Raw genomic sequence first — 57,671 nt, 5'->3', positions numbered from 1 at the left:
AAAAGATCACGCCATTCTGCTTGATACTGAAAAGGTGGAGTCTGAGTTAGTACCCCTTGACTTAAAGGATAATGTCATTGTTATTATGAATACGAACAAGAAGAGGACCTTAGCAGACTCAAAATATAATGAACGTAGAGCAGAATGCGAAAAGGGTCTGCACTTTTTGCAGGAGAAACTGTCAATTCAGTCGCTGGGTGAATTGGATAATTTAACTTTTGATGAGAATAGTTATCTTTTGCCAACAGAAAACCTGCTGAAACGCTGCCGTCACGCAGTCTGGGAAAATGAACGCACATTAAACGCTGAAAAAGCACTGCAAAAGGGTGATTTAAATGAGTTTGGTCACCTAATGAATGCCTCACACGTCTCTTTAGAATATGACTATGAAGTGACGGGTAAAGAACTTGATACATTGGTTCATACTGCCTGGAAGCAACCTGGAGTTTTGGGTGCAAGAATGACTGGTGCTGGCTTTGGCGGCTGTGCGATAGCTTTGGTTGCCAAAAATAAAGTTGAAGCTTTTGAAAAAAATGTCGCTGATATTTATCAAGAAGAAATTGGCTATTTACCTTCATTTTATATTGCAGACACTGCTGATGGTACAAAAGTTTTATAATATTGGAAAGTTGAGATGGATAAAACGAATCTAATTGAAAAATTCATTACGCAAATTATTGCCCACAGCGATTTTACAGAACTTGATCGTATTTATTTGAGAAATAGAATTTTGGCCCTTGTTGGTGATGAGGCAAGAAAAGTAACTACCAATAAGGAAGATCTACTGGATCTTAAAGACGAGTTGATTCAAGCTGCTCAAAATTCAGGAAAGTGCCCAGCTAATAATTCCGCTAGGGATGTACTTGATGCACAATTAATGAATTTGATTGTCCCCAGACCAAGCATTGTTAACCACGACTTTTGGCAAACTTATGAGCGTTCACCACAAAAAGCAATAGCTGATTTTTACCAAATGGGTAAAGATAGTGATTATATTAAAACTAGAGCTATTGCAAAAAATATTTATTTTACAGCTGCAAGTAAATACGGCGATCTAGAAATTACGATTAATCTTTCCAAACCGGAAAAAGATCCTAAAGAAATTGCAGCAGCCAAGAATGCTAAAGTAAAGTCATACCCAAAGTGTCAGTTGTGTATGGAGAATGAGGGCTACCTCGGTCATGTAAATTATCCTGCGCGTACCAATCACCGTATCATTCGCTTTCATTTAGGAGATGAAACTTGGGGCTTTCAATATTCCCCTTATGCGTATTTTAATGAGCACTGCATTTTCTTAGCGCCAAAGCATGAGCCAATGGTAATCAATAAACAAACTTTTGCCAATTTGCTGGAAATTGTTGCTAAATTCCCAGGTTATTTTGTTGGTAGCAATGCGGATTTGCCAATCGTAGGCGGCTCGATTTTAGCGCACGAACATTATCAGGGTGGCAAGCATCGCTTTCCGATGGAAAAAGCACCAATTGATAAAAAACTTAACTTTAAGGGATTTGATGATGTAGAAGCAGGTATTGTCAAGTGGCCTATGTCTGTGATCCGTTTACGTGGTCTAAATAAAAATAGCTTAATCAATTTAGCAAACAAAATTTTAATAAACTGGCAAAAATATAGTGATGAAAAAGTAGCAGTTCGGGCATTTACAGACAATACCCCTCACCATACTATTACCCCAATTGCTCGTTTACATGGACAAACTTATGAACTTGATTTAGTTTTAAGGGACAATCAAACTTCAGATAAATATCCTGATGGAATTTTTCATCCCCATGCTGATGTCCAGCACATTAAAAAAGAAAATATCGGCTTAATTGAAGTAATGGGATTAGCAGTTTTTCCGCCACGCTTGAAGCCCGAGTTGCTTGAGGTAAAAAAGTTTTTGCTTAACCAATCTAACAATATTGCACCAATGCATCTTGACTGGGCTAAGGAAATTAGCAGTAAGTATGAAATCACTAATGCAAATGTGGATCAAATTCTACAAAAAGAATTAGGTCTTGTTTTTGCACGCGTTTTAGAAGACGCGGGGGTTTTCAAGCAAACTGCAGAAGGTAAAGCCGCTTTTATGCGTTTTGCTAAGAAAGTTGGTCTATGTTAAGTTTTTAATTTTATTTAAGTAATCATATGAATAAAGGCAACAATAAGAGCATTTTTTAATAGGGAAAAATTAGTTTTTTCTTAACTTTTTTGGCATACTATTTTAGTTTATAATTAATATTATACATGATATAGTATTCAAAGACATATTTGTTAAGAGGACTTCTGCTAATGCTAAAACGAACCCAAAAATTTGTTCTTATTTTTCTAATTATTTATTTTTTTATGATTACCTGGCAGTTTTTTATAGCCGCTAAATCTGAAGCAGGATTAATACCATTAAAGGGCAAAGCAGTTGACATTTCTGTTATGCTTTTCTTTTCAATTCAGCCTAATGGTTGGAACGAAAATATTATAAATTTAGTTATTTTGTTGGCCTTGGTATCTGTCTTTGGAGCTGGTCTCTTAATCTATTTTAAAAATAATAATATGTTTAGCGCTGTCCAGCAAAGAATTGGATATCATGGTTTTATCAAAGCAGGGATTATTCGCTCGTTTATTATTGGTGTAGTATTTTCTTTAATAACTAATCTTTACCAGTTAGCATTAATTAACTTATTTTATTATCCCTTTTTCTTTAAAACCAGACCTATCAAATTATACATTGGTGCCAGACCAGGATATTTTTCCACTAACCAACTAATTGACTTATGTTCGTATGTTATATTATCTGCTATTGGCTGGGGTATTTTTGCTGTTTTAATTTTCAGTATTGGTCTGTTTGTATCAAAAAATAGTATTTATCTAGTTTTGGGCCCGTGTGTAGGGCTGGGTTTAACCTTATTGTCATTCATAATATCACTGGGCAATGAATTTTTGCTCTTTCTCTCGTATTTGTGGTTTCCATTTGCTGTACTTGCACCGGGACAGTTTGCGCTAGGTTCTCGCTTGCCACCGATTAATTCATATTTGCTTTTTATAGTAGTGGCATTGGTTTATCTGTCACTTGCTGCTTACTTAATTAAATTGTGGCAGCAGAAAAGAAAGCTGGGCTAATTATGCGCTTAAAAAGAATATCCTGCAGACTTGTTTTAATTGGTTTCATCATATTTTTGATAGGATTAATGGGGAGCATTTTACTTATAAAAACAGGTTCACCAGAAACCATGGAATTGCCAAACGAATATCTCAATTTTCACATGGTATCACTGTATTTGCAGCCAGCGGTCTTCTTGCTATTTTATAAGCAGATACTTACTTTTCGTAACATCAAAGTATTTGTGACGGTGAGAAAAAAGAACAAGTGGATGACATTTCACTTAATGTTACTGGCTGCAATTTATTGCTTAATATTTTTACTGGGACTATTTGTCCCGTATTTTTTAACTGATTATCCCATATTTAAATTTGGTAACCCAATTGTGGGCATTGAACTCATACTACTACACGTGCTGGTTTTTTTGCTTCTACTTTGGCTGTTAGTTGGTGGCTATAACTGGCATAGGCCTTATTTATTATTGCTAATGGCGATAATCATAGACTTAATTTATCACTACTATATTGAGAAAAATATTTTAATAAATTACAGTCTCGTGTATGACGAGTTATATCGAGCTGTTCATGAAATTTATGGTGGCTTTTAAGGAGAAATAATGTTAGAGCTTAAGCAGATAAAAAAGTCATTTGGTCAGAAGCTGGTTTTAAAAAGCGTATCTTTGACAGCTAAGCCAGGAGAACTAATTCATATTTCAGGTATTAATGGTTCTGGAAAGTCTACCATTTTTAAGATTATTACCGGCTTGTTAAAGGCTGACAGCGGTGAAATTAAGCTGGATGAAAATGATATTGTTGGGGCATTAATTGAAAATCCCAATTTTTTGGAATATGAGTCAGCCATGTCTAACCTTCATTTTCTGGCTAATCTTAACAAGCGCTTTAATGAGAAAGAAGTTAGGGCTTTACTACAGTACTTTATGCTTGATCCTGACGATCCGGAACCCATAGTCAAGTATTCTGTTGGAATGAGGCAAAAGGTGGGCATCATCCAGGCTGTGATGGAAAACCAAAATATTATTTTGCTTGATGAGCCGACACGTGGAATTGATCAAGAGAGCGTTGGTTTATTTGTAGCTATGCTAAAAAAATTGAAAAAGCAAAATAAAACTATAGTGGTTGCCAGCCATGATCAAATTAGTGAGCTTAAATATGATCGTCGATTCATATTGCATCATGGAACACTGCAAGAAGAATAAAATAGCTTTAAATATTTATTCAAACTAATAAAAACAGCATTGGGAAAATTTCTCAATGCTGTTTTATAATTAAACTAACTTTATATTAACTAATAACCTTATTTAAAAGCCAAAGCGCCCATTGGGTCCCATGGTAGTAATTGAATCGGGTCCTTAGCTCCTTCATCAAAGGCTGTTCTTAAATCATCAGGTAAGAATTTCTTGTTAATAACTGCTTGGTAGACAAATTGGTCAAACCAAGAATCACTCATGACGAAGTAGCCTTTAAAGCCAGGTTTTTCTCCCCAGGAATTTTCAATCTTCCATTTAGTAGGCTTGTCATCGACTAAGTCGACGCCGGTGATAACCATGGCATGATCCATCATGCTTTCGCTGGAATCAAGTTTATCACCCTTAGACATTGAAAAATCAACGTCAAATAATTCATCACGTTTGTAAATATTGGTATCAAGCAAGCCCAGCTGTCTTTCTGAATCCTTACCAACATTTGAACCAAACCAAACAACTTCTCCGGCTTTTAGTTGTTTAATAATCAAGTCTTTCATTTCAGAAATCTTAACGTTAAGGTGGCGTACTTGTCTGCCGCCAACAACATTACCCAAATACTCAACTGAAAAGACTTTGTGATATGGTTTATCATCAGTAGGAGAGTTAATGATTGAAACATGATCTTCCAAGTTCATGCCCACAAATTTATCAAAGAATTCTTTAGGAGTGATACCAGCTTCACGGTGGTAATTACCATCATCATCTTTATATTCAAAGTCAAATTTCTTTGGTGGTACGCCTAATGAAATAGCTAAAATGCGGAAAACATCATTTAACAATTCGTTTTTGCGTTGCTCAATTTCGTCTTCTGACTTACCTGCATTGACCAAATCGCGTAATTCTAAGCCGTCTTTACGCAAAAGAGTATTTAAAGTATCATTTAAAGCTCCAGAATTGTTCGAGTTGGCAGTTTCTGGGTAAACAGACTTGGGTACAATACCATACTTTTCAACTAATCCACATAACATGTCCCATTGACCACCATCTTGTTGGGGAGTTGCGAATAGGAAGCTAACTTTACGGTCACCGAGTGGCTTTTTAGCTGACGCAATTACATTTTCGAAGAAGAAGTTTGATTTTTCAAATTTGTCCCAGAAGTTAGTGTAATTTTGAGATAATTCAAAATCCTTAATCTTATATTCTTTTTGCAATGGGTGACGCATAGTATTTAATGCAGAAAACATCCAGCAGCGACCAGACTGCTTTTGATCAGCAGGTTTACCGGTATCAATCTCTACGGAAAAAGTAGGTGCTAAATCAATTTTGGATTGTAAATTTTGACTTGCCTTAAAAATGCCGTTTTCTTGAGCAGCATGACTGGCAATATTAATTCCAGCATGATTTGATAAGTCTTTTGTAAATTTATCAATGGCTGCACTTGTAATTTCTTTTGTCATTTATATTAAAATCCTCCTTAAACAAGCTAATACTATTTTAGCCTAACTAAATAAAGTAGTCTATCTTTGAAAATTTAATTATTGTTAAAAATATATTTGCTTTTGCTTTACCTATTTAATCTGCAATGTTTATATATTTTTGTTTGCTGGATTTGGTTTATGATACCAGATCGAATGAAATTCCGAATGCTTCTCAAAGTATTTAATAACTAAAGGATCAAGTGGCCAAACAGGTAAGTGAGATTCTTGAGCAATAAACATTACTGTTGCCATTTGTTTGTGTAAAATCTTGTTACTATCTATTTTGGGGTTGATAAAGAAATGGTTCATTATCCAGACAGTAGCGTCTTTGCGCTTAATTTTATCCATGGTCCAGCTGCAAATAGTTTCGCCATTATCATCATCTTCGCGAAAAAACTGGTGGGGGTTATCTAAGTTAAACATTTACTTTTCCTTCACACTTTAATATTTTAGCTAATTTTATCAAACTAATTATATAAGATTTTAAAACACAGCAGTAAATTAATGTAAAATAGTGTTTAAAGATTTTTAAAGGAGATAACATGGAGAAAATTCGGGGCTTTGAAATTGTATCTAAATATAAAAATAAAAATGTGGCGTTACCTAGAAGACAAACAATTGCCAGCGCAGGCTATGATTTAGCAGCAGCAAAGGACGTTTTAATTCCCAGTATTTGGCGGCTTAATTTTGTGCGTATTTTTCGGTTAATTCGTAATGGTCATCAGCTATACGAACAAGACTATGAAATGGCCGAACATGTGCTCAAGCCGTTTTTGATTCCGACAGGTGTAAAGGCTTATATGCCTGAAGATGAAGTGTTAATATTGGCTAACCGCTCTTCAAATACTTTTAAAAAAAATCTTTCTTTGCCAAATGGCGTGGGCGTCATCGATGCGGATTATTACAATAATGATGACAATGAAGGTGAAATTTTCGTGCAGTTAATTAATTATGGCGTCAGACCAATTCAGATTCACAAGGGGGATCGAATTGGTCAGGGGATTTTTGTGCATTATTTAAAAACCGATAATGATCTGCCTATTGACAGGCAAAGGTTAAGCGGTTTTGGCTCAACTAATAAGAAGGAAAGCTAAATGGCAAAACTTAAAACAAAGTATAAATGTCGTTCTTGTGGCTATATTTCTGCCAGCTATTTAGGACGCTGTCCTAATTGCGGTGCCTGGAATCAGTTTGAAAAGGAAACTGAAGCGGTGCAAAATCGCTCAACTAAAGGCAGCCCTAGTCGCTTGATCAAGAAAACCGGAATAAGTGAACCGGTTAAGCTGGAAAATGTTAAGGCTGAAAAAGAAGAACGCATTCAGACTAGTATGGAAGAATTGAACAGGGTTCTAGGTGGGGGCATTGTTCCAGGCTCCTTAGTCTTAATTGGTGGTGATCCAGGAATTGGCAAATCAACTTTAATGTTGCAAATCATGAGCGAACTAGCTGGTAAATATAAAGTATTGTACGTTTCCGGTGAAGAATCAGCTAATCAAATCAAGTTAAGAGCAGATCGCTTGGGACTGCCGGCTAGTGATATGATGCTTTATCCAGAAACTGATATGGAAGATATTCGCCAGCAAATTGCCGATTTAGCACCTGACTTTGTTGTCATTGACTCAATTCAAACTATGAATGAACCTAGCTTAGACTCAATGACGGGTTCAGCATCACAAGTAAGGGAAGTTACAAGTGAGTTAATGAAAATAGCCAAAATGGATGCTATTACCGTTTTTGTTATTGGCCATGTTACAAAGGAAGGGGCAATTGCTGGACCTAAAATTTTGGAGCACATGGTTGACACTGTTCTTTATTTTGAAGGTGATGAACACCATGCCTACCGTATTTTGCATTCCGTTAAAAACAGATTTGGCGCAGCTAATGAAATCGGCATGTTTGAAATGGTTAATAATGGTTTAAAAGAAGTTACTAACCCGTCTGCCATTTTTTTGGATGAGCGTTTACCGAAGTCAACCGGGTCTGCTATTGTTGTTTCACTCGAAGGGACTCGTCCTATTTTGGCAGAGATTCAGGCATTAGTTACACCCACTGCTTTTGGCTATGCTAAAAGAACTACATCTGGTATTGATTATAACCGCGCTGGACTGCTGTTAGCTGTTTTGGAAAAACGGGGCAACTTAATGTTGCAAAATCAGGATGTCTATTTAACAGCTACCGGTGGAATACGCCTTAACGAACCCGCTGTCGATTTGGCTGTAGTGATGGCTATAGCGTCAAGCTATAAAAATCAGGAAATTTTGCCCACAGATTGTTTTGTAGGCGAAGTCGGTTTAACTGGTGAAGTAAGGCGAGTTAATCAAATAGATGCGCGAATTAAGGAAGCAGCAAAAACTGGGTTTAAGCGTATTTTTATTCCCAAACATAATATGCATACCAGCCTGAAAAACGCAGATATTGAAATTATTCCGGTTTCAAGTATTCCGCAAGCATTAAAACTGGTTTTAGGCTAACGAATATTGAACTTTTTGACTATTACGCGTAAACTTAAATTGTTTATATTTACTTTTTGAAAGAGGCATGAATTTTGGCTAAACAAAAAATTCGGGTAAGATATGCCCCAAGTCCAACGGGGCATTTACATATTGGTAATGCACGGACTGCGCTATTTAATTACTTATTCGCGCGGCATAATAAGGGAACTTTTGTTTTAAGAATTGAGGATACGGACCAGAAGCGTAATGTTGCAGGCGGCTCAGAGTCGCAGATGGAAAACCTGCACTGGCTCGGCATCGATTGGGATGAAGGTCCTGATAAAGGTGGCGCTTATGGCCCATACCGTCAATCTGAGCGTAAGGATATTTACAATAAATATATCAAACAGCTGATTGATGAGGGCAAAGCTTATTATTCTTATAAAACTGAAGAAGAATTAGAAGAGCAGCGTGAAGAACAGCGGGCCATGGGAATTGCGCCCCACTATACTTACGAATATGAGGGCATGACAGCTGCTGAAATTGCTCAAAAGCAAGAAGAAGCAGAAAAGAAGGGCTTAAAGCCGGTTGTTCGTATCCACATTCCTGAAATGGAAACATATTCTTGGGATGATATTGTTAAGGGACATCTAAGTTTCGAATCTGATACCATTGGTGGCGATTTTGTTATTCAAAAGCGCGATGGTATGCCAACTTATAACTTTGCTGTTGTTATTGATGATCACCTGATGGAAATCACTCATGTTTTGCGGGGAGATGATCACGTTTCAAACACACCAAAACAATTAGCGGTTTATGAGGCATTAGGCTGGCAGCCGCCAAAGTTTGGTCATATGACTTTGATTATTAATTCTGAAACAGGTAAGAAACTTTCTAAGCGTGATGAATCTGTTTTACAATTCATTGAACAATATAGAGATTTAGGTTATTTGCCTGATGCAATGTTTAACTTTATTACTTTATTGGGCTGGTCTCCTGTGGGCGAGAGTGAAATTTTCAGTCAACGAGAATTAATTAAGCAATTTGATCCTGCGCGTTTGTCAAATTCTCCTGCTGCTTTTGACCAGAAAAAACTGGAATGGATTAACAACCAGTATATTAAGAAAGCTGACCGGGACACTCTTTTGGATTTGGCGCTTAACAACTTGCAGGAAGCTGGTTTGGTGGAAAAAGATCCCAATCCGGAAAAGATGGAATGGGTAAGGCAATTGGTTAATATTTATTCTGTCCAAATGTCTTATACAAAACAAATTGTGGATTTGGCTAAGATTTTCTTCAACGCACCTAAAGATTTAAGTGAAAAAGAAATTGCAGAAATTCGTCAAGATGATGCTAGACCAGTAGTTGAGGAATTTAAGAAGCAAATTGATTTGATTCCCCGTTTTACTGCACCGCAAATTATGAATGCGGTTCAGGCAACTCGTCAAGCAACTGGGATTAAGGGCAGACGCTTGTTTATGCCAATTCGAATTGCTACTACCAGGTCAATGGTAGGACCAGGAATTGGCGAAGCGATGGAGCTCTTAGGCAAAAAACGCGTATTAGAGCATCTGGACTTAACATTAAAACAAATGAGTGAAAATGGCTTGTAAATAAAAGCAGCGTATTATTCCGTTATTGAATGAGTAATACGCTGTTTTAGTGTACATTTGAAAGAAACTTGGCTACGTTAAGATTAAATCTTTTGTTTGTTAGGATTTGTCAGGGTTTCTGGTAAAATGAGAATATAAGATTTTAGAAAGGCAAGTCAGCCGCTGTGAAAATTTATAATACTTTAACTAATACAAAGGAAGAATTTAAGCCGATAGTCCCCGGACAAGTGACAATGTATGTGTGTGGACCAACGGTATATAATTACATTCATATTGGTAATGCCAGAAGCGTCATTGCTTTTGACACAATCAGACGTTATTTAGAATTTCGTGGGTTCAAGGTTAACTATGTGTCCAATTTTACAGATGTAGATGACAAGATGATTGCTGAAGCTCAAACTGAACATCTGACTGTCCCTGATTTAGCTGCAAGATATATTAAAGCTTACCTAGCAGATATTGCTGCTTTAAATGTTGAGCCTGCTACTAAAAATCCTCGTGCTACGCATGAAATCACTGCGATTATCAAATTTATCCAAAAACTAATTGATAAAGGATATGCCTATGAATCAGACGGGGATGTCTATTATCATGCCCGGAAATTTAAGCACTATGGTCAACTTAGTAGTCAAAACATTTCCGAACTTGAAGAAGGGGCTTCTAAGCATATTAATGCTGCAGAACAAGAGCGTAAAAAAGACCCGATTGATTTTGCCTTATGGAAAAAGCAAAAAAGTTCAGCTGAAATAGCTTGGAAATCGCCTTGGGGAATGGGTCGGCCTGGTTGGCACATAGAATGTTCAGTGATGGCTATTAAATATTTGGGAGAAACAATTGATATTCATGGTGGGGGCCAAGACCTGGAATTTCCCCATCACGAAAATGAAATTGCACAAAGTGAAGCTGTAACAGGAAAAACCTTTGTTCATTACTGGATGCACAATGGTTTTGTGACAGTCGGGGCAGATGCAGAAAAAATGTCTAAGTCACTGCACAATTTCGTGACTGTCCACGATTTACTGCAAGAAGTGGATCCACAAGTATTGCGCTTCTTTATGGCAAGCGTTCAATATCGCAGACAAATTAACTATTCCGCGGAAAATCTAAAGCAGGCGCAAATTATTTTACAGCGGTTCAAAAATACATTTAATAACCTGGAATACCGACTAAAAGATGAATCAGTTAGTGAAAAGTCAGAATCTCTAGCCGTTAAAATTAAAGACACTGAACAAAAATTTATCACAGCTATGGACGATGACTTTAATGTGCAGAATGCTTTAACCGCCATTTATGATTTATTACCAGAAATTAATGCTAATATTAATGCAAAAAATGCTGATAAAGATGCTCTTAAAAAAGCAGCTAAGCTTTTAACAAGCTGGCTGGCTGTTTTTGGAATAGACAGACAGCGCTTAATTACCGCTGAAAATCAAAATGATGATGAGCAAGTTCAGCGATTAATAAAAAAACGTGAAGAAGCCCGGAAGAATAGAGATTGGGCACAAAGTGATGCACTGCGTGATGAATTAAAGCAAATGGGTATTACTGTTGAAGATACACCGCAAGGAACAAGGTGGCTACGTGAGTAAAACTAAAATAATGATAGAAAATGATGTTAATCCAGAGACCTTAAATGGGCAAACTTTAGCTTATCTTGGGGATGCTGTTTATGAGATATTTATTAGGCGTCACCTCATTAAATGCGGCATTGTTAAACCCCAGTCTTTGCAAAGACGGGCAACCCATTACGTTTCGGCTAAGGCACAGGCAGCATTAATTACCAAACTGCAAGAAGATAATCTGCTGACAAAAGATGAAATTGCAACTTTTCATCGCGGAAGAAATTCAAAAACTTATACGAAAGCTAAAAACACCAGTTTAGCCACCTACCAATTATCTACAGGTTTTGAAGCAGTTTGGGGCTACTTGGAACTTTTAAACAAAAAAAATCGTATTCAAGAATTAACTGAGTGGTGTATTAAAACTATTGAGAATGGGGGCATTGAGAAGTATGACTTTAAGTGACAAGGATTTTGTCTATGGCCGGCATGCTGGGCTGGATTATTTAAGAACACAAGATGCTGATCACATTAACAAAATTTTTTTGCAACAAGGAATAAAAGAAAACTTTGCTAATGAGGTTTATGCCCTGGCTAAGCAAAAGGGCTTAATTATACAAACTGTTCCTAAAAGTAAATTGGATAAGTTAGTTCAGGGTGAGAATCATCAAGGACTAGTTTTAACAGTTGCGAGTTTCGAATATGCTGATTTGGAACAATTATTAGAGCAATTTGCAAATACCAAAGAGGATCCATTTTTATTAATGCTTGATTCAATTGAAGATCCGCACAATTTAGGCTCTATTTTAAGAACTGCTGATGCAACTGGCGTTGATGCAATTATCATTCCTAAAAGAAGAGCTACTGGTTTAACTTCTGTGGTCGCCAAAACTTCAACTGGTGCGATTGACTATGTGCCGGTAGCACGGGTAAACAATCTTGTGCAAACTGCAAAGATGCTTAAAAAGCGAGGCTATTGGCTTTTTGGTACTGATATGCAAGGTACAGATTATCGTCAATGGAATAGTAATGGTAAAACAGTTTTGGTAATCGGCAATGAAGGCAAAGGAATATCACGACTGCTTAAAGAGCAGATGGATCAGATGTTGACTTTACCCATGGTCGGTCACGTACAATCACTTAATGCCAGCGTCGCCACAGGTGTTTTGCTTTATCAGATGCTTAATAGTAGAAATCCACTCCCATAATTTCGTAACACTTTGGTTTAACCAGAGTGTTTTTTTTATTGCAAAATTCTAAAAAACTTTTTTAAGTTTAATGCAGCTTTAACAAATTTAACTTTTTGTCATGGCTAAGTTAACACAAAAAAATAGTTGCTGAATTTGAACCTAAGTTCGATTTTTAGGATATTTTGGTTGTTGTATTCTTCAGAAAAATTTACCAAAAGGAGAAATTAAATGAAGGATACCGAAAAAGCAATTAAAAGTGAGGCGGAATTAATTCGACAAATTAAAGAAGGGGATGATGCGGCGCTAATAAATTTATGCCAGCTTTATAAACCTTTGATTAATAAAATTAAGAGTATGTATCATGTTCGCTACTATGATAATCAGGATTGGGAGCAGGATGCGATGATTATTTGTCATGAATCGGCGATTGGTTTTGATTTAAATAAAGGAAAATTCAGCAGCTATTATAAGACCAGGCTTACTAACCATGCTCGATCTTTGGTTAGGTATGACAATGCTTATCGCAGACAGGCGTTGAAACAATCAATTTCTTTAGAAACGGCAAAGAAAAATCATATTTTGCCCCTAAATAAGTCTTTTGCCTCCATACCAGAAATACCTTTAAGTGAAAATATTGCAATTTTAACCGCAAGATTATCTGATTTGGAAATTAATGCGCTGCTAGTGGGATTAGGCATTAAGGACCAAGAAGATGTAATCAACAATTTAAAGATCAGCCAGCTAACTTTAGCGAGAGCGCGTTCGCGCCTTGTCCAAAAAATGCGCCAAACATTGCTCAGTTAGTATTTTTATAGTATACATTTAGAAAATGCGGTATAATTTTACTTGTAGAATAATTTTTAGGAGGTAGTTAAGATGGCAGAAGATGTTATGAAGACTGCATTGTTAGATCGTCACATGAAAGAAGTTTTTGACTGGAGTGATTCAGATCTTCCAGTTAGAGATGCTCTTTGGGATTATTTTATGGAAAAGAATGGTAAAGATACCATTAAGACTGAGGAAGCTATGCTCCCATTCCTAAAAGATACTGACGATAAAATCGAATCCTTCGTAAACGAAAATCTTAAGAAGTAAATCCGACTAATACAATGTTCTACGCACAGTGGTCACGCAATTGTTTGGCCACTATAAAGCAGCTGCTTGAAGAAGCAACTGCTTTTATTATATTTTTTAAAATTTGAACTTAACCAAGTTTATAGGTAATTATTAAATTAATTGCTTAAGCAATTAATTTTTGCTAAAATACAATAGTTTGGAAGTGAGATTATGGCAGTGAAAAAAGCATCTTTGGCCTGCAGTATTTGCGGCTCTCGTAATTACTCAATCACCGCAAGTAAAAATCGCACTCAGCGGCTTGAATTGAAAAAGTTTTGTAAGCATTGCGGTAAAATGACTATACATAAGGAAACGAGGTAAGTTATGGTTAAATTTTTTAAAAGTGTAGTTGAAGAAATGCGTTTGGTTACTTGGCCAACTGCTAAACAAAATCGTCATGACACAGCAATCGTAATTGTTTCCTCAATTTTGTTTGCAGCATATTTAGGTTTGCTTGATTTATTGCTAACCAATATTACTCAAATTGTTATGTAATAGCACAGTTTCTCTGTTTGTGGTACAATGAAATGAGTTATAAAAGTCCTCTGACGCAAGAGGCTTTTTTGTTTGCCAAAAATAAAAGGAGAATTTCTAATAATGGTAGAAACAACTAAGAAGCAGTGGTATGTACTTCATACTTACTCAGGATATGAAGATAAAGTTAAATCGGATCTATTATCACGTGCACAAAGTATGGGAATGCAAGATTATATCTTTCGCGTTATGGTTCCTGAGCAAGAAAAAATTGAAAAAGTAAATAATAAGAAAAAAGAAGTAGAAGAAAAAATCTTTCCGGGCTATGTTCTGGTGGAGATGGTAATGACGGATGAAAGCTGGTTTGTTGTCCGTAATACACCAAATGTTACCGGCTTTGTAGGCTCACATGGTGGTGGCTCGAAACCATCTCCTCTTTTAGAAGAAGAAGTAAACAGACTTTTACGCCAGCAAGGTGAACCGGCTAAAAGACCACAAATTGACTTTGAAGTTGGGGAAACTGTTACTATTATTGATGGCGCTTTTAATGGTGTTGAAGGCAAGATTACGGAAATTCAGCCGGATAAATATAAGTTGTTTGTTTCGGTTGACATGTTTGGCCGTGCTACTACCACTGAGCTTGACTATGATCAAGTGAAGAAGATTAGTTAATAAATAGGTCAATTATTGCAAAATTGCTAAATTGATGATAATATATTAAAGTACTTTTATTATTGTGGGAGGAAAAGTAGGTAACTTTTCCATTTTAACCACGCACGGAATCAAGGAGGTTTTGACCGTGGCAAAGAAAGTTGTAAATGTTGTTAAATTACAAATTCCAGCTGGTGCTGCAACACCCGCTCCACCAGTTGGTCCAGCTTTAGGTCAAGCAGGTATTAACATTGTTGGTTTTACTAAGGACTTCAATGCTAGAACTGCTGACCAAAAAGGCATGATAATTCCTGTAGTCATCACAGTCTACGAAGATCGTTCATTCGATTTCGTAACTAAGACTCCACCAGCTCCAGTTCTTTTGAAACAAGCTGCTAAGATCGACAAGGCATCTGGTGAACCTAATACCAAGAAAGTTGGTAAGGTTACCAAGGATCAAGTTAAGGAAATTGCTGAAACAAAGATGAAGGACCTTAACGCTGCTGATGTCGAAGCTGCTATGCGGATGATCGAAGGCACTGCTAGAAGCATGGGTATCGAAGTCGAAGACTAATCCTGTTATTTATAACAATTTAGGTGGGAGAGTTTAAACTCGCTTGACCACATATTAAGGAGGAAATCACATGCCAAAGCATGGTAAAAAATATTTAGAAGCTGCTAAAAAAGTAGATTCAAAGAAATTGTATTCAGTTGCTGAAGCGATTAAGTTAGTTAAAGAAACTTCATACGCTGGCTTTGATGCATCAGTTGAGGTTTCATACAATTTAAGCGTTGACCCTAAACAGGCTGACCAACAAATTCGTGGTTCACTGGTATTGCCTAACGGTACTGGTAAGACCCAAAAAGTGATTGTATTTGCCGATGGTCCTCAAGCTGAACAAGCTAAGGCAGCTGGTGCTGACGAAGTTGGTTCTGACGATCTGGTTGAAAAAGTACAAAATGGTTACTTAGACTTTGATGTTGTTGTTGCTACACCAACAATGATGGCTAAAGTTGGTCGCTTAGGTCGTATTTTAGGACCTAAAGGCTTGATGCCAAACCCTAAGACCGGTACTGTAACAATGGATATTGAAAAAGCCGTTAAGAACGTTAAGGCTGGTCAGGTTGAATACCGTGTTGACCGTCAAGCTGCTATTCATGCTGCTATCGGAAAAGTTTCATTTACTGATGAACAGTTAATTGAAAACTTTGATGCTTTACGTGACGTTATTTTACGTGCACGTCCATCAGCAGCTAAGGGTCAATACATTAAGAGCGTAGCTGTGGCTGCAACCTTTGGCCCTGGAATTAAACTTGATCCATTAAATTTGGACTAAAACAAAATAGTTAACTAAAGCAACTTTGCTATCTTGGCAAGTTGCTTTTTTTCTCTTTGCAAGTATTTATGATTGGTCTATGGTGAAAGTTTTGATAAACTAAAGCTGAATTTATTTGTCTAATTGAGGGAATTATTATGAAAAAAAGTAATTTGGGTGTACTGCTAGCATTAATCTTGTTTATACCCCTTTTTTTAACTGGCTGCAGTCAAAACCGGGAAAAAATTACTATAGTTGGCTCCAGTGCCTTACAACCTTTAATAGAACAAGCAGGTAATGATTATCACCTGGCCCATATGAGCAGCAATATTGTGGTTCAGGGCGGAGGTTCCGGTACCGGTTTAAGTCAAGTGCAGGCCGGAGCTGTTGAAGTTGGTACTTCAGATGTTTATGCGGAAACACAAAAAGGTATTGATGCCAAAAAACTGGAAGATTATCCAGTCGCTGTAGTTGGCATTGTTCCGATTGCTAATAAAGGCGTTGGGGTTAAAAATTTATCACCGAAACAGCTTTCTGATATTTTTACCGGCAAAATTACAAACTGGCGTCAAGTAGGTGGCAAAAATCAGTCAATCATTGTGATTAATCGTTCACGTGGTAGTGGTACAAGATCTACATTTGAAGATTTAATATTACAAGGAAAAGACGCGGTAAATTCTCAAGAGCAAGATTCTAACGGTACGGTTAAAAAGATTGTTAATTCAACGCCTGGTACTATTTCTTATATTTCTTTTCCCTACGCTAATGACCAAAATATTCAAAAAATAAGTATAAATCATGTTCAGCCCGAAAATAAAAATATTCCTACGAATAAGTGGCCGCTTTGGTCCTATGAGCATATGTACACAAAAGGCCAGCCTAATAAGGCAACGGCTGCTTTTATCAAATATGTATTAAGCGAAAAAGTACAAAAAGATTTGGTTCCCAAAATTGGCTATATCAGTGTTCACGAAATGAAAGTAACACGCAATAGTCAAAATAAGGTTACAAAGATAGGTAAATAAAATGGCAAAAAAAGAACAAGACTTACAGCAAGTTGTTGAGAACGCAATTGCCGAACAAAAAGTACCTCACGTTAAGTTTAAAGGTATTGATCCAAAAAATATTGATGTTGATCGTCTGACTAAGCCATCGAAAGAAACACGACAAGAGTGGTGGGGCCGAGGACTAACATTTTTAGCAATTATCTTAATTGGCATACTGATAATTGCAATTATTGGCTTTGTTGGAATGCATGGTTTGGCTACTTTCATTGATAACAAAGTAAATATCTTCCATTTTCTGTTTTCTACTGACTGGAATCCCGGTGCTGGTAAGAACCACGTTGGAGCAGCAGCAATGATTGTAACTTCGTTTGCAGTAACTCTACTTGCAGCGCTAATTGCGACACCTTTTTCCATTGCCGTAGCACTATTTATGACTGAATATGAATCAGGCAAAAGGGTGCAACTATTGCAATCGGTAATGGAGTTATTAGTAGGAATACCATCCGTAGTTTACGGCTTTATTGGTTTAATGGTAGTGGTTCCGGCTGTCAGAACTATTTTTGGCGGAACAGGTTTTGGTATTTTAACAGCAACATTAATACTTTTTGTAATGGTTTTGCCGACAATTACTTCTCTAACTGTTGATGCGTTTAAAGCGATTCCTAAGGATTTGCGTAAATCTTCCTCTGCATTGGGCGCGACAAAATGGCAGACTATATATCACGTTGTTTTAAGGGCTGCGCGTTCCCGTATTATGACAGCTATTATCTTTGGTATGGCTCGTGCTTTTGGGGAGGCCTTGGCTGTTCAAATGGCAATTGGAAATGCGGTCCTAATGCCTTATAACTTGGTAAGTCCGGCAGCTACTTTGACAAGTCAATTGACTAGTCAAATGGGTAATACTGTTATGGGGACTTTACCTAATAATGCGTTATGGTCATTGGCACTTTTACTGTTAATTATGTCATTGGTGTTCAATTTCTTAGTACATTTAATTGGAAAGAAGAGTTAGTAGTATTATGAATGCAAAAAAAACAAATCGAATTGCTACTGGCGTAATTTACTTTTTAGTGGGAATTGTTATATTGCTTTTGGTGGGAATTTTAGGTAATATTTTGGTTTCCGGAATCCCACACTTATCTTGGCATTTCTTAAGTTCAGCTTCCTCATCCTTTGAAGCAGGCGGCGGAATTAGGGACCAACTGTTTAATTCTCTCTACCTTTTACTTTTAACTTTGATTATTTCCCTGCCAATCGCTCTGGGAGCTGCTATTTATTTAGCTGAATACGCCCCAGACAACTGGTTTACGCAATTGATTAGAACTACTATCGAAATTTTGAGTTCATTACCATCAATTGTTGTCGGTCTTTTTGGCTATCTGCTGTTTGTAGTTCAATTTGGCTTGGGCTTTTCCATCCTTGCTGGTGCTTTAGCACTAACTTTTTTTAATTTACCTACTTTGACCAGTAATATCGAAGAAGCAATTAAAGGAGTTCCTCAGACGCAAAGAGAAGCCGGCTGGGCTTTGGGGCTATCAAATTGGAAAACTATTCACGGTATTGTTTTACCAGCTGCTCTTCCTGGAATAATTACTGGCGTGATTTTGAGCGCCGGAAGAGTCTTTGGTGAAGCTGCTGCTTTAATTTACACAGCCGGGCAGAGCGGCTCTACCGTAGATTATTCAAACTGGAATATGTTTAGTCCTACTAGTTTTTTAAATATTATGCGTCCCGCTGAGACATTAGCTGTACACATTTGGAAAGTAAATACTGAAGGTATTATTCCTGATGTTAACGTGGTGTCTGCTGCGACTTCAGCGCTGTTAGTAATTGTGGTTATCATCTTTAACTTTGGTGCACGTGCACTTGGCAACTGGATCTATAAACGGCTAACCGCTGCCAAGATAAAGTAGGAGGGTTCTTATGGAAAATTGGCAAAATCAAAAAAGCTACATTAAGACCTTTGCTGAGGATGAGTGTGCAATATCAACGAAAAATTTGAGTGTTTTCTATGGTGGTACTGTCCAGAAGTTGTTTGATGTCAGCTTGGGCTTTAAGAAAAATACAATTACTGCTTTAATTGGTGCTTCTGGATCAGGAAAATCAACTTTCTTGCGCTCACTTAATCGTATGAATGATCGGGTAGCCCGGGTTGATGGCAGCATTATGTTTCATAATCTTGATGTTAACCAAAGTAAAATTAATGTCTATGAATTGCGTAAAGCAATCGGTATGGTTTTTCAAAAACCAAATCCTTTTCCTAAATCGATTAGAGAAAACATCACTTACGCTTTGAAAGCTAACGGTCAACAGAACAAAAAGAAACTAGATCAGATAGTTGAGGAAAGTCTTAGAGCTGCAGCTTTGTGGGATGAAGTCAAAGATAAGCTAGATCAGAGTGCTCTAGCTCTTTCTGGGGGTCAGCAGCAAAGACTGTGCATTGCGCGAGCCATTGCATTAAAACCAGAAATTTTACTTCTAGATGAACCAGCCAGCGCTTTGGATCCGGTATCTACTGCCAAGCTTGAAGATACGCTGAAGCAACTACGCAAAAAATATACCATGGTTATGGTAACCCACAATATGCAGCAGGCTTCAAGAATTAGTGAGTATACAGCATTCTTTCATCTAGGACATGCGTTAGAATATGATACTACAACCAATATTTTTACTAATCCTCAAGGTGAAATCACTGAAAAGTACATTCAAGGAAGTTTTGGATAAAGGTGGCGTTATTAATGACAAATGTAATGGAGGCAAAAAATGTTAAACTTAAATACGGCAATTTTGAAGCCTTACATGGAATTAGTTTAGCATTTCCTGCACAAAAATTGACCGCCTTGATCGGGCCTTCTGGTTGTGGCAAATCAACCTTCTTGCGTTGCCTAAATCGCATGAATGACGATATTGATGATATTAAAATTACCGGTGAAATTTTGTTAGAAGGTAAAGATATCTATCATTCTCATATCGACTTAGTTGCTTTACGTAAGAAAGTGGGTATGGTATTCCAGCAACCAACGCCGTTTCCGTTTTCAGTTTTTGATAACGTCGCTTATGGTTTGCGTATAGCAGGGGTTAAAGATAAGGAACTGATTGAGCAGAGAGTTGAAGAAAGTTTAAAGCAAGCTGCAATTTGGAACGAAACAAAAGATAGCCTGCAGCGCAATGCCCTTGCTTTTTCAGGTGGACAACAACAACGTATCTGCATAGCCCGGGCGCTGGCAATTAGGCCGGAAGTGGTTTTGCTTGATGAACCAACTTCTGCTTTAGACCCAATATCAAGTTCTGAAATTGAAGAAACGTTAATGGCACTAAAGCAAAAATATACTTTCATCATGGTGACACACAACTTGCAACAAGCGAGTCGGGTTTCAGATCAGGTAGCTTTTCTGATGAATGGTGAGTTGATCGAATCTGGTTCGACACAGGAAATGTTCTTGTCACCTAAGAAAGAAATGACAAACAATTATCTTAATGGCCGTTTTGGCTAAATTTGGAGGTGGATTATGCACGAAATATTTTTAGACGAATTGAAGAAATTGAATGCTCGGTTTATGGAGATGGGCGTTTTAGTTAATGACCTGATCGATAGAGGTACGCGTTCTTTCGTCGAACATGATAAAAAAGCAGCGCAACAAATGATTGCGGAAGATAAGGAAGTTGCCAAAGAGGCTGTTAAAATAGAAAAGAAGGCTTTGGAATTAATGGCTTTACAGCAGCCCGTTGCGACTGACTTCCGAGTTGTTATCAGCATTTTAAAAGCTACAACAGACCTAGAAAGAATAGGAGAAAATGCTAATAGCATTGCTATTGAAACTGTCAGAGTTAAAGGTAATCCACGTCTGCCAGATGTTGAAAAAGTAATTTCCAACATGACACATCAGGTGCGGGAAATGCTGGTACAAGTATTAACGGCTTATGTTCAGGAAAATGAAAAAGATGCCAGACAAATGGTACTTGGTCATGCCAAAGTTTATAAGGATTATAAAAACGCCAGACAAATGATTATAGACGGAGTTGAACAAGAACCTGATGCTGCAGTGGCTTCTGCCAGCTATTTTGTCATTATTAGATTACTTGAAAGAATTAGCGATCACATTGTGAATTTAGCAAGTTGGGTAATTTATAAAACTTCGGGTGAATTATTCGAATTAATTAAGCCTGATCCGCAAGAAAAATAATTAACTTGCATTTAGAATATAATCCTGTTATATTTAATAAAGTAAATTCTACCTAAGACTCGGGTGGCATGACGCCTTAATTTCCCGCCGAGGCCAGAAGATAATGAAGAGTTTGAAGCTCCATGTCTTTCTTGGCATGGAGTTTTTATTTGGGCCTGATGGAATTTATTATTAATTTGATGGAGGTGAAATCGAGTGAGTAAAGCTGCTATTGCTGAAAAAGAGAAGTTCGTTGACGCGTTTGCTGAAGAACTTAAAGCTGCAAAAGCAATCTTGGTAATTGATTACCTTGGCTTAACTGTTGAAGAAGTTACTAACATGCGTAAGGAACTTCGTGAAAACGACGTTAACATGAAGGTTGTTAAGAATACTTACTTAAGACGTGCTGCTGCTAAGGCTGGTATTGAAGGCCTTGAAGAGACTTTTGTTGGTCCTACTGCTGTAATTTATACTGATAATGCTGAAGATATTACTGAACCAGCACGTATTGTTTCTAAGTACGAAGATAATTATGATGTTATCGACATTAAGGGTGGTATGCTAGAAGGCAAATTGACTTCTAAAGAAGAAATCAAAGAGCTTGCTGCCATTCCTGGACGCGAAGGTTTACTGTCAATGCTTGTTTCTGTATTACAAGCTCCAGTACGCAATTTCGCATATGCTGTTAAAGCTGTTGCTGATTCAAAAGATGAATCTGCAGAATAAATAATGTAATTTATATCTAAAATTTTGGAGGATAAAATAAGTATGGCTTTAGATACTGATAAGATTATTGAAGACTTAAAAGGTGCTTCAATTCTTGAATTAAATGACCTAGTAAAGGCTATTGAAGATGAATTTGGTGTTTCTGCTGCTGCTCCAGTTGCTGCTGCAGGTGCTGCAGGTGGCGAAGCTGCTGCTAAGACATCATTTGATGTTGAATTGACAGAAGCTGGCCAAGAAAAGGTTAAGGTTATTAAGGCTGTCCGTGATATTACTGGACTTGGCCTTAAGGACTCAAAAGATCTTGTTGATGGCGCTCCTAAGAACGTTAAGGAAGGCGTTTCTGAAGACGAAGCTAATGACATTAAATCTAAGCTTGAAGAAGTTGGCGCTACAGTTACAGTTAAATAATTGTAGTCTAGCTAACCAAGCTAATAAAGGACGTATTTGCGATAAGCAGGTACGTCCTTTTTATATTACCTAATTTGCTATTTTCACTATACTTTTAAGGACTATAACTGTAAATATCACTTTATAAGATAATAAAAAAGATAGCTATTTATTTATAGAATGGTTAGTGCTATTATTGATTTAAAAGTGTACAGAAAAACAAAAGGAGAAGTAAATGAAAAAAATCAGTTATCATAAACTTGTAGCTGCAGTAGTAGCAATCACAAGCATTGCAAGTGGGTTATTTGTTGATTCAAGGATTACTGCAGCTAAGTCAGTTTCAGGCAGTATCGTCTTGAAAGCGCCAGCAGTAAAAAGGGTCAAGGTTAAAAGGAAAGCAAATCTATATAACAATAAAGGGCGCAAGTTAAAGAAAAAATTTTTGAAAAAAGGTAGAAAATTAACTGTTATTAAAAAAGCCAAAAAAATAAGAGGTAAGAAGTTTTATTTTGTGACTAAAAATAAGCTGATTTTGGCCAAAGATGTTACTACTTTAAAAACGAAAGCTAAAAAACCGCAGAACTTGCCAACAAATCCATCTAATACCCAAGATAAAGTAACACCACCAAACTCAACCAATACAGGTACAACTCAGACTGCTAAAAAGAACGCAAAAATTGAAAGCTTTTCTCTTAGTGAATTTAGAGAAGAATTTTTAAAAAAATTGAATGAAGAAAGAGCTCAACGTGGACTTAATGCTGTTAGTGAAGATGATAATCTTGATGAAGTAGTTCAAAATAGAACAAAATTATTGCCTGATAATTTTGCACATGTTGATGCTGCTGGCAATTTCATTTTGAATGATTTCTTTAATAAAGCAGGGGTCAAGCGTCACAGTACAGCAGAATGCTTAGCAATGTTTCCTTGGGGTGTAGACGTGAACCACTCAGACAATAGTTTGCTTGATGCTACGAAAAACGCAAGCAGTGCGCTAGTTGCTGACAATATGATTTACGAATATATCTATAATGATGCTGAATCTAATTGGGGTCACCGTGACATTTTACTCGATCCGAGTGCCAAAACAATTGGTCTGGGTGCAATAGCAGAAAATGAAAGCGAGCAGATATATTCTTCAGTTGGTGTAATTTATTAATTACTAAACTTAAATAAAAGTTTTAATTATAAAAATAATAAATCTAATTATGTTTTTAAATAATTTTCTAACATAGTTAGATTTTTATTTTGTTTGCAAAAATGCTATTGTCCGCTAAAATTAATTAGATAAGGTTTTAAGAAATGAGCAAATTATGACTGATAAAGAAAATCAAATGTATTTCACTGAAAATCCAACTTCCGCGCATAATGAACGTGTCATTGACTATCAAGTTAATGGGATTGATCTTAAATTTACCACTGATGCAGGAGTTTTTTCCAAAACGCGCGTAGATTACGGTTCAGGTGTCTTAATTAAAGAAATGGCAAACATTGTTTTCCCTCAAAATAACATTCTGGATGTCGGAACTGGTTATGGTCCTATTGGACTGTTTGCAGCCAAATTTTGGCCCGATCAAACTGTAGATATGGTTGATATTAACGAGCGAGGACTGGTTCTGGCAAAAGAAAACGCTGCAGTTAATGGAATAAAAAATGTCAATATTTATAAGTCAGATGTTTACGAAAAGGTTTCTGACGAACCAAAATTTGGTTTAATTGTAACTAATCCGCCTATTCGAGCAGGAAAGAGCGTCGTTTCTAATATCTTAAATGGTGCCAAGAGCCACCTTATCCAAAATGGCGTTTTGTTAGCCGTAATTCAGAAGAAGCAGGGAGAACCCAGTGCGCGCAAATTGCTAATTAAAACTTTTGGTAACTGTGTGATATTAAAAAGAGATAAAGGTTACTATGTATTGCAGGCGGTGAATAGGTAATGCCATTTTCAAGCACTGACAAAAAGAATTTTATGCAACTAGCTTTTAAACAGGCCGAAAAAGCGCAAAGCTTTGGGGAAGTTCCAATTGGCGCCGTAATAATTGCGCCAGATGGGCAAGTTATTGGAGAAGGGTTTAACCGGCGAGAATTAGACCAAGACGCGACGCAACATGCCGAAATGATTGCAATCAGGCAAGCTTGTTCAAAGCTCGGTACCTGGCGCTTAATTGACTGTAGTCTTTTTGTCACATTAGAACCTTGTCCAATGTGTGCGGGTGCAATTATTAATTCCCGCATTAAAAATGTCTTTTTTGGTGCACTTGATCCTAAAGCTGGTGCAGCTGGCAGCGTGGTTAACCTTTTTGAAATAGCCAAATTTAACCACCATCCTCACGTAATTCGTGGACTATATCGTGAAGAAGCCAGTCAAATGCTGAAAAGCTTTTTCAAAGAGATCAGACAAAAGCAGAAAGCAGCAAAAGACTCTGGTAAAAATTTCGCAAATTAGTGGAAAAATACTGTAAAATAAGGTAATATATCTTATGGGCAATGTTTGACCTCCAAAGCGTGTCAGGACCGGAAGGTAGCAGCACTAAGGTTGCTCGGGCATGTGCCTTTTATTAGATAATTACAAACTCTTAACTCTTTCGCAAGAGTTAAGAGTTTTTTACTAGGGAAGACTGATCAATGGCTTATCAAGCGTTATACCGCAAATGGAGACCGCGCACTTTTGCTAGTGTGATTGGTCAAAATGATATTACGGATACTTTGAAAAATGCAATTAAGCGCGGTACAATCTCCCATGCCTTTTTATTTGCTGGGCCACGTGGTACTGGGAAAACTTCCTGTGCCAAGATCTTTGCTAAAGCTTTGAATTGTACCAACCTGCAAAACGGTGAACCATGTAATAAATGTGCTAATTGCCTGGCAGCTGATAAAGGTGCAATGGCGGATATTATGGAGATTGATGCGGCTTCCAATAATGGTGTTGATGAAATACGCGACATCAGAGATAAAGTAAAATACGCACCAACTCAGGGTAAATACAAAGTATATATCATTGATGAAGTCCATATGTTGTCAATGGGTGCATTCAATGCTTTGCTTAAAACCCTTGAAGAACCGCCAGAGCACGTTGTTTTCATCTTAGCTACTACTGAACTGCAAAAAGTGCCGGCAACAATAATATCAAGAACTCAGCGTTACAATTTCAAGCGTATCTCTCAAGCAGACCTAGAAAAGCGAATGAAGTATATACTGGAGCAAGAAAAGATAAGTTATGAAGATAAGGCTTTGGCTGTGATTGCTCAGGTAGCTGATGGTGGTATGCGGGATGCTTTGAGTATCTTAGACCAACTGTTGAGTTTTGACAAAAACAAAGTTGAGTATGATTCGGCTCTTGAAATAACTGGATTTGCCGCTAAAGAAAAAATTGAACAGATTTTATTAGCAATATTGAATGAGGATGCAACTAAAGCATTATCTTTAGCACAAACCGAACTTGCTAATGGTGCTAGTACGAAAAATATTTTAGATGAACTTATTGAAATGGCGACTAATGCCTTAATGGTTATTAAAACCAATGACAGCAGCCAAAATTTCTTTTTAAGCGACGACTTTGTTGATCAGATTAAAGAAGTTGCTCCTGAACGCTATTTTCAATTGATTTCTGCGGCTAATACCGCATTAAATGATTTACGTTATACTAATCAGCAGCAAATTCCACTAGAAGTATTTGTAGTTGAATGTGCTGGGAAAAAGGCTAGTACGGCGGACTCTAAGAATGTTATATCAGGGTCTGCCAATTCTCAAAATGCTGACCTGGATTTGACGGAAGAAATAGCAGCATTAAAGAAGCAAGTTACGGCTTTAACCAAAAAAGTTGCCAGTTTAAGTAAAAAACAAACTAGGAACAGCGATCAGATTTTTCATCTTGACAATGCTGCAGCCGACCGATTTGATAAAAACAATGGCAAAGGTTCTAAAATAAAGTCTGCCGCAAAACCTAAAAAAGCAAATAAAAACAGAAAAAAGGCCAATCAACAAAATCGTAAGCAAGTTTACCATGTGTTAGAAAATGCCACGAAGGATGACCTCACTGCTATCAAAAATGTTTGGCCCGATTTGCAATCTGTTTTGGGTGTTTCGCAAAGAGCTTTGTTAGATGTACTTGAGCCGGTTGCTGCTAGTGCGAATCAAGTAGTAATGAAATGTAAATACACCCTTTGGTTTGAAAAAGCTAGTGAAGATGGCAATTTATTAGATATTTTGACTGAAGAAATTGCTAAATTTACTAAGCATAATTATGAAATAGTGCTAGTACCTGATGAAGATTGGGCCACAGTACGTAAAGAATTTATACAGAAACATGGTAAAGAATTACTTGATAAGCAAAAGCAAAAAGATTCAGAATCAGAACAGGCTGAATCAGATAAGCAGATAGTGGATAAAGCCAAAGAGTTATTTGGTGACACAGTAAATGTTAAAGACTAAAATTTAAGGAGAAAAGATAATGAGTAAAAGACCTAATTTTGGTGCCATGGGCGGTATGAATATGCAACAAATGATGAAACAGGCCAAAAAATTGCAAGAGCAAATGGCTCAGGAACAAGAAAATATTACCGCCCAGGAATTTGTGGGCAAATCTGCAGATGATTTAGTCGTAGCTACTTTTAGTGGTGATCGTAAATTAAAAAATATTACCATTAATAAGGATGCAATCGACCCGGATGATCCAGATATGCTGCAAGATTTAGTTATTGATGCCGTTAACAAAGGTCTGCAAGAAATTGATCAAGCTACGCAGCAAAGTTTAGGCAAGTATACGAAGGGTATGATTTAATTGCAATATCCAGCACCGATTGCGCATTTAATTGATTCTTATATGAAATTACCTGGTATTGGTGAAAAAACAGCAACAAGGCTTGCTTTTTATACTCTTGATATGCCAGATGAAGATGTTCACGGCTTTAGTACAGCACTAACAGAGGTAAAAGAAAAGCTTCATCGCTGTTCTATTTGTGGCAATATTACGGAAAAGGATCCGTGCCTAATCTGCAGTAATCCTGAACGTGACCAGTCGACTATTATGGTGGTTGAACAGCCTAAAGACGTGATGGCTTTTGAAGACATGGGTGAATATAGTGGTCTATATCATGTTCTGCACGGTGTTTTATCACCAATGGATGGTATTGGGCCAGAAGAAATTAATATTAAGTCACTGATTGTTCGCTTGCAAAAACAGGATGATGTCAAAGAGGTTATTTTAGCTTTAAACTCAACTCCCGAAGGTGAATCAACAGCGATGTATATTAGCAAACTAATTAAACCGGCTGGAATTAAAGTAACCCGCCTGGCTGCTGGTTTGGCTGTAGGCAGTGATATTGAATATGCTAATTCGATTACTTTAAAAAGAGCGGTACAAGGGAGAACTTCAATCTAATGGCTCGTAATAAAGTTAAAAAAATGGGTGACGAATTGCTAATGACCACAATTGAAGATTTGCAGGAGCAGATTGCTGTTCAAAAAAATCTTGATCCAACGACACTTGATATGTCTGAGGATAACGTGGTATCAGGTAAAATTTTAAGAGCAAAATATTCTTTTTTATATAATGAAGCTCGTCATCGTCATACAAGATTTAGTGGTTTTTCTAATGCGATTTCAGACTAAAAAGTCCTTAGTGAAAGGACTTTTTATTTTGCACAAAAATTAAAAGTACGTTGGGGTGTTCATATAAAGAGAACTCTTGTAAAATAGAAACATGGAGAGTTTTATGAAAAGTTATTTTATCAGTTTCGAAGGACCAGATGGGTCAGGAAAAAGTACAGTTTTAAAGCAAGTTGTAGCTCAAATAGGTCCTAGACTTAAGACACAATATCTAGTAACTAGGGAACCTGGAGGCTCAAAAATTGCAGAAAAAATCCGGCAATTAATTTTGGATCCTGTGAATGAAGAAATGTCCGCTAAAACTGAAGCATTGCTTTATGCAGCGTCTCGCAGCCAACACATGTTTGAAACTGTGATACCGGCTCTTAAAGCTGGTAAGGTAGTTTTCTCTGATCGATTTGTTGATAGTTCACTTGCTTATCAAGGAGCAGGACGAGATTTGGGTATTGCCGCTGTGAAACAAATTAATGATTTTGCCACCAGTAAAATTGAACCTGATCTCACTATTTTTCTCGACGTTAAACCGCAAATTGGCTTAGACAGGATTGCCCAAGAACGAGCTGGTCAAGAAGACCGTTTGGAACAGGAAAAATTAATTTTTCATCAAAAAGTTTACCGGGGCTATCAAGAAGTAAATCAAGCTTATCCTAAAAGAATAGTGGTAGTTAATGCAAATAAACCACTCAATTTGGTTGTAGAGGATTGTGTTAAAATAATTGCAAACCGATTACCAGCAGATTTGTTAAAGGACTGATTAAGATGAAATTAATAGTTGCAATTGTTCAAAAAGAAGATGCTAACCGTTTGCAGCGTACCTTTGTTAAAGAGAGTATTCGCGCAACTAAACTTGCTACAACAGGTGGATTTCTTAGTGAAGGTAATACGACCTTTCTTATCGGTATAGATGATAAGCATGTTAAACAAGTTTTGCGTATTATCAAGGATGAATCCAAATCACGTGAAGAATATATGAATCCGAATATGGTAATGACAGGCTTTGATATTAGTAGTCAACCGATAAAAATTACAGTTGGTGGGGCTACTTGCTTTGTCTTGCCTGTTGAAGAATTTAAGCAATTCTAATGTCTGTCAATATTAAGGAAGCGGGCCAGAAGCAAACTGAATTTTTGCGTCAGGCATTTGAACAAAATAAACTGGCGCACAGTTACTTATTCGTTGATGCTAATGAAATTCAGGCTTTAAATACAGCCTATTGGTTAGCCTGTCTTTTTAATTGTAGTGGTAGTAAAAAACCAGATGGTACTTGTCAGAACTGCCGGCAGATTATTTCAGGCAATCACCCGGATGTTTTGCTGGTAAAGCCCGAAGGCAAGCAAACTTTGGGCATCGATCAAGTGCGCATTTTAAAAGAAGAATTGGCTAAAAGTCCGGTTCAAAGCAGTGTCCGTTTCTTTTTTATTAATGAAGCACAAAAGTTAACTTTGCCTGCAGCTAATGCTTTGCTTAATTTACTAGAAGAGCCTATTGCACCTGTCGTTACAATTTTAATCACCAATAATACTGATCAAATTTTGCCAACAATTCGGTCACGTACTCAGATTATTAATTTTGCGAATAATGACAAAGAGAATGGTAAAAGTGCGGAATTATTAGCAAATGGCTTCAGTCCTAGTGAAGTTAGCGAGCTGGAAGATACGGCTAAATTAGATAAAGATACTAAATATTTTTACCAAGAGATGATTGAGCACAATTCATTAGCACTTGTCAGTGCGCACCAGTTGGCAGAAATAGCAAGAAGCAAAAGTGAACAAAATTATATTCTCTTTTTACTTAAGAAATGGGCACAAGAGGATTTAGACAATAGTCATCAAGATGATGGAGCAAGAATGCTAAAGTATTTGCTTGAAGTTGATAAGATGCAGTACAGCAATGTTAGTTTTCATAATTTACTTGATTTTCTTGCTTTGCAGTGGAAACGGTAGGTGTTCGTGGTGGATTCATATTCAAAGTTGGAACAGCTTCACGATTCGATGGTTAGCATGACCAAAACAATCGAAAGTTTAGAGAATAGTATTTTAGAGACTTTAAAAGAAAATACTGAATTAAAAGTAGAGAATCAATTGCTGCGCGAAAAAATGGACAAAATGAATAATGCCCACAATAGTACCGTAAAAACTCAAAGTGGCCTTGAATCTTTGCGGCAAATTTACAGCTCAGGTTATCATATTTGCAATATGTACTATGGCTCTCACCGTGATCCTAATACAGACTGCATGTTTTGCCTGGATATTCTTGATAATTTCGGTGAAAAAAAGAAGAAACATTAAAGGACTGATCAAATGCAGAGGCAAAGTAGTTATGCCCAAGAAAATGGTAAGCTTTATCTAGTGCCAACTCCGATTGGTAATTTGGAAGACATTACGATTAGAGCAAAAAAAGTTTTACAGGAAGCTGATTATATCGCAGCTGAAGATACCAGAACAAGTGGCATCCTACTTGAAAAAATTGGGGTCCATAATCATATGCTTTCCTTTCATAAGTATAATTCAAAGGAAAGAGCGCCCGAATTGATTAAATTAATGACGAAGGGTGCAATTATTGCAGAAATTAGTGACGCTGGAATGCCCGTCATTTCTGATCCGGGATATATCTTGGTGCAAGAGTGTATCAAAAATAATATTCCAGTTGTCCCTTTACCAGGTGCTTCCGCCTTTACTACTGCCTTGATTGCCTCTGGCTTTGATGCTCAGCCATTTACTTATTATGGCTTTTTACCGCGGAAAAAGAGTGAGCAAAAATCCTTTTTTGAACAAATGAATAAAGCACGCGCAACTTCTGTTTTTTATGAAGCACCACATAGATTGGTTAAAACTCTTAATAATTTGTCTGAAATTCTGGATTCTGAGCGTCAAATTGTTGTCGCCAGAGAACTGACTAAGATTCACGAGGAGTTTGTTCGTGGTACAATCAGTGAAGTTACTACTTATTTTGAGCAAAATGCGCCGAGAGGTGAATTTGTGATTTTGGTTTCACCAAATACCAAGCAAGCTGAAAAATTATCTTGGACTGCACTAATTGCGTTAGTAGAGCAGTTGGTTGCTAAAGGAAAAAGCAAAAAAATGGCAATTAAGGAGATTGCTCAGGAAAATCACGTTTCAAAAAATGAGTTATATGAACGTTATCATCAAAAGTAGGTGAAATTATGAAGTACAGTGAAAAACATATTGTAAATTATTATGAATGTGATGAAAATAAAAATTTAAAATTACCTGCGATGATTGATTTGATGATGAGTGTTTCGGAGCATCAATTAGATTCAGGTAATGGTAGTACTAACGCCTTGACCAAAAGGGGATTAGGTTGGGTCGTGACGCAATATCATATGGAAATTGCCCGCCTGCCCCATCCAAATGAAGAAATTATACTTACAACTGAGCCATTTGGCTATAACCGTTTTTTGGAATATAGAAATTATGTATTTACCGATCAGACTGGAAATGAGTTGATAACAGTAAAAAGTGAATGGGTTTTATTTGATTTAAAGACCCGCAAATTAGTATCAACTGATAAAGAAATGATGGCTGAATTGGGAATACCACTCTTGAAAAAGCTGCCTCGTTTTCCAAGACTGCGGGTCCAGGAAAATTACGAGAAAAAACGGCAGTATCGCGTACGCTATGATGATTTGGATACCAACCATCACATGACTAATGGTCACTATTTTAATTGGTTTCTTGATACGCTTGACCGCGATTTTTTAAAAAATCATGTCGTCAAGACTATTGATATTAAATTTAATCTTGAGGTCCGTTATGCGCAAACGCCATATGCATGTGTAAACTTAATCAAAGATGGTGACACTATAAAATCATTTCATGCGATTGCGGATGAAGACAAAAAGGATAAAGCTGTTTGTGAACTAACTTGGTGCAAAATATAATATAATTATTTTTTGTGTTCTAACATAATTTAATTAAAGAAAGAAAGTGCTCCAAATGACTATTAAAGAAATGTTTAAGGTCGAATTGCGTGATCTTGTACTCTTAGGAATTATTGTCGCAATGAAGATCATTCTTAGTCGTTTTACAATCGGATCAGCTGTTGTTCATGTAAGTTTGGGCTTCATCGGAAGCGTAATGCTGGGATTCTTATTTGGGCCTGTTTGGGGTAGTATTGGCGGTGGAATTAGTGACTTGGTTTCATCGGCTTTATTCGGTAATCAAGGTGGCTTTTTTATCGGCTTTACCCTGAGTGCAATGATTGGTCCGTTTATTTATGGTTTGGTATTTTATCAAAAGCCAGTCAAAATTTGGCGCATTATTTTGGCAACTTTATTAGTGACAGTTGTTGTTAATATAGGCTTAAATACACTTTGGGTTCATCTTTTATATGGTATGGACTACTCTGTCGCGCTTATTCAGCGAATTCCGAAGGAAGCTATCACCCCTTGGGTGGAAATGATTGTTAGTTATTTTGTTTTGAACGCAATTTCAAGGGTTAGGATTAACAGGTAATTTTCGAAAAGAGTAAAAATAATTTAGAATGAAAATTTTGAGTATGTCGACCGCGACAAATAATTTAAGTGTGGCTTTAAATGACGCTGCTAAAATAATTACGGAAAAGAATGAATTTGACCAGCGTAATCACAGCGCGCATTTGGATCCATTAATTGCCGAAATTTTGAAAGAAAATAATTTAAGATTGGCAGAAATCGATCGTTTTGCCGTTGCAATTGGACCAGGTTCATACACTGGATTACGGATTGGTGTTACGACGGTAAAAATGTTTGCCAGCATTTTACATAAAGAGGTAGTAGGCATATCTACTTTACAAGCACTGGCTGCAAGTTGTGCAGAAGAAGGCACTTTAATAGTGGCTGGAATTGATGCTCGTAATGATAATTACTTTGCGGGTGCTTATGTCAATAAGGAAGATGAGTGGGGTCCTGAATGTGTAATACCTGATGGGCACTATCATATTGACACACTTTTAAGCGCAGTAGCAGAATATTGTGCAGATAACAATCTGGAAAATGTTATTTATGTTGGTTCTGGCTTTGAAAAACAAAAAGAGGCCATCAAAAAGATAAATATTCCCTTTAATTTTGGGACAGAAAAACAAAACATTGTTCATGCTGGTTTAATAGGTAAGCTGGCTGTGGATGCTCAACCCGATGATTCTGACCAGTTGTTGCCAAACTATTTACGGCGCACACAGGCTGAAATTGATTGGCATAAAAAGACCGGAGAAGCATATAAACCTGATAGTAACTATGTGGAAGAAGTTTAAGTATTTCTGGCCTTTTTTGTTTGTAGCGCCAAAGAAAAAGTTTGTTGACTTTATTCCTGAAAAATTTATTATCAATCACTCTATTCTGAATATTAGACAAGCGCAAATTGAGGACATTTCTGCGATATTGTTACTTGAACAAAGCCTATATCAAGGAGAAGAGCCTTGGAGCGGAGCAATTTTTCAAACTGAATTGGGCAAAAGGAATGCACTTTATTTACTCGTATTGCAGTCGCAATTAGTGGTAGGGCTAATTGGTGTCCGAATTAATAATAGGAAGGTGCACATTACCAATTTAATGGTTGATTCCGCTTGGCAAAAAAGGGGTATAGGTACTTATTTAATTAGAAAAGTAATTAAAATTGCCCAAGAAAAAGGCTGTGAAGAAGTTAGCCTGGAAGTAAGAGAGGATAATTTGAATGCCCAAAAGTTATATCAAAAATTAGGTTTTGTTACAACTTTCGTCTGGCCCAATTATTATCAGGACTCTAAGCAAAACGCGTTTAACATGGTGCTTAAATTGGCAAGTGACTAAAAGAAAGGAAATTAAATTGGTAAATAAAAAAGACATCCGGATTTTAGCTTTTGAAAGTTCTTGTGATGAGACTTCGGCTTCTGTTGTTAAAAATGGCAGAGAAGTTGAAAGCTTGATAGTGGCAACTCAAATTAAAAGTCACCAGCGTTTTGGAGGGGTCGTTCCCGAAGTAGCCAGTCGCCATCACATTGAAGTGATAACGCAAATTACCAGGGAAGCGTTAAGTGAAGCAAAAGTAACCTGGAATGATATCGATGCTATTGCCGTAACTTATGGACCTGGTTTAGTCGGAGCCCTGTTAATTGGTGTCAGTGCAGCTAAAGCAGCTTCCATGGCTACAGGCATCCCCCTAATTGGCGTTGATCATATTATGGGTCATATTATGGCGGCGCAGTTAAAAGAAGAAATAGTTTATCCGGCACTTGCACTGCAAGTTTCTGGTGGTCATACTGAGATCGTTTTGCTTAAAGATCCGACACATTTTGAAATCGTTGGTGATACTAGAGATGATGCGGCAGGAGAAGCTTACGATAAGATTGGACGAGTTTTAGGGGTTAATTATCCAGCTGGTAAAACAATAGATGAATGGGCTCATCAGGGGCAGGATACCTTTGATTTTCCCCGGGCAATGATTAAAGAAGAAGATTATGATTTTTCTTTTTCTGGTTTAAAGAGTGCGTTCATTAATACTTGTCATCACGCTGAACAAATTAACCAAAAACTAAATAAATACGACTTAGCGGCCAGTTTTCAAGCCGCAGTAATTGATGTTTTAGCAACTAAAACAATTAGGGCAATTAAGCAATATCAGCCTCGGACCTTCATCATGGGGGGTGGTGTAGCCGCTAACCATGGTTTACGGGACAGAATGAATAGTGAAATAGCAAGTTTACCGCAAAATATTCAGCCCAAAGTCATTTTGCCTGATTTAAAGCTTTGCGGTGACAATGCTGCGATGATTGGTGCAGCGGCATACAATTTGTATCAAGAAGGAAAATTTGCTGATCTAACTTTAGATGCTGATGCATCATTAGAATTACCTTACGCATCAGAAATGCTGCAATAAAGTAAATAATATCAGGGTCAAGACAAAATCCCTACGAAAAAAGGCGTTGAGTTCAACGCCTTTTTGTTGTTCTGGAAATAGTTTTTTCTCAGAATCTTTGTAAAAAGCAATCAAATCGTATTTATCACACGGCTTAGAATTACCATTTTCATAAAACATGTGCGTTTTACCAGTATTTTCGGTCAACAAAACTTTCTGTCCGACAGAATTATATTTCTGTAATACGCTATTCATTAATTTCGTACCAATTTCCCGACTTTGATAAGCAGATTAACCAGTAACTCTTGGATATAAATGAAGGTCAGACCATTACCAACTACTCAGATTAATCCAACTAATTGGTTATGATTATAAGCACTAATAGCAAAAAGCGAATTTGCCACTGCCTTTTGTAGTTGTCCGAGAATTTTGTGTATAAGAACTCCAACCGACGCTGGTGTATAAATTGATGAGTTGGTCTAAAGTAATATTTTAGTCAGCTATATATTTCATTTTTATTCCTCCTTAACTAATTGATAATTAAAGAGTAATACGTGATTTTACCATGTACACCTATCCAATTTATTTTTTATAGAGCCAGAAATTTATCAAATTTTGCTAACAAAAAATTTATTAATAGTTGGCGAGGTAATTTACAGCAAGTTAAAATATAAAAACAGCAGATAAAAAGGCTGATTTGTTCCTATTTTTGTTGTGCTTACATGATATATTGTTTTAGTCAAAGCTATCCAGTTCAGTCAGTGCTTTTTCCCAAGCAACATTTGCCTCAGCGAGCTGATTTTGCACTTCAGTGAGCTGCTCCTGCAAAGGACCCAATTTGTCAAAATTAGTGGCAATTTCAGGATCAGCCATTTGAGATTGAATATCTTTTTGCTCTTTTTCCAGCTTTTCAATTTTATTTTCGGTATTTTCAACTTCTCTTTGCAATTTACGTTTTTGTGAATCACGAAGCTTTTGCTCTTGATAAGAAAGTTTATTTTTATTTTCGTCTACTTTTACTGCCGTATTGTTTGTTGCCGACTGGTTCTCTGTAACAATGTTTTGTTTGTTTTTTTCATCTAAATAATAGCTATAATCACCCTCGTAAACATGAGCACTACCATCTTTGATCTCTACAATTTTATTAGCTAATTGATTGATGAAATAGCGGTCGTGAGAAACAAACAATAAAGTACCGTCAAAATCCTGCAAAGCTTTTTCTAATACTTCTTTCGCCTCAAGATCCAAATGGTTAGTAGGTTCATCCATCAGCAGAAAGTTGTTATGTTCAAGTGATAATACAGTTAACGTTAATCTCGCTTTTTGACCACCAGATAATTGTCCGACAGTTTTATCAATATCTTTTGCCGTAAACAAGAAACTGGCTAAAATAGAACGAACATCTTTTTCAGGCATTGTTTTATGACGGTCCCAAACGGTGTCAATCACCGTTTTAGTTGGATCAAGTCCTTGTAGTTCCTGATCATAATAGCCGATATCAAGGGATGCACCATATTTAATTGAGCCTTTTTTTGGCTTTAATTCCTTCATCACGGTTTTTAGTAAAGTTGATTTACCAATACCATTTTGACCAATTACGGCTACGCGGTCGCCTTTATTTATTTGCAGAGAAATATCGTGCACCATTGTTTTTGTCGGATAGCCAATTGTTAAATCACGTAAAATTAAAACTTCTTTACCAGATGGCCGCTCGCTTTGAAAATTAATGCGTACTTTGCTTTTGTGTTTTGGCGGAGTAATTCTTTCTATTTTCTCCAATTGCTTGCGGCGGCTTTGTGCTCGTTTAGTAGTTTTGGCTCTGACAATATTTTTTTGAATAAATTCTTCGTCTTTTTTGATTTGCTCTTGCTGCTTTTCATACGCTTCTTCTTGCTGGCGATCACGCAGCTGCCGTTCAGCAACGTATGCGGAATAATTCCCCTTAAAGACAGTTAATTTGCCAAATTGCAATTCAAAAATCTGTGTGGCTAAATTATCTAAAAAATACTGATCGTGGGAAACAACTAAAATAGCACCAGAATAGTTTTTAAGATAACTTTCCAGCCAGTCCAGAGTGTCTAAATCAAGGTAGTTGGTAGGCTCATCAAGTAATAGCAGAGCAGGCTTGCGCAGTAGCAATTTAACAAATGAAAGTCTGGTCTTTTCTCCTCCGGAAAGACTTGCGATTTTTTTTGACCAAGTTGCTTCAGGAAAGTTAAAGCCATTCAAAATACTTTTGATATCAGACTGGTAGGTATAGCCCCCTTGCTGCTCAAAGTTGAATTGCAGCTGGTCATACTGTTTTAACAAATCACTTCTTTTAGGGTTAGCAGCGATGTCTTGCTGTAAACTTGTGATTTTTTTGCTCATATTAATTAATGAAGTAAAAACAGACAACATTTCTTCCCAAATTGTTTTACTTTCATTTAAGCCATTTTCTTGGGCAATATAGCCGACATCTATGTTTTTATTGATGGTGAAGTCACCATGTGTGGCTTCTTCTTCACCAGTCATAATCTTAAGCAAGGTCGTTTTACCGACACCATTTGGTCCAATAAGACCGATTCTGGCATTTGCGTCAATTGAAAAATTGACATTTTTAAATAATGTGTTGGCACCAAATTGTTTTTCTAAATCGTGTCCTTGTGCAATTATCATAATTTTTCACCTAAAAACCATTTTAGCATATGTATTGAATTTCTTGTGTGAGAGTTTGATGGATATATGAAAGAAAAAGAGCAAAAATACAGCTTTTTAAGCGTGAATGAATAAAAATACCACTTTCTATTATCAAGCCTGTTACCATTTTGCTAAAATTTAAAAGATTGTGAAAAAAATGTTTGCAAATGACGTAAATTTATAGGTAAAATAGAATTGATTGCTGAGAAATTCACAAGAACGAATTATGGTTACTTAATTAAGTTGGAGGCTTCTTAAATGGAAAAAATCAAAATACCAACGGCAACGGCTAAAAGGTTGCCGTTATATTACCGTTATCTTATTATCTTAAATGAGGCTGGCAAAGAAAAAGTTTCTTCGACTGAATTGTCTGAAGCTGTTCAGGTAGACAGTGCTTCAATCAGACGTGATTTTTCTTATTTCGGCGCTTTGGGCAAAAGGGGTTATGGCTACGATGTAAAAAGTTTACTTTCTTTTTTTAAAAAGATTTTAAACCAAGACACTTTAACAAATGTTGCTTTGGTTGGCGTAGGTAACTTGGGTCATGCTTTATTAAATTACAATTTTAAACGCTCAAATAATATTCGCATTTCTTGTGCTTTTGATATTGATGAGAAAATTACCGGCAGAATTCTAAGCGGTGTGCCTGTCTATGATATGAGTGAACTTAAAAAGCAGCTTAGTGACCAACAAATTTCTATTGCGATTTTAACGGTGCCATCTGCGGCTGCTCAAAAAACTGCTGATGATATGGTAGAAGCTGGAATTAAGGGAATCATGAATTTCACCCCAATTCGTTTATCTGCACCAAGTGGCATTAGAATTCAAAACGTTGATTTGGCTACTGAGTTGCAGACACTTATTTACTTTCTTGATTCGGATAAGAAAAAATAGTTTTAAAAAGCAAATTAGCACTTTTTTACTCAAAGTGCTAATTTTTTCTTGCATTTTTTCATAAAAGGGGTTATTATCATAAATGTAAGTTAGCACTTAACAAATAGGAGTGCTAATGGCACATAAAAGAGATTAAAATTTAATTTTAGGAGGGACAAACGTGTTACAACCAATTGGTGATCGCGTGATCGTAAAAGTTAAAGAAGAAGAAGAAAAGACTGTAGGCGGAATCGTCCTGGCTTCTAATGCTAAACAAAAGCCGACAGAAGGTGAAGTAGTTGCTGTTGGTGAAGGTAACTTTGCTGAAAATGGCAACAAAATACCTATGACTGTTAAGGAAGGCGACGTTGTTTTATACGACAAGTATTCTGGTACAGATGTTAAATACGATGGTCAAAAATATTTAGTCCTTCACGAAAAAGATATTTTAGCAATTGTTAAGTAATTAAGGAGCGTATAAAAATATGGCAAAAGAAATTAAATTTTCAGAAAAAGCAAGACGTTCCCTGTTAAAGGGCGTTGACAAATTAGCTGATACTGTTAAGGCTACTATTGGTCCTAAGGGTAGAAACGTTGTTTTGGAGCAATCTTACGGCAACCCAGACATTACTAACGATGGTGTGACAATTGCCAAGGCAATTGAATTAAAAGACCACTATGAGAATATGGGTGCTAAGTTAGTTGCAGAAGCAGCACAAAAGACCAATGATATTGCCGGTGATGGTACTACTACTGCGGTTGTTTTAACCCAAGCAATTATTCGTGAAGGTATGAAGAATGTTACTGCTGGTGCTAACCCTGTTGGTGTTCGTCGCGGTATTGAAAAAGCCACAAAAGCTGTAGTAAATGAATTACACAAGATTAGTCATACTGTTTCTTCAAAAGACCAAATTGCTCAAGTTGCTTCAGTTTCTTCAGCTTCAAAAGAAGTTGGTGATTTAATCGCTGACGCAATGGAAAAAGTTGGTAATGATGGAGTTATCACTATTGAAGACTCACGTGGTATTGAAACTGAATTATCAGTAGTTGAAGGTATGCAATTTGACCGTGGTTACCTGTCACAATACATGGTAACTGATAATGACAAGATGGAAGCTGATCTTGACAATCCATATATTTTAATTACTGATAAGAAGATTTCTAACATTCAAGACATCTTGCCATTGTTACAAGAAATTGTGCAACAAGGCAAATCACTTTTAATCATTGCCGATGATGTTTCTGGTGAAGCTTTGCCAACATTAGTTTTGAACAAGATTCGTGGTACATTCAATGTTGTTGCTGTTAAGGCTCCTGGCTTTGGCGACCGTCGTAAAGAACAACTGCAAGATATTGCCGCTTTAACTGGTGGTACAGTAATTACTGAGGACTTAGGGCTCGAATTAAAGGACACTAAGATTGACCAACTAGGTCAAGCTCGCCGGATTACTGTAACTAAGGACTCAACTACTATTGTTGATGGTTCAGGTTCAGATGAAGCAATTAAAGACCGTGAGGACTCAATTAGAAAGCAAATTGCAGAAACTACTTCTGACTTTGACAAGAAGAAATTACAAGAGCGTCTGGCTAAATTAACTGGTGGCGTTGCTGTTATTCATGTTGGTGCTGCTACGGAAACTGAATTAAAAGAGCGCAGATACCGCATTGAAGATGCTTTGAACTCCACTCGTGCAGCCGTTGATGAAGGCTATGTTGCTGGTGGTGGTACTGCTTTAGTAGATGTCAAGGATGCTGTTAAGGACCTTAAAGGTGACAATGCTGATGAACAAACAGGTATTAACATTGTCTTAGAAGCTTTGACTGCTCCAGTTCGTCAAATTGCTGAAAATGCTGGTGAAGATGGTTCAGTTATCTTGAATAAGCTTGAAGGTCAAGAAAATGAAGTTGGTTACAATGCAGCCAACGGTAAATGGGAAAACATGGTTGAAGCCGGAATTATTGACCCAACTAAGGTAACCCGTACTGCTTTACAAAATGCTGCGTCTATTGCTGCCTTGTTATTGACTACTGAAGCCGTTGTTGCCGAAATACCAGAAGATAAACCTGCCGCTGATCCAAATGCAGGTGCTGGCAATCCAGGTGTGATGTAATTTAGTTTTTATTAGTTAATTAATAAATCCTACTAGCAATCCTGTGGGGCTTGCTGGTAGGATTTTTTGCTTTGAAATTTTGCTTACAGAATTTGATAAGTAATTGCTGCCTTTACAATAGGAAGGAATATTAGTGGAATATTTAAGTTTACTAGGTATTGTAGTTATAGTGATTGGCTTTACACTGGGACTTGATACCATAGCCGTTGTTATTATTGCTGCTTTAATTACAGCCTTAGTTTCAGGAATTGATTTTGTCTCTTTTTTGACAATTTTGGGTAAAGGATTTATGGATAATCGCATGGTTTCCCTGTTTTTTCTGACTTTACCGACAATTGGCATTTTAGAAAGACATGGCTTAAAGCAAGCTGCTGTTAATTTGATTAAAAAAATGAAAAAATTGACGCCAGGTCGTATTTTCGATATTTACCAAGCCATTCGTGAGATTGCTGGTGCTTTCGGCATTTCATTACAAGGACACGTCCAATTTATTGCGCCACTAATTAATCCAATGGCACAAGCTGCAGGTAAGGTTAACAGCGAATTGACCTCTTTAGAAATTGACCAAATTAAGGGTAGAGCGGCTGCAACAGAAAATTTTGGTAATTTCTTTGCCCAAAATTTATTCGTAGCTTCTTCAAGCGTTCTACTTATTGCAAGTACTATGAAATCACTGGGTCACCCAGTTGATCCTAGTGGCATAGTTCTATACACTTTTCCAGTTGCAATCATCAGTTATATTTTATGTGTGGGTTACAATCATGTGTTTGACAAAAAATTACTCAAACAGCAAGAGAAGTAGGAGAAATAATGGATACTTTAATCAATAATATTTTATTAGCGTTCTATATCTTAATCGGGCTGTTTTTCTTGGCTGCAGCAATTGAGTCTTGGCGTGATCAATCAAATCCTGTGCGTTGGGGTACCGGGCTTTTCTGGTTTTTGTTTGCAATACTATTCTGTTGTGGGCAATGGCTTTCGAATGCAATTAACGGTGCAATTATAATAATTATTGCTTTATTATCTCTGTTTAAACAGGTTCGCGTAGGTCACATAAAAGATTTGGATGAAAAAGTTGCTCAACAAACGGTTAAACGTATTGGCAACTGGATTTTCTTACCAAGTATCTTGCTGGCAGTTTTAGCTTTGCTAATAGCCCAATTTACTAATCTAAGTGGCCAAGTAGGTATAGGTGTGGCAGCAATTATTTCACTTGTTATTGCACAAATTTTGACAAAAGCAAATGTGAAAGTTGTGTATGAGGATACTCAGAGAATGGTGCGTTCGGTAGGGTCAGCGGGAATCTTACCACAGCTGCTTGCTACTCTGGGTGTGGTGTTTACAGCTTCCGGTGTTGGGCAAGTGACTGCTAAAGCTATTTCTGGACTTTTTCCTATTGGAAACCATTTATTGGGAGTTACACTCTATTGTGTTGCCATGGCTTTGTTTACAGCCATCATGGGTAATGCGTTTGCGGCCTTTGCAGTTATTACTGCTGGGATTGGCATCCCTTTTGTTGTGGCACAAGGAGGTTCACCGGTTGTAGTTGCAGCTTTAGGGATGACTTCGGGTTATTGCGGTACGCTGTTAACACCAATGGCAGCAAACTTTAATACCCTGCCCGTTGCTCTTATGGAAATGAAAGATCAACTAGGCGTAATTAAACAACAATTTCCGATCGCAATCAGCATGTTGCTTATTCAAATTATGCTAATGTATTTTTTGGCATTTTAAGATAGTAAGGAGAAAAGATAATGAAAATTCTTGTAACAGGTTTTGATCCATTTGGTGAAGATAAAATTAATCCTGCGATCGAAGCAGTTAAACGGCTGGATGATGAAATCGCCGGAGCACAAATCGTAAAGCTTGAAATACCAACAGTTTTCGGTGATTGTGCCGATGTGGTTCATGAAGCTATTCTGAAGGAAAAACCTGATTATGTTTTAAATGTTGGACAAGCTGGTGGTCGCTATGGTCTAACTCCCGAACGAGTGGCAATTAATTTTGATGATGGTCGCATTGCCGATAATAAAGGATACCAACCACTTGCTACACCTATTCAGGCAGACGGTCAAAATGCATATTTCACGCAACTGCCTGTCAAGGCAATGGCACGGGCAATTAGGGAAGCTGGGCTTCCAAGTTCAGTTTCTACGACGGCAGGTACATTTGTCTGCAACCACATTATGTATCAAGTGCAGTATATGATTGATAAAGAATTTCATGACTTAAAAGCTGGCTTTATGCACATTCCGTATTTACCAGAACAAGTTGTTGCTAAACCAGAAACTCCTTGTCTGAGCTTAGCAGATGATGTAAAAGGTATTACGGCTGCCATTAGTGCAATTGTGAAGATGGATGGCAAGAAAGATTTGGCAAGTATTGAAGGACATATTGCCTAATTTTTTAATTATTTATATGTGTTGTGAGAAGAGATCGTTTTACTTGCGGTCTTTTTTCTTTTAATGAATAGTTTAGCGTATAATAATAACAGTAATGCAGAAAAGAAGGAGAATAATGGCGCAAACAAACCTGACTCCGATGATGGAGCAATATCACCAAATTAAAAAGCAATATCCCGATGCCTTTCTTTTTTATCGGGTGGGGGATTTTTACGAATTATTTGAAGACGATGCAATCAAGGGTGCCCAAATTTTGGAATTAACCTTGACTCACAGGTCCAACAAAGCCGAAAACCCTGTTCCTATGGCAGGAGTACCTCACGTGGCAGTGCAATCTTATGTAGATACACTGGTTGAAAAGGGTTATAAAGTAGCTTTATGCGAACAACTTGAAGATCCGAAAAAGGCCAAAGGAATGGTTAAACGTGGTATTATCCAACTTGTGACTCCCGGAACCTTGATGAATGACAAACCCAGTGAAGCCAAGGAATCGAATTATCTTACCTCTGTTGTAACTACCAAAAGTTGTTTTGGATTGGCATACAGCGATTTATCGACTGGTGAAATTTATGCCACTCATTTGAAGAGCTTTGCAGCTGTTTCAAATGAATTATTATCATTACGCACACGGGAAGTTGTTTTCAATGGTCATTTAAATGATCAGGATAATGACTTTTTTCATAAAGCAAATATTACTGTATCAGAGCCGGTAGAGTTAACTGGCAAACATGCGGAGATTTCCTTTGCTGAACAGGATCTGACAAACTCTGCTGAAAAAGCAGCTGTAAAACAGCTGGTAGGATATTTATTACAAACTCAGCGTCGTAGTTTAGCGCATTTACAAGTCGCTAAAAGCTATGAAGTCAATCAATATTTACAAATGTCGCATACTGTGCGGGATAATTTAGAATTGATCGCATCTGCAAAAACAGGTAAGAAGATGGGTTCACTTTTTTGGGTGCTTGATAAAACACATACCGCAATGGGTGGCCGCTTGTTAAAACAATGGCTTGCTCGGCCATTATTATCCGTTGAACAGTTAAACAGGCGCCAAGAGATGGTACAGGCGTTAATTGATGAGTACTTTACGCGGGAAAATATTAATGATGCTCTCAAGGGAGTTTATGACTTAGAACGCTTAACGGGGCGAATTGCTTTTGGTAATGTCAATGCCAGAGAGTTATTACAGTTGGCTCATTCTCTTAATGCCGTACCAACAATTTTGACAGCAATGCAAAAGGCTGAAAATAAAAATTTGCAAAATTTTGCCAGTCAAATTGATCCTTTAAAAGGAATTGCTAAATTGATTACGGATACTATTGTTGATCAGCCTCCAGTTCTGACTACTGAAGGAGGATTAATCAAGGATGGTGTTGATAGTCAATTAGATCGTTATCGGGATGCTATGAATAATGGTAAAAAGTGGCTGACTGGAATGGAGCAGAATGAACGAGCTCAAACGGGTATTGATAATTTAAAAGTTGGTTATAACAAGGTCTTTGGTTACTATATTCAAGTTACAAATTCAAATAAGAGTAAGGTTCCGCTTGACCGGTATACGCGTAAGCAAACTTTGACCAATGCAGAGCGTTATATTACCCCAGAACTTAAAGAACATGAAAATCTTATTTTAGAAGCACAAACCAAATCAACAGATTTAGAATACGATTTGTTTGTTAAATTAAGAGAAGAAGTCAAAAAATATATTCCAGCATTACAAAAGTTGGCTGGACAAGTAGCTCAACTTGATGTCTTTTGCTCTTTTGCTCAGGTGGCTGAAGACAATAATTATTGCAGACCTCATTTTCATACCGATAATCAAGATGTCAAGGTAGTATTAGGACGTCACCCAGTAGTTGAACAAGTGATGAAAGCTGGTTCCTTTATTCCAAACGATGTTAAGTTAACAGAAGATACTGATATCTTTCTGATAACAGGTCCTAATATGTCCGGTAAAAGTACATACATGAGGCAGCTGGCTCTTATTGCGGTAATGGCTCAAATAGGATCATTTGTACCAGCCGATAGTGCAGATTTGCCGATTTTTGACCAAATTTTTACCAGAATTGGTGCAGCTGATGATCTGATTTCTGGTCAAAGCACGTTTATGGTCGAAATGACTGAAGCAAATGATGCTTTACAACATGCCACTAAACGCAGCTTAGTTTTATTTGATGAAATCGGGCGGGGAACAGCTACTTACGATGGTATGGCTCTAGCTGGTGCTATTGTGCAGTATTTACATGATGAAGTTGAAGCCAAAGTTTTATTTGCTACACACTTTCACGAGTTAACAGCCTTGGAACAGACCTTACCTCATTTGAAAAATATTCATGTAGGAGCAACTGAAGAAAACGGCAAGCTGATTTTTCTCCATAAAATTTTACCAGGACCTGCAGATCAAAGTTATGGCATCCATGTTGCGCAACTTGCTGGTTTACCGAGAAAGGTTTTACGCCAAGCTACTAAGCTGCTTAAAAGACTTGAAGCTCAAGGTAGTAATTTGGGACCGGCTTCAACACAACTTGATTTATTTAGCTCAAGTAATGAGCCGGCCGAGGAACTACCAGTTGGTGCAGAGTCAGATTCTGCCAGTGAATTGACTGACAAAGAAAAAGATATCCTAGATGAAATTTCTAATCTTTATTTGGCAGATCAAACACCGTTGCAAGTGATGCAACTGGTGGAAAATTGGCAAGAAGATTTAAAGGATGAAAACTAATCATGGCACAAATACATGAGCTTTCAGTTAATCTGTCTAATCAGATTGCAGCTGGGGAGGTAATTGAAAGACCGGCAAGTGTGGTCAAAGAGTTGGTCGAGAATGCGATTGATGCTGGCAGTAGCAGAATTAGAATAGATTTTATTGATGCTGGTTTAAAACAGATTGTAGTTCAAGATAACGGCTCGGGGATCCCTAGTAATCAAATTGATCTTGCTTTTACTAGACATGCTACCAGCAAAATAAAAAGTGAACATGATTTGTTTAATGTCAGTACTTTAGGCTTTAGAGGAGAAGCTTTAGCTTCGATTGCTGCAGTTAGTCATGTTGAAATTTTAACTAATTCTTCTGGAGCAATTGGAACGCGTGCTGAATTTTCTGCTGGTGTTAAAAAAATGCAGGAAGATGCTGCAGCAAGACAAGGTACTCAGATAACGGTCAAAGATTTATTCTATAATACCCCGGCACGATTAAAATATTTGCGCAGTCCCAGGACTGAGATTATGAAAACAGTAGATATTGTTAATCGCCTCGCATTAGGATACCCAGAAATTGCCTTCACTCTAATGAACGAAGGAAGGATTCTGCTTAGAACTGCTGGTAATAATAATTTACGCCAAACGGTATCAAGTGTTTATGGCCGCAATATTGCTGAACGAATGTTGCCTTTTAAAGGTAGTGATAATGATTTTGAAGTGAGTGGTTTAATATCCAAGCCAGAACTCACGCGATCTACTCGTAATTTTATTTCTATTTTGCTTAATGGCCGTTACATTAGAAATTTTAAGTTGGCAAGTGCAGTGATGGCTGGTTATGGTAATAATCTTACTGACAAACATTACCCTATTGCAGTTATTAAAATCAAGACGGACCCCTTATTGGTTGATGTCAACGTTCACCCCACAAAGCGGGAGGTTCGCTTATCTAAAGAAACAGAATTGAGTCGCTTGATTACCAGTGCTATTAGTAGTGTGCTTCTGAAAAATGACGTGAAATCTGATGCATTGAGTAATTTACATTCAAGTAAAGAAGATACACTGGTTGATCAACTTAAGTTTAATTTAAACAAAAATGTGGTAGAAACGAAAAGGCCAAATGCAGGAATTGCGGAAATTAATGAACAGCCTCCAGCAGAAATCAAACACATTCAGCATTCACAGTATGTGAATTTGGATATTCCGCGAGACGATGAACATTATCTCATAACTGCGACATGGGATGATAATGTTGTCAAGCAATGCAGTTTAACACCCTTTACTAGTAAAAATACTAATAATGAGATTATTTCAAGCGGTGATGAAGTGTTAGCAGCAAGCTTACCCGAGTTAAGTTTTGTTGGTCAAACCCCAATGTTTATTATTGCTGCTAATAATGATGATTTATACTTAATCGATCAGGTTGCAGCCAGAAGACTGCTTTCTTTTCAAAAAATCATGCGTGAACTTTCAAGCTCTAAAATCAACCAGCAGGGATTGCTGAGTCCTTTAATTTTAGAATTTGGCAACCTGGATTTTTTGCAAATAAAAGAAAAGATGGCGGACATCAAAAAAATTGGGATTTTTTTAGAAGATTTTGGTCAGGATACCTTTATTTTAAGATCATATCCCACCTGGTTGAAACAAAATATTGAGCATTCTATTCGCAAGATTTTAGACTTGTTTTTAAATGTTGATCAAGGTAATTCTCAAAATTTAATTAAAAGAATAGCGGCCGATCAAGCTCAACGAGAAGTTTCGGGACGTAAAAAATTGACGGCTGCTGATTGTGGTGCAATTTTGACCAATCTGAGACAAATTGCTGATCCTTATCATGACGCTAAGGGGAATTTGGTAATTGTGCGCATCAGACAAAGTGATTTACGCAAAATGTTTAAGAGGAATAAATAAAATATGTATGAATATTTTCAGGGTGTTATTGTCACAATCAAACCTGATTTTGTAGTAGTTGATGTAAATGGAATTGGTTATAAAGTTTTTAGTCCCACACCTTATGCTTATCAAGAAGGACAAAAGGCGCGCGTTTTTATTGAACAAATTGTGCGGGATACCGGTATCACTTTATATGGCTTTCAGACTGAGGATGATAAGGGACTGTTTTTAAAGCTCCTAAGTGTAAGCGGAATTGGTCCCAAGTCTGCTTTAGCCATCATGGCGGCTGAAGATAGTAATTCATTAGCAAAAGCCATTGAAGAGGGTGAAGTAAAATATTTAACCCGCTTTCCAGGCGTTGGTAAAAAGACTGCTTCACAAATTGTGTTGGATTTAAAAGGTAAATTGGGCAGCTTTGTTAAGAACGCAAATAAGGCGGATTCGGCAGAAGTATCTCCTGAATTAAATGACGCATTATTAGCATTATTAGCGTTAGGATATACCAAAAAAGAAGTAGATAGAATTACACCAGCTTTAATTGCAGAGGAAAAAACAACTGCGGATCAGTACATTAAAAAGGGATTGGCACTTCTCTTAAAGAAGTAAAACTTGTTATAATGAAAATGACATTTAAAAGGGAAGTGAAACAGGTGACAGAAGATAAAAATAATATTGTTTCTGGAGAAGTTCAAGGCCAAGAAGAAGAACAAGCTGAGTTTTCTTTACGACCCCAGTCATTAAATGAGTACCTGGGTCAAAAACGCGTTAAAAAAGAAATGGCAGTTTATATTAAAGCTGCTCAAAAAAGGGATGAGGCTCTAGACCATGTGTTATTGTATGGCCCTCCTGGACTGGGTAAAACGACATTAGCTTTTGTGATAGCTAACGAACTTGGTGTGCATTTAAAAAGTACAAGTGGCCCGGCGATAGAAAAAGCGGGCGATTTGGTTGCCCTTTTAACTGATCTCGATCCTGGAGATATTTTATTTATAGATGAAATTCATCGTCTTGCCAAGCCTATTGAAGAAGTCCTGTATTCAGCGATGGAAGATTATTATGTTGATATTGTAATTGGAGAAGGACAAACTACTCACGCCGTTCACGTTCCCTTGCCCCCATTCACGCTTGTTGGTGCTACTACTTTGGCTGGCCAGCTGTCAGCTCCTTTACGTGACCGATTTGGTATAGTTGAGCATTTGCAATATTATACGGTTGAAGAACTTGAAAAAATAATTTCTCGTTCCAGCAAAGTTTTCAGTATTGAAATTGAACCCCAGGCAGCACACGAATTAGCTCGCAGATCACGGGGAACTCCCAGAGTAGCTAATCGGCTATTAAGACGAGTAAGGGATTTTGCCCAGGTGAAAGGAGAAAAAGTAATTTCTTTTGCAACCACAGCAAGTTCTCTTCAACAATTGCAGGTTGATGAAGAAGGACTAAATCAAACAGATCGCAAAATTTTACGGGTAATTATTGAAAATTATCATGGTGGACCAGTAGGTATTAGAACTTTAGCTGCTAATACTGGCGAGGACGTGGAGACAATTGAATCCCTTTATGAACCATATTTAATGCAAAACGGGTTTTTATTAATGACACCCAGAGGCAGAATGGTGACAGAGAAGGCTTATGTTCATTTAGGCCTGCCGCTGCCAAACAAGTAATGCAATTGTTCGTTATTTTCTGTATAATAAATATTTAGACAATAATTAATTTTAATTTGAGGAGTGTAAAAGTGAATAATTTATTTTTAGCACAAGCGAATGGTGCAGGTAGTAGTATGTGGACAATCATAGTTTTTGTAGTTTTGATTGCTTTTATGTACTTTATCATGATTAAGCCACAAAAAAAGCAACAACAAAAGAAAATGGAAATGATGAACCAATTGAAAAAAGGTGACAATGTCATTATGATTGACGGTCTTCACGGCAAAATTGATTCAGTAAATACCAAGGATAAAACGGTTGTGTTGGATGCTGATGGCATTTACTTAACATTTAGTCGAATGGCAGTACAACAAATTTTACCAGCTAATACGGCAAGTGCTGAGCCTGCACCAACACCATCAACTTCTGATGACGCTGAAAAGCCAGCAAAAAGTGAACCTGCTCAAGCTTCAAAAGAAGAGCAAAAACCTGCTGCTCCTGCAGAAAAGCCAGCTGCAGCCAAACCAGCTGATGCAGCTGATGGAACTCCAGATGATGGATCAAAAGAAAATTAAAACAATCTTAAGTGCCTTAGGGGCACTTTTTTGTTAGTAAAATTTATTTAGCTTAAAAAGTAAATATTGCTCAAGGCGCGAGTTTAACGGCAAAATAGTATAAAATGATGTTAGTGTAAAAAGGTATGAGAAAGGATTTTTTCATGAATAACATTCCAGTAATTATGATTATCTTTGGTGGTAGTGGTGATTTAGCGCATAGAAAGCTGTATCCTGCACTTTTTAATTTATATGAACAGGGCCTAATTCACGATAATTTTGCCGTAATTGCAACGGCTCGGCGACCATGGTCACATGATTTTTTACGCCAGCAAATATGCGATGCTGTGCACGAAACGCATGCTGAAGTAAACGAAAATGATTTAGTTGCTTTTGCCAGTCATTTTTATTATCAGTCACACGATGTAACCAACATTGAACACTATGAAACTCTGAAGAATTTGGCACAAGAATTAGATGATCGTTATAGTGCGCAGGGAAATCGTATCTTTTATATGGCAATGGCTCCCAAGTTCTTTGGCACAATCGCTGAACATATTAAAGATCAACATTTGACTAGTACCGGCTTTAAACGTATTGTTGTTGAAAAACCCTTTGGAAGAGATCTGGCAAGTGCAGAAGAATTAAATAAGCAGATTACTGCTTCCTTTGCTGAGGATGATATTTTTAGGATTGATCATTATTTAGGTAAAGAAATGATTCAAAACATTCTGCCTATGAGGTTAACTAATCCTCTAATTAAAAATATATGGAATAATCAGAATATCAAAAATGTTCAGGTCACTTTAGCAGAACAGCTGGGAGTCGAGGCTCGTGGCGGCTATTATGAAACTTCAGGCGCTTTACGTGATATGGTGCAAAATCATATTTTTCAGATTATTACCCTTCTAGCAATGCCGGAGCCAAAGGATTTGACCTCGCAAAGTATTCATGAGGCTAAGCAAAAACTTTTAGACAGTATGGTAATTCCGACAGAAGACGAGATTGCGCGTCATTTTGTGCGGGGGCAATATTTGGGTAGTGATGTTACCTTTGGGTATCGGCAAGAACCAAACGTTGCTGCCGATTCAAATACAGAAACTTTCGTTGCTGGAGAGGTTAAATTTAAAAAGGGTCCTCTTGCTGATTTGCCAATTTATTTTAGAACCGGCAAAGAAATGCGGGAAAAGAAAAATAGGATTGATATTGTTTTAAAACACATGTCTAATCAATACGGTAAAGCTCATTCAAACAACATATCAATTATAATAGATCCACAGATGCAAATTTTTATTACTATTAATGGTAAAAAAATTAATGAACCCGGAATTCGCAGGGAAAATCTAAGCTACGGCTTTACAAGTGAAGACCAAAAACAGGTACCAGATGGCTATGAGCGTTTACTGCATGATGTTTTTGTTAATGATTCAACCAACTTTACTCATTGGAGTGAATTAAAGAATTATTGGAAATTTATTGACCATGTAGAAGAAACATGGCAAAAAGAAAATGAAAATGGTCAAGAGCCAGAACAATACTTGCCGTACAGAATGGGTCCAAAATCAGCAAATAAAATTTTCGAATCAGCTACCGAGCGCTGGATTTATGAGTAACTTTGATGACGGTCTTTTACCACAAAATGACACTCACAGAAAGATTATTCACCTTGATATGGATGCTTTCTATGCTGCAGTTGAAACACGTGATCATCCTGAACTAAAAGATAAGGCGCTTGTAATTGGTCAAGATCCCAGAAATCATCATGGCCACGGCGTTGTTGCCACGGCAAATTATATTGCACGTCAGTATGGCGTCCATTCAGCTATGCCATCAATTAAGGCTTTAAAGCTCATACCGCCGGATAAACTGGTATTTAAGAGCCCTGATTTTAAAAAGTATCATAGTGTTTCTGCTGAAATTCATCAGTTGATGTATGAAATTACTGACAATGTTCAGTCTATTGCACTGGATGAAGCATATTTAGATGTTACTGAAAATAAGCTGGGATTAACTTCTGCTTTGCAAATCGCGATTGATCTGCAGGTAAAAATAAAAAAAGAAATAGGTTTAAATTGTTCTTTCGGCGTGACCTATAACAAATTTTTAGCAAAAATGGGTTCCGAATATTCGAAGCCTTTTGGTCGAACTATTATTTTGCCCCAAGAAGCTAAAGAATTTTTAGCCATACAAAAAATTGCTCAGTTTCATGGTATTGGGCCTAAGACGCAAGCTAAGTTAGCTGAAATGGGTGTCTACACGGGACGTGGGTTGCAAAAAATGCACGTTCGTGATTTAATAAAACATTTCAACCGCATGGGTTATTTAATGGCGGAACATGCAAATGGCATTGATTTGTCGCGGGTAATTCCTGATGATGAGCGTAATCGCAAGTCTATTGGGATTGAACGCTCGTATGAACCCAGTGTATACAATGAACAGACCGCTCTTACCAATTTGCGCAACTATGTTAATGATTTAGCTGACAAGTTAATTGAACGCAATTTTTATGCCAATACGGTTGTCTTAAAAATTCGCAATAGTAATTTTAAGACTGTTACGAAAAGGCGCAAGCTTGAACATGCTACTAATAATCCATTAGAATTATATGACGCAGCTAAAGATCTTTTTGAGCCCATTTCTAGCTCGTTTTTAAATGATGGTATCAGGCTTTTGGGGGTAACAGCTACAGATTTTACAGAGGCTGATTATGAAAATATGGATTTAGAATTATTTTCTCAATAAGAAAAAATTTTGTTAAAGTAAAACGGCTAAAATTAAGAAGGAGAATAGATATGAGTACTTTTACAGAGATATACCAAAAAATTACGCAATATGACACGATTATATTGCATCGTCATACCAGTCCTGACCCTGATGCTCTAGGCTCTCAGGCTGGACTTGCACGTTCTTTAAAACTGCAGTTTCCAAGTAAGAAGATCCTATGTGCCGGAGAAAATGATGAGGGTGATCTCGCTTGGATCAATCGTATGGATCAGGTGACTGAAAAGGATTATCAAGGAGCCTTGGTAATCACCACTGATACAGGAAATACTGCCCGCATTTCTAACAAATTATATAATAAGGGTGATTTTCTGATTAAAATTGACCATCATCCGGATGTTGAACCATATGCAGATATGAGTTATGTTGATGATCATGCACCTGCTGCGTCACAAATCATTGCTGATTTCATTATTACTGAAAAAATGCCATTGACTGCAGAAGTGGCCTACCCTCTTTATGCCGGTATTGTTGGTGATACAGGTAGATTTATGTATCCTGAAACAACTGACCATACTTTTAAAATAGTTGCTAAACTGGCAGCAACTGGAATTAATATTAATGAAATTGCTCGCAACATTAGTGACGTTACCTTTGAACAGGCAAAATTACAGGCCGTCGTTTTGGAATATATGAAAGTTGATTCCTGTGGTGCTGCCTATGCTGTTTTATCTCAAGATACTCTGCATAAATTGGGTGTAAATTCGGAACAAGCTTCATGCACGGTTTCTACTCCTGGAAGAATTAAGGATATCATTGCCTGGAATGTCTTTGTGGAAAAGTCTGACGGCACTTATAGGGTTCATTACCGTTCAAAGGGTCCAGTAATCAACGAGCTTGCAGCTAAACATGATGGTGGTGGCCACGCATTGGCAAGTGGAGCTAATGCTAAAGATATAGCTGAAGTGAAGCAAATATTTGCGGAATTAGTTCAAGTAACCAAGGAATATCAAGAGGAACATGAATAACATTTTTGAAAACGATAAGTTAAGTCCAGCACTAAGACAAGGTCTGAAAAAAATAAACTTTGTTAAACCGACTGAGGTGCAGGAAAAAGTAATACCTGTTTTACTGGCACACAAAAATGCTGTAGTACAGGCAGTTACGGGATCGGGTAAAACTCATGCTTTCTTAATCCCTGTAATGAATGAAATCAATGAAAAACTGCCGTATCCACAAGCAATTTTGACTACTCCTAGCAGAGAACTTGCTCAGCAATTATATCAAGTGACTCGTCAATTAAGGGATGCTGCCGGATTAAATATTTCGGTTGCCCAATTGGCAGGAGGCACTGATCGGGAACGCCAACTTGAAAAAATAGGTAGGCACAAACCACAAATTATCATAGCTACTCCTGGTAGGCTTCATGATTTTGTTGCCAAAAAGATTTTACCATTAGACTATGTCACAAATTTTGTCATTGATGAAGCTGACATGACTTTAGATATGGGTTTCTTGGGTGAAATTGACTTTATTGCGCAGAGATTGCCTCAAAATTGTGTTTTAACAGCTTTTTCTGCCACAATTCCTGTTAAATTAGCTAACTTTTTACGCAAGTATATGGCTAAACCAGAAACCATTATTGTAGATAATCCTACAGTTATTTCGCCAACAGTAAAAAATGATTTACTTGATGTCGGATCTAAAAATCGAAAGAAAATACTATATCAGTTACTAACAATTGGTCAGCCTTATTTAGCACTTATTTTTGCTAATACCAAGCAAACGGTAGATGAATTAACTGAGTTTCTTATTAAACAAGGGTTAAGAGTTGCTAAAATTCATGGCGGCATTACTGAACGTGAACGAAAAAGAACCATGAGAGAAGTAGAAGCTGGACAATTTCAATATGTCGTAGCCACTGACTTGGCCGCGCGGGGGATTGATATTGCAGGTGTTAGTCTAGTCATTAACTATGAAATTCCGCGTGAATTAGAATTCGTAATTCATCGTATTGGTCGAACCGGTCGCAACGGTATGAGTGGTCACGCCATTACTCTAATTCGTGAAGAAGAAATGGATCAGATTTTTAAATTAGAAAATATGGGAGTCCATTTCGATTTTGTGGAATTAAAAAATGGGGCTCTAGTACCACGTAAACATTATCATAGCCGTAAAACAAGGCAGTCGTCTTCTCAAAGTCTTGATAATAAGATGCGTGGCTTGGTGAAGAAAGCCCAAAAGAAACGTAAGCCTGGCTATAAGAAAAAGATTAAGCGTGCTATCCAACTAGATAAAGCGCAAAAGAATAAAATTGAGCAACGTAGTAAAATTCGTAAGGCAAAGCGCCAAAGAAAAATGAAGCGTAACAATTAATCTTAATTCTAAAAATAAACTACATTTAGTTTGATTCAAATGATTGATGCAAACGACTAATTTCTGGTTTTAATCCAAATTAGTCGTTTTATTTTGCTTTGCAAAATACAAAGAATGGATTTTGTTTTAATAATACTGTTAGTCTTTAAAAATAACGCCATTATTTTCAAAGAAAGTATTGCTTGTCATAACCATTATTGCTATACTTATGGCACCATAAGTAGGAGCGATGAAAATGAAATTGACAAAAACTGAGGAAGTTCTTGTTTTTGAGCTATCAAGATACAGCGTGGAAAAGTATACTGTTACTAAATTTTGTCAGAAATTAGACATTAACCGTGGCGCTTTTTATAGAAGATACAGTAATATTTGTGATTTATTTACTTCAGTCTTAACTTTGCAAACCAGACGAGCCTTACGCAGTGTGGGCAATGAATCAATGGATCGAATGTTTTATCGCATGTTGAAAAAAATTAAGGAAAATAAGACTTTTTATGGCAACTTGCACAGAATTGCCAAGGATCCGCCATTATTTTATCGCGTGTTAAGAAAAGAATATGCTTTAGCCATAGAGAATTATATGCGACCTAGAGGACCGTTTTCGGTGCGTAAAGTTGAACTGGTAGCAAATGGAATATACGCTATTATATTCAATTGGGTTGTTGACGAATGCAGGCATGATATTAGGGATGTTTATCAAAGTATTCATTTGTTACTAACACATATAGAGCAAACAATAAGACGGACTGAATAAGCCCCTTTTGCTAGTGTTTTACTGGTAATAATAATTTTTTGCAAAAAAGACTTGCAAAAAAGGAAAATACTTGCTAGTATTAATAACTGTCGTCGGGCAATGAGCCGCAAGGCAAGAGCACGAAGACAGCGTTAAAAATCAAGCAAAAGCAGTTGACAAAAGACAATTGTTTTAGTAAGATAATAAACGCTGTCCGGTAAGACGGCAAAAATGAGTCAGAAAAAAGTGCTTGACAAAAGTGCTTGAATCTGGCAAAATAAAAAAGCTGCTTTAGCAGCAGGTAGTACCTTGAAAACTGAACAATGTTTTCGCAAAAATGTGCGGGTTTAAAGAACCCAAAACAAAAGAGCGAAGTCAATTTCGCAAGCAAATAAATCCGAGATGCGAATCTTGGAACGAATGAGCAAACATTCAAACAAACATTTAAAAAATGAGAGTTTGATCCTGGCTCAGGACGAACGCTGGCGGCGTGCCTAATACATGCAAGTCGAGCGAGCAATTTTGACGGAATACTTCGGTAGGAAGTCAGAAGCGCGAGCGGCGGATGGGTGAGTAACACGTGGGCAACCTGCCCTTTAGCTTGGGATACCACTTGGAAACAGGTGCTAATACCAAATAAGCAGCAAGAGCGCATGCTCAAGCTGAGAAAGGCGGCTTTCGAGCTGTCACTAAAGGATGGGCGCGGTGCATTAGCTAGTTGGTAAGGTAACGGCCTACCAAGGCGATGATGCATAGCCGAGTTGAGAGACTGACCGGCCACATTGGGACTGAGACACGGCTCGAAACTCCTACGGGAGGCAGCAGTAGGGAATCTTCCACAATGGACGCAAGTCTGATGGAGCAACGCCGCGTGAGTGAAGAAGGTTTTCGGATCGTAAAGCTCTGTTGTTGGTGAAGAAGGACAAGGAAAGCAACTGATCTTTGTTTGACGGTAATCAACCAGAAAGTCACGGCTAACTACGTGCCAGCAGCCGCGGTAATACGTAGGTGGCAAGCGTTGTCCGGATTTATTGGGCGTAAAGCGAACGCAGGCGGGAAGATAAGTCAGCTGTGAAAGCCCCCAGCTTAACTGGGGAACTGCAGCTGAAACTATGTTTCTTGAGTGCAGAAGAGGAGAGTGGAACTCCATGTGTAGCGGTGGAATGCGTAGATATATGGAAGAACACCAGTGGCGAAGGCGGCTCTCTGGTCTGTAACTGACGCTGAGGTTCGAAAGCATGGGTAGCGAACAGGATTAGATACCCTGGTAGTCCATGCCGTAAACGATGAGTGCTAAGTGTTGGGAGGTTTCCGCCTCTCAGTGCTGCAGCTAACGCATTAAGCACTCCGCCTGGGGAGTACGACCGCAAGGTTAAAACTCAAAGGAATTGACGAGGCGCACAAGCGGTGGAGCATGTGGTTTAATTCGAAGCAACGCGAAGAACCTTACCAGGTCTTGACATCTAGTGCCAGTCCTAGAGATAGGATGTTTCCTTCGGGAACACTAAGACAGGTGGTGCATGGCTGTCGTCAGCTCGTGTCGTGAGATGTTGGGTTAAGTCCCGCAACGAGCGCAACCCTTATTATTAGTTGCCAGCATTAAGTTGGGCACTCTAATGAGACTGCCGGTGACAAACCGGAGGAAGGTGGGGACGACGTCAAGTCATCATGCCCCTTATGACCTGGGCTACACACGTGCTACAATGGTTAGTACAACGAGCAGCGAACCTGCAAAGGCAAGCGAATCTCTGAAAGCTAATTTCAGTTCGGATTGCACTCTGCAACTCGAGTGCATGAAGCTGGAATCGCTAGTAATCGCGGATCAGCACGCCGCGGTGAATACGTTCCCAGCCTTGTACACACCGCCCGTCACACCATGAGAGTCTGTAATGCCCAAAGCCGGTGGGATAACCTGCAAAGGAGTCAGCCGTCTAAGGCAGGACAGATGATTAGGGTGAAGTCGTAACAAGGTAGCCGTAGGAGAACCTGCGGCTGGATCACCTCCTTTCTAAGGAAAAGGGAGCCGAGACGGAGAGTAGAAATACTAAGAGAAGTCCGGCAAAGGCACATGAGTAGGGAAGACATTGTTTAGTTTTGAGGGTAGTACCTCAGAAAAAGGAAAAGATACGCTAGATACGGGCCTATAGCTCA

63 protein-coding genes, 1 tRNA gene, 1 rRNA gene, 1 other RNA gene and 1 other annotated feature (2 of these 67 running past the window's edge) are annotated in these 57,671 nt (G+C 37.5%); of the genes, 62 read left to right on the top strand and 4 right to left on the bottom strand.

The window, feature by feature from the left end; all coding sequences use genetic code 11:
• From LDX54_RS06935 to LDX54_RS06915, 5 genes are all read left to right on the top strand, one after another.
• Positions 1–619 carry the 3' portion of a galactokinase gene (locus LDX54_RS06935; RefSeq protein WP_265667626.1) on the top strand. It extends 545 nt beyond the left edge of the window, so the window shows 619 of its 1,164 coding nt (coding positions 546–1,164); the start codon falls outside the window, past its left edge; it ends in the stop codon at positions 617–619.
• A 15-nt stretch (positions 620–634) separates the two neighbouring features.
• Complete coding sequence (locus tag LDX54_RS06930) at positions 635–2,113, top strand: UDP-glucose--hexose-1-phosphate uridylyltransferase (RefSeq protein ID WP_265667627.1); 1,479 nt, start codon at positions 635–637, stop codon at positions 2,111–2,113.
• 170 nt (positions 2,114–2,283) lie between these two features.
• Positions 2,284–3,108 carry a hypothetical protein gene (locus LDX54_RS06925; RefSeq protein ID WP_265667628.1) on the top strand — a complete coding sequence of 275 codons (825 nt, stop codon included), beginning with the start codon at positions 2,284–2,286 and terminating at the stop codon, positions 3,106–3,108.
• Between the two features lie 68 nt (positions 3,109–3,176).
• Positions 3,177–3,695 (top strand): hypothetical protein, encoded by a 519-nt coding sequence (locus tag LDX54_RS06920; RefSeq protein ID WP_265667629.1) that lies wholly within the window; start codon positions 3,177–3,179, stop codon positions 3,693–3,695.
• A 9-nt stretch (positions 3,696–3,704) separates the two neighbouring features.
• The gene (locus LDX54_RS06915) at positions 3,705–4,304 is read left to right on the top strand and encodes an ABC transporter ATP-binding protein (RefSeq protein ID WP_265667630.1); all 600 of its coding nucleotides are present in this window, start codon (positions 3,705–3,707) and stop codon (positions 4,302–4,304) included.
• Between the two features lie 98 nt (positions 4,305–4,402).
• On the opposite strand, the gene pepC is transcribed toward LDX54_RS06915, so the two are convergent.
• A complete protein-coding gene (pepC, locus tag LDX54_RS06910) occupies positions 4,403–5,749 on the bottom strand; it encodes an aminopeptidase C (RefSeq protein WP_187156635.1) in 1,347 nt (448 codons plus the stop codon).
• Between the two features lie 129 nt (positions 5,750–5,878).
• A complete protein-coding gene (locus LDX54_RS06905) occupies positions 5,879–6,193 on the bottom strand; it encodes a hypothetical protein (protein ID WP_110446384.1) in 315 nt (104 codons plus the stop codon).
• 119 nt (positions 6,194–6,312) lie between these two features.
• On the opposite strand from LDX54_RS06905, the gene LDX54_RS06900 reads away from it, so the two are divergent.
• The 39 genes from LDX54_RS06900 to tsaD all read left to right on the top strand — a co-directional run bounded on the left by LDX54_RS06900 (position 6,313) and on the right by tsaD (position 34,856).
• Positions 6,313–6,864 (top strand): dUTP diphosphatase, encoded by a 552-nt coding sequence (locus LDX54_RS06900; RefSeq protein WP_046325293.1) that lies wholly within the window; start codon positions 6,313–6,315, stop codon positions 6,862–6,864.
• Positions 6,865–8,241 carry a DNA repair protein RadA gene (gene radA, locus LDX54_RS06895; protein ID WP_187156634.1) on the top strand — a complete coding sequence of 459 codons (1,377 nt, stop codon included), beginning with the start codon at positions 6,865–6,867 and terminating at the stop codon, positions 8,239–8,241. It abuts the gene before it with no gap.
• Between the two features lie 74 nt (positions 8,242–8,315).
• The gene (gltX, locus tag LDX54_RS06890) at positions 8,316–9,815 is read left to right on the top strand and encodes a glutamate--tRNA ligase (protein WP_122026309.1); all 1,500 of its coding nucleotides are present in this window, start codon (positions 8,316–8,318) and stop codon (positions 9,813–9,815) included.
• 164 nt (positions 9,816–9,979) lie between these two features.
• The gene (cysS, locus tag LDX54_RS06885) at positions 9,980–11,404 is read left to right on the top strand and encodes a cysteine--tRNA ligase (protein ID WP_265666520.1); all 1,425 of its coding nucleotides are present in this window, start codon (positions 9,980–9,982) and stop codon (positions 11,402–11,404) included.
• The gene (locus LDX54_RS06880; RefSeq protein ID WP_110446379.1) at positions 11,397–11,840 is read left to right on the top strand and encodes a ribonuclease III domain-containing protein; all 444 of its coding nucleotides are present in this window, start codon (positions 11,397–11,399) and stop codon (positions 11,838–11,840) included. The genes cysS and LDX54_RS06880 overlap by 8 nt, the downstream gene beginning before the upstream one ends.
• Entirely contained in the window at positions 11,827–12,582 is a 756-nt protein-coding gene (gene rlmB / locus LDX54_RS06875) for a 23S rRNA (guanosine(2251)-2'-O)-methyltransferase RlmB (RefSeq protein WP_110446378.1), read from the top strand. Before LDX54_RS06880 ends, rlmB begins: the two co-directional genes overlap by 14 nt.
• Before the next feature lie 210 nt (positions 12,583–12,792).
• The gene (locus LDX54_RS06870) at positions 12,793–13,368 is read left to right on the top strand and encodes a sigma-70 family RNA polymerase sigma factor (protein ID WP_122026307.1); all 576 of its coding nucleotides are present in this window, start codon (positions 12,793–12,795) and stop codon (positions 13,366–13,368) included.
• Between the two features lie 72 nt (positions 13,369–13,440).
• Positions 13,441–13,659: a hypothetical protein gene (locus LDX54_RS06865; RefSeq protein ID WP_110446376.1), complete on the top strand. Its 219-nt coding sequence runs from the start codon at positions 13,441–13,443 to the stop codon at positions 13,657–13,659.
• A gap of 192 nt (positions 13,660–13,851) precedes the next feature.
• Positions 13,852–14,001 carry a 50S ribosomal protein L33 gene (gene rpmG / locus LDX54_RS06860; RefSeq protein ID WP_110446375.1) on the top strand — a complete coding sequence of 50 codons (150 nt, stop codon included), beginning with the start codon at positions 13,852–13,854 and terminating at the stop codon, positions 13,999–14,001.
• A 3-nt stretch (positions 14,002–14,004) separates the two neighbouring features.
• Complete coding sequence (secE, locus tag LDX54_RS06855; protein WP_110446374.1) at positions 14,005–14,175, top strand: preprotein translocase subunit SecE; 171 nt, start codon at positions 14,005–14,007, stop codon at positions 14,173–14,175.
• A 102-nt stretch (positions 14,176–14,277) separates the two neighbouring features.
• Positions 14,278–14,826 (top strand): transcription termination/antitermination protein NusG, encoded by a 549-nt coding sequence (gene nusG / locus LDX54_RS06850; RefSeq protein ID WP_038523578.1) that lies wholly within the window; start codon positions 14,278–14,280, stop codon positions 14,824–14,826.
• A gap of 127 nt (positions 14,827–14,953) precedes the next feature.
• Positions 14,954–15,379, top strand: a complete 426-nt coding sequence (rplK, locus tag LDX54_RS06845; RefSeq protein ID WP_046325284.1) for a 50S ribosomal protein L11 — start codon at positions 14,954–14,956, stop codon at positions 15,377–15,379.
• A 70-nt stretch (positions 15,380–15,449) separates the two neighbouring features.
• Positions 15,450–16,142 carry a 50S ribosomal protein L1 gene (gene rplA / locus LDX54_RS06840; protein ID WP_038523574.1) on the top strand — a complete coding sequence of 231 codons (693 nt, stop codon included), beginning with the start codon at positions 15,450–15,452 and terminating at the stop codon, positions 16,140–16,142.
• A gap of 137 nt (positions 16,143–16,279) precedes the next feature.
• Positions 16,280–17,146, top strand: a complete 867-nt coding sequence (locus tag LDX54_RS06835; protein WP_122026306.1) for a phosphate ABC transporter substrate-binding protein — start codon at positions 16,280–16,282, stop codon at positions 17,144–17,146.
• A gap of 1 nt (position 17,147) precedes the next feature.
• Complete coding sequence (gene pstC, locus LDX54_RS06830) at positions 17,148–18,140, top strand: phosphate ABC transporter permease subunit PstC (RefSeq protein WP_046325282.1); 993 nt, start codon at positions 17,148–17,150, stop codon at positions 18,138–18,140.
• Between the two features lie 7 nt (positions 18,141–18,147).
• Positions 18,148–19,041: a phosphate ABC transporter permease PstA gene (gene pstA / locus LDX54_RS06825; protein ID WP_046325281.1), complete on the top strand. Its 894-nt coding sequence runs from the start codon at positions 18,148–18,150 to the stop codon at positions 19,039–19,041.
• A 10-nt stretch (positions 19,042–19,051) separates the two neighbouring features.
• The gene (gene pstB, locus LDX54_RS06820; protein WP_046325280.1) at positions 19,052–19,852 is read left to right on the top strand and encodes a phosphate ABC transporter ATP-binding protein PstB; all 801 of its coding nucleotides are present in this window, start codon (positions 19,052–19,054) and stop codon (positions 19,850–19,852) included.
• A 14-nt stretch (positions 19,853–19,866) separates the two neighbouring features.
• On the top strand, positions 19,867–20,622 hold the full coding sequence (pstB, locus tag LDX54_RS06815) for a phosphate ABC transporter ATP-binding protein PstB (RefSeq protein ID WP_046325279.1): 756 nt from the start codon (positions 19,867–19,869) through the stop codon (positions 20,620–20,622).
• Positions 20,623–20,637: 15 nt separating this feature from the next.
• Complete coding sequence (gene phoU, locus LDX54_RS06810) at positions 20,638–21,312, top strand: phosphate signaling complex protein PhoU (protein ID WP_110446371.1); 675 nt, start codon at positions 20,638–20,640, stop codon at positions 21,310–21,312.
• A 33-nt stretch (positions 21,313–21,345) separates the two neighbouring features.
• Positions 21,346–21,469: a sequence feature (ribosomal protein L10 leader region), on the top strand.
• A 38-nt stretch (positions 21,470–21,507) separates the two neighbouring features.
• Positions 21,508–22,017 (top strand): 50S ribosomal protein L10, encoded by a 510-nt coding sequence (gene rplJ / locus LDX54_RS06805; RefSeq protein WP_046325277.1) that lies wholly within the window; start codon positions 21,508–21,510, stop codon positions 22,015–22,017.
• Positions 22,018–22,059: 42 nt separating this feature from the next.
• Positions 22,060–22,425, top strand: coding sequence for a 50S ribosomal protein L7/L12 (gene rplL / locus LDX54_RS06800; protein ID WP_046325276.1), 366 nt, complete (start codon positions 22,060–22,062; stop codon positions 22,423–22,425).
• A gap of 214 nt (positions 22,426–22,639) precedes the next feature.
• Positions 22,640–23,560 carry an SLAP domain-containing protein gene (locus tag LDX54_RS06795; protein ID WP_265666522.1) on the top strand — a complete coding sequence of 307 codons (921 nt, stop codon included), beginning with the start codon at positions 22,640–22,642 and terminating at the stop codon, positions 23,558–23,560.
• Positions 23,561–23,714: 154 nt separating this feature from the next.
• Positions 23,715–24,335 (top strand): methyltransferase, encoded by a 621-nt coding sequence (locus tag LDX54_RS06790; RefSeq protein ID WP_265666523.1) that lies wholly within the window; start codon positions 23,715–23,717, stop codon positions 24,333–24,335.
• Entirely contained in the window at positions 24,335–24,844 is a 510-nt protein-coding gene (gene tadA, locus LDX54_RS06785; RefSeq protein ID WP_265666524.1) for a tRNA adenosine(34) deaminase TadA, read from the top strand. Before LDX54_RS06790 ends, tadA begins: the two co-directional genes overlap by 1 nt.
• A 27-nt stretch (positions 24,845–24,871) precedes the next feature.
• Positions 24,872–24,969, top strand: an RNA gene (gene ffs / locus LDX54_RS06780) — signal recognition particle sRNA small type.
• 54 nt (positions 24,970–25,023) lie between these two features.
• On the top strand, positions 25,024–26,829 hold the full coding sequence (gene dnaX, locus LDX54_RS06775) for a DNA polymerase III subunit gamma/tau (protein WP_265666525.1): 1,806 nt from the start codon (positions 25,024–25,026) through the stop codon (positions 26,827–26,829).
• A gap of 19 nt (positions 26,830–26,848) precedes the next feature.
• Positions 26,849–27,178 (top strand): YbaB/EbfC family nucleoid-associated protein, encoded by a 330-nt coding sequence (locus tag LDX54_RS06770; protein WP_046325272.1) that lies wholly within the window; start codon positions 26,849–26,851, stop codon positions 27,176–27,178.
• Positions 27,179–27,778, top strand: a complete 600-nt coding sequence (gene recR / locus LDX54_RS06765; protein WP_046325271.1) for a recombination mediator RecR — start codon at positions 27,179–27,181, stop codon at positions 27,776–27,778.
• On the top strand, positions 27,778–28,008 hold the full coding sequence (locus LDX54_RS06760; protein ID WP_046325270.1) for a YaaL family protein: 231 nt from the start codon (positions 27,778–27,780) through the stop codon (positions 28,006–28,008). Before recR ends, LDX54_RS06760 begins: the two co-directional genes overlap by 1 nt.
• A gap of 103 nt (positions 28,009–28,111) precedes the next feature.
• On the top strand, positions 28,112–28,759 hold the full coding sequence (gene tmk, locus LDX54_RS06755) for a dTMP kinase (RefSeq protein WP_046325269.1): 648 nt from the start codon (positions 28,112–28,114) through the stop codon (positions 28,757–28,759).
• Between the two features lie 5 nt (positions 28,760–28,764).
• On the top strand, positions 28,765–29,088 hold the full coding sequence (locus tag LDX54_RS06750) for a cyclic-di-AMP receptor (RefSeq protein ID WP_046325268.1): 324 nt from the start codon (positions 28,765–28,767) through the stop codon (positions 29,086–29,088).
• Complete coding sequence (locus LDX54_RS06745; RefSeq protein WP_265666526.1) at positions 29,088–29,948, top strand: DNA polymerase III subunit delta; 861 nt, start codon at positions 29,088–29,090, stop codon at positions 29,946–29,948. The genes LDX54_RS06750 and LDX54_RS06745 overlap by 1 nt, the downstream gene beginning before the upstream one ends.
• A gap of 9 nt (positions 29,949–29,957) precedes the next feature.
• Entirely contained in the window at positions 29,958–30,293 is a 336-nt protein-coding gene (gene yabA / locus LDX54_RS06740) for a DNA replication initiation control protein YabA (protein ID WP_034980509.1), read from the top strand.
• Between the two features lie 12 nt (positions 30,294–30,305).
• Complete coding sequence (gene rsmI, locus LDX54_RS06735) at positions 30,306–31,160, top strand: 16S rRNA (cytidine(1402)-2'-O)-methyltransferase (protein WP_265666527.1); 855 nt, start codon at positions 30,306–30,308, stop codon at positions 31,158–31,160.
• 8 nt (positions 31,161–31,168) lie between these two features.
• Positions 31,169–31,906 carry an acyl-ACP thioesterase domain-containing protein gene (locus LDX54_RS06730; protein ID WP_265666528.1) on the top strand — a complete coding sequence of 246 codons (738 nt, stop codon included), beginning with the start codon at positions 31,169–31,171 and terminating at the stop codon, positions 31,904–31,906.
• Positions 31,907–31,961: 55 nt separating this feature from the next.
• Positions 31,962–32,480, top strand: coding sequence for a folate family ECF transporter S component (locus tag LDX54_RS06725; protein WP_265666529.1), 519 nt, complete (start codon positions 31,962–31,964; stop codon positions 32,478–32,480).
• Between the two features lie 28 nt (positions 32,481–32,508).
• Positions 32,509–33,255, top strand: a complete 747-nt coding sequence (gene tsaB / locus LDX54_RS06720; RefSeq protein WP_265666530.1) for a tRNA (adenosine(37)-N6)-threonylcarbamoyltransferase complex dimerization subunit type 1 TsaB — start codon at positions 32,509–32,511, stop codon at positions 33,253–33,255.
• A complete protein-coding gene (rimI, locus tag LDX54_RS06715) occupies positions 33,239–33,790 on the top strand; it encodes a ribosomal protein S18-alanine N-acetyltransferase (protein ID WP_265666531.1) in 552 nt (183 codons plus the stop codon). Before tsaB ends, rimI begins: the two co-directional genes overlap by 17 nt.
• 16 nt (positions 33,791–33,806) lie before the next feature.
• Complete coding sequence (gene tsaD / locus LDX54_RS06710) at positions 33,807–34,856, top strand: tRNA (adenosine(37)-N6)-threonylcarbamoyltransferase complex transferase subunit TsaD (RefSeq protein ID WP_265666532.1); 1,050 nt, start codon at positions 33,807–33,809, stop codon at positions 34,854–34,856.
• On the opposite strand, the gene LDX54_RS06705 is transcribed toward tsaD, so the two are convergent.
• Both LDX54_RS06705 and LDX54_RS06700 read right to left on the bottom strand, forming a co-directional pair.
• Positions 34,839–35,090, bottom strand: coding sequence for a hypothetical protein (locus LDX54_RS06705; protein WP_265666533.1), 252 nt, complete (start codon positions 35,088–35,090; stop codon positions 34,839–34,841). The genes tsaD and LDX54_RS06705 overlap by 18 nt on opposite strands.
• 480 nt (positions 35,091–35,570) lie before the next feature.
• Complete coding sequence (locus LDX54_RS06700) at positions 35,571–37,493, bottom strand: ABC-F family ATP-binding cassette domain-containing protein (protein ID WP_265666534.1); 1,923 nt, start codon at positions 37,491–37,493, stop codon at positions 35,571–35,573.
• Between the two features lie 279 nt (positions 37,494–37,772).
• Between LDX54_RS06700 and LDX54_RS06695 the strand changes: the two genes are divergently transcribed.
• The 18 genes from LDX54_RS06695 to LDX54_RS06610 all read left to right on the top strand — a co-directional run.
• A complete protein-coding gene (locus LDX54_RS06695) occupies positions 37,773–38,408 on the top strand; it encodes a redox-sensing transcriptional repressor Rex (protein WP_046325257.1) in 636 nt (211 codons plus the stop codon).
• A gap of 160 nt (positions 38,409–38,568) precedes the next feature.
• A complete protein-coding gene (groES, locus tag LDX54_RS06690; protein ID WP_122026291.1) occupies positions 38,569–38,853 on the top strand; it encodes a co-chaperone GroES in 285 nt (94 codons plus the stop codon).
• A 19-nt stretch (positions 38,854–38,872) separates the two neighbouring features.
• Positions 38,873–40,498 (top strand): chaperonin GroEL, encoded by a 1,626-nt coding sequence (gene groL, locus LDX54_RS06685; RefSeq protein ID WP_265666535.1) that lies wholly within the window; start codon positions 38,873–38,875, stop codon positions 40,496–40,498.
• 133 nt (positions 40,499–40,631) lie between these two features.
• Complete coding sequence (locus LDX54_RS06680; protein WP_265666536.1) at positions 40,632–41,300, top strand: DUF969 domain-containing protein; 669 nt, start codon at positions 40,632–40,634, stop codon at positions 41,298–41,300.
• An 8-nt stretch (positions 41,301–41,308) separates the two neighbouring features.
• On the top strand, positions 41,309–42,232 hold the full coding sequence (locus tag LDX54_RS06675) for a DUF979 domain-containing protein (protein ID WP_265666537.1): 924 nt from the start codon (positions 41,309–41,311) through the stop codon (positions 42,230–42,232).
• Positions 42,233–42,252: 20 nt separating this feature from the next.
• Positions 42,253–42,900: a pyroglutamyl-peptidase I gene (gene pcp, locus LDX54_RS06670; RefSeq protein ID WP_122037821.1), complete on the top strand. Its 648-nt coding sequence runs from the start codon at positions 42,253–42,255 to the stop codon at positions 42,898–42,900.
• A gap of 139 nt (positions 42,901–43,039) precedes the next feature.
• Positions 43,040–45,622, top strand: coding sequence for a DNA mismatch repair protein MutS (gene mutS, locus LDX54_RS06665; protein WP_187156770.1), 2,583 nt, complete (start codon positions 43,040–43,042; stop codon positions 45,620–45,622).
• 2 nt (positions 45,623–45,624) lie between these two features.
• On the top strand, positions 45,625–47,508 hold the full coding sequence (mutL, locus tag LDX54_RS06660) for a DNA mismatch repair endonuclease MutL (protein ID WP_265666538.1): 1,884 nt from the start codon (positions 45,625–45,627) through the stop codon (positions 47,506–47,508).
• A gap of 3 nt (positions 47,509–47,511) precedes the next feature.
• Positions 47,512–48,096 (top strand): Holliday junction branch migration protein RuvA, encoded by a 585-nt coding sequence (gene ruvA, locus LDX54_RS06655; RefSeq protein WP_265666539.1) that lies wholly within the window; start codon positions 47,512–47,514, stop codon positions 48,094–48,096.
• Positions 48,097–48,107: 11 nt separating this feature from the next.
• Complete coding sequence (gene ruvB / locus LDX54_RS06650) at positions 48,108–49,154, top strand: Holliday junction branch migration DNA helicase RuvB (RefSeq protein WP_265666540.1); 1,047 nt, start codon at positions 48,108–48,110, stop codon at positions 49,152–49,154.
• A gap of 71 nt (positions 49,155–49,225) precedes the next feature.
• Positions 49,226–49,711 (top strand): preprotein translocase subunit YajC, encoded by a 486-nt coding sequence (gene yajC, locus LDX54_RS06645; protein WP_265666541.1) that lies wholly within the window; start codon positions 49,226–49,228, stop codon positions 49,709–49,711.
• A gap of 143 nt (positions 49,712–49,854) precedes the next feature.
• Positions 49,855–51,303 (top strand): glucose-6-phosphate dehydrogenase, encoded by a 1,449-nt coding sequence (gene zwf / locus LDX54_RS06640; protein WP_046325246.1) that lies wholly within the window; start codon positions 49,855–49,857, stop codon positions 51,301–51,303.
• On the top strand, positions 51,296–52,432 hold the full coding sequence (gene dinB, locus LDX54_RS06635) for a DNA polymerase IV (RefSeq protein ID WP_265666542.1): 1,137 nt from the start codon (positions 51,296–51,298) through the stop codon (positions 52,430–52,432). Before zwf ends, dinB begins: the two co-directional genes overlap by 8 nt.
• Positions 52,433–52,482: 50 nt before the next feature.
• Complete coding sequence (locus LDX54_RS06630) at positions 52,483–53,439, top strand: bifunctional oligoribonuclease/PAP phosphatase NrnA (RefSeq protein ID WP_265666544.1); 957 nt, start codon at positions 52,483–52,485, stop codon at positions 53,437–53,439.
• On the top strand, positions 53,432–54,787 hold the full coding sequence (locus tag LDX54_RS06625; RefSeq protein ID WP_265666545.1) for a DEAD/DEAH box helicase: 1,356 nt from the start codon (positions 53,432–53,434) through the stop codon (positions 54,785–54,787). The genes LDX54_RS06630 and LDX54_RS06625 overlap by 8 nt, the downstream gene beginning before the upstream one ends.
• 235 nt (positions 54,788–55,022) lie before the next feature.
• Positions 55,023–55,541: a TetR-like C-terminal domain-containing protein gene (locus tag LDX54_RS06620; protein ID WP_046325242.1), complete on the top strand. Its 519-nt coding sequence runs from the start codon at positions 55,023–55,025 to the stop codon at positions 55,539–55,541.
• A 426-nt stretch (positions 55,542–55,967) separates the two neighbouring features.
• Positions 55,968–57,528 (top strand): 16S ribosomal RNA (locus tag LDX54_RS06615).
• A 129-nt stretch (positions 57,529–57,657) separates the two neighbouring features.
• Positions 57,658–57,671: transfer RNA gene (locus LDX54_RS06610), tRNA-Ile, on the top strand; it runs 60 nt beyond the window's last position.

It is taken from the genome of Lactobacillus sp. IBH004 (genome assembly GCF_026185255.2).
Lineage (GTDB): Bacteria > Bacillota > Bacilli > Lactobacillales > Lactobacillaceae > Lactobacillus > Lactobacillus melliventris.
Note: the sequence above shows the minus strand (reverse complement) of the source record. Positions and strands in the feature narration are given on the sequence as shown.

Bases quoted from the DNA above. Each gene is read 5' to 3' on its own strand.
- groL (WP_265666535.1), top strand. From the start codon at position 38,873: ATGGCAAAAGAAATTAAATTTTCAGAAAAAGCAAGACGTTCCCTGTTA.
- LDX54_RS06795 (WP_265666522.1), top strand. From the start codon at position 22,640: ATGAAAAAAATCAGTTATCATAAACTTGTAGCTGCAGTAGTAGCAATC.
- LDX54_RS06750 (WP_046325268.1), top strand. From the start codon at position 28,765: ATGAAATTAATAGTTGCAATTGTTCAAAAAGAAGATGCTAACCGTTTG.
- LDX54_RS06705 (WP_265666533.1), bottom strand. From the start codon at position 35,090: ATGAATAGCGTATTACAGAAATATAATTCTGTCGGACAGAAAGTTTTG.
- LDX54_RS06695 (WP_046325257.1), top strand. From the start codon at position 37,773: ATGGAAAAAATCAAAATACCAACGGCAACGGCTAAAAGGTTGCCGTTA.
- pstA (WP_046325281.1), top strand. From the start codon at position 18,148: ATGAATGCAAAAAAAACAAATCGAATTGCTACTGGCGTAATTTACTTT.
- LDX54_RS06790 (WP_265666523.1), top strand. From the start codon at position 23,715: ATGACTGATAAAGAAAATCAAATGTATTTCACTGAAAATCCAACTTCC.
- rplA (WP_038523574.1), top strand. From the start codon at position 15,450: ATGCCAAAGCATGGTAAAAAATATTTAGAAGCTGCTAAAAAAGTAGAT.
- LDX54_RS06630 (WP_265666544.1), top strand. From the start codon at position 52,483: ATGAGTACTTTTACAGAGATATACCAAAAAATTACGCAATATGACACG.
- pstC (WP_046325282.1), top strand. From the start codon at position 17,148: ATGGCAAAAAAAGAACAAGACTTACAGCAAGTTGTTGAGAACGCAATT.
- LDX54_RS06745 (WP_265666526.1), top strand. From the start codon at position 29,088: ATGTCTGTCAATATTAAGGAAGCGGGCCAGAAGCAAACTGAATTTTTG.
- LDX54_RS06620 (WP_046325242.1), top strand. From the start codon at position 55,023: ATGAAATTGACAAAAACTGAGGAAGTTCTTGTTTTTGAGCTATCAAGA.
- dinB (WP_265666542.1), top strand. From the start codon at position 51,296: ATGAGTAACTTTGATGACGGTCTTTTACCACAAAATGACACTCACAGA.
- pcp (WP_122037821.1), top strand. From the start codon at position 42,253: ATGAAAATTCTTGTAACAGGTTTTGATCCATTTGGTGAAGATAAAATT.
- LDX54_RS06865 (WP_110446376.1), top strand. From the start codon at position 13,441: ATGGCAGAAGATGTTATGAAGACTGCATTGTTAGATCGTCACATGAAA.
- radA (WP_187156634.1), top strand. From the start codon at position 6,865: ATGGCAAAACTTAAAACAAAGTATAAATGTCGTTCTTGTGGCTATATT.
- pepC (WP_187156635.1), bottom strand. From the start codon at position 5,749: ATGACAAAAGAAATTACAAGTGCAGCCATTGATAAATTTACAAAAGAC.
- LDX54_RS06920 (WP_265667629.1), top strand. From the start codon at position 3,177: ATGGGGAGCATTTTACTTATAAAAACAGGTTCACCAGAAACCATGGAA.
- LDX54_RS06725 (WP_265666529.1), top strand. From the start codon at position 31,962: ATGACTATTAAAGAAATGTTTAAGGTCGAATTGCGTGATCTTGTACTC.
- tsaB (WP_265666530.1), top strand. From the start codon at position 32,509: ATGAAAATTTTGAGTATGTCGACCGCGACAAATAATTTAAGTGTGGCT.
- LDX54_RS06730 (WP_265666528.1), top strand. From the start codon at position 31,169: ATGAAGTACAGTGAAAAACATATTGTAAATTATTATGAATGTGATGAA.
- rlmB (WP_110446378.1), top strand. From the start codon at position 11,827: ATGACTTTAAGTGACAAGGATTTTGTCTATGGCCGGCATGCTGGGCTG.
- LDX54_RS06625 (WP_265666545.1), top strand. From the start codon at position 53,432: ATGAATAACATTTTTGAAAACGATAAGTTAAGTCCAGCACTAAGACAA.
- phoU (WP_110446371.1), top strand. From the start codon at position 20,638: ATGCACGAAATATTTTTAGACGAATTGAAGAAATTGAATGCTCGGTTT.
- LDX54_RS06900 (WP_046325293.1), top strand. From the start codon at position 6,313: ATGGAGAAAATTCGGGGCTTTGAAATTGTATCTAAATATAAAAATAAA.
- tadA (WP_265666524.1), top strand. From the start codon at position 24,335: ATGCCATTTTCAAGCACTGACAAAAAGAATTTTATGCAACTAGCTTTT.
- pstB (WP_046325279.1), top strand. From the start codon at position 19,867: ATGACAAATGTAATGGAGGCAAAAAATGTTAAACTTAAATACGGCAAT.
- pstB (WP_046325280.1), top strand. From the start codon at position 19,052: ATGGAAAATTGGCAAAATCAAAAAAGCTACATTAAGACCTTTGCTGAG.
- rimI (WP_265666531.1), top strand. From the start codon at position 33,239: ATGTGGAAGAAGTTTAAGTATTTCTGGCCTTTTTTGTTTGTAGCGCCA.
- LDX54_RS06770 (WP_046325272.1), top strand. From the start codon at position 26,849: ATGAGTAAAAGACCTAATTTTGGTGCCATGGGCGGTATGAATATGCAA.
- LDX54_RS06675 (WP_265666537.1), top strand. From the start codon at position 41,309: ATGGATACTTTAATCAATAATATTTTATTAGCGTTCTATATCTTAATC.
- rplL (WP_046325276.1), top strand. From the start codon at position 22,060: ATGGCTTTAGATACTGATAAGATTATTGAAGACTTAAAAGGTGCTTCA.
- mutL (WP_265666538.1), top strand. From the start codon at position 45,625: ATGGCACAAATACATGAGCTTTCAGTTAATCTGTCTAATCAGATTGCA.
- secE (WP_110446374.1), top strand. From the start codon at position 14,005: ATGGTTAAATTTTTTAAAAGTGTAGTTGAAGAAATGCGTTTGGTTACT.
- rsmI (WP_265666527.1), top strand. From the start codon at position 30,306: ATGCAGAGGCAAAGTAGTTATGCCCAAGAAAATGGTAAGCTTTATCTA.
- ruvB (WP_265666540.1), top strand. From the start codon at position 48,108: ATGAAAATGACATTTAAAAGGGAAGTGAAACAGGTGACAGAAGATAAA.
- LDX54_RS06760 (WP_046325270.1), top strand. From the start codon at position 27,778: ATGGCTCGTAATAAAGTTAAAAAAATGGGTGACGAATTGCTAATGACC.
- LDX54_RS06915 (WP_265667630.1), top strand. From the start codon at position 3,705: ATGTTAGAGCTTAAGCAGATAAAAAAGTCATTTGGTCAGAAGCTGGTT.
- dnaX (WP_265666525.1), top strand. From the start codon at position 25,024: ATGGCTTATCAAGCGTTATACCGCAAATGGAGACCGCGCACTTTTGCT.
- LDX54_RS06905 (WP_110446384.1), bottom strand. From the start codon at position 6,193: ATGTTTAACTTAGATAACCCCCACCAGTTTTTTCGCGAAGATGATGAT.
- LDX54_RS06925 (WP_265667628.1), top strand. From the start codon at position 2,284: ATGCTAAAACGAACCCAAAAATTTGTTCTTATTTTTCTAATTATTTAT.
- LDX54_RS06930 (WP_265667627.1), top strand. From the start codon at position 635: ATGGATAAAACGAATCTAATTGAAAAATTCATTACGCAAATTATTGCC.
- LDX54_RS06835 (WP_122026306.1), top strand. From the start codon at position 16,280: ATGAAAAAAAGTAATTTGGGTGTACTGCTAGCATTAATCTTGTTTATA.
- zwf (WP_046325246.1), top strand. From the start codon at position 49,855: ATGAATAACATTCCAGTAATTATGATTATCTTTGGTGGTAGTGGTGAT.
- ruvA (WP_265666539.1), top strand. From the start codon at position 47,512: ATGTATGAATATTTTCAGGGTGTTATTGTCACAATCAAACCTGATTTT.
- tmk (WP_046325269.1), top strand. From the start codon at position 28,112: ATGAAAAGTTATTTTATCAGTTTCGAAGGACCAGATGGGTCAGGAAAA.
- LDX54_RS06700 (WP_265666534.1), bottom strand. From the start codon at position 37,493: ATGATAATTGCACAAGGACACGATTTAGAAAAACAATTTGGTGCCAAC.
- mutS (WP_187156770.1), top strand. From the start codon at position 43,040: ATGATGGAGCAATATCACCAAATTAAAAAGCAATATCCCGATGCCTTT.
- nusG (WP_038523578.1), top strand. From the start codon at position 14,278: ATGGTAGAAACAACTAAGAAGCAGTGGTATGTACTTCATACTTACTCA.
- rpmG (WP_110446375.1), top strand. From the start codon at position 13,852: ATGGCAGTGAAAAAAGCATCTTTGGCCTGCAGTATTTGCGGCTCTCGT.
- LDX54_RS06870 (WP_122026307.1), top strand. From the start codon at position 12,793: ATGAAGGATACCGAAAAAGCAATTAAAAGTGAGGCGGAATTAATTCGA.